The organism is Streptomyces sp. DSM 41931 (assembly GCF_050271085.1).
Lineage (GTDB): Bacteria > Actinomycetota > Actinomycetes > Streptomycetales > Streptomycetaceae > Streptomyces > Streptomyces albogriseolus.
Map to the genome: position 1 here is coordinate 2225344 of NZ_CP189902.1, position 57325 is coordinate 2282668.

Consider the following 57325-nt stretch of genomic DNA (forward strand, 5'->3'; position numbering starts at 1 on the left):
GACGATGCGCCGGGCCAGCTTCTCCACCACGAGCTGCGAGGTGTGGCCGCCGCGGTTCTCCCGCACGTCCACGACCAGTCCCTCGCGCAGCACCTCCACCCGCAGGTCGCGGTGGATCTGCGCCCAGCCGGGCGCCTGCATGTCGGGGACGTGGATGTAGCCGAGCCGGCCGCCGGACTTCTCCAGCACGTACGCCCGCCGGTCGGCGACCCAGGCGTGGTAGCGCAGCGGCTCCTCGTCGGCGAGCGGGACGACCACGGCGTGCCGCGGCTCGCCGCCGCCGGCCGGTGACACGGTCAGCTCGACGGGCTTGCCCGCCGTCCCCACCAGCAGCGGCGCGGGGCCGGTGACCGGGTCGACGGGCTGTCCGGCGACGGCGACGATCGCGTCGCCGGGCCGGATCGCGACGCCGGGCGCGGCGAGCGGGGAGCGGGCCTCCGGGTCGGAGGTCTCGGCGGGCAGGATGCGGTCCACCCGCCAGCTGCCGTCCTCGTGCCGGGAGATGTCCGCGCCGAGGAGTCCCTGCCGGGCGCCGCCGCCGAAGCCGCCGCGTGGGGTGACGTAGGCGTGCGAGGTGCCGAGTTCGCCGTGCACCTCCCACAGCAGGTCCACCAGGTCGTCGTGGGTGGCCAGCCGGTCCAGCACGGGCCGGTAGCGGTCCAGGATCCCGTCCCAGTCGACGCCGCTCATGTCGGGACGCCAGAAGTTGTCCCGCATGATGCGGCCGTTCTCGTCGAACATCTGCCGCCACTCGGCGGCCGGGTCGACGAACTGCCGCACCCGCGCGAGGTCGACGGTGATGTTGCTGTCGCTGTCGTCGTCGGAGGAGGCGCGCCGGTCGCTGGGCACGACCTTGAGCCGCCCGTCGGTCCACAGCAGCACCCGCTTGCCGTCGCCGCTGACCTCGAAGTGGTCGGCGTCCACGGCGAGGTGCTCGATCCGCTGCTGGGCGAGGTCGTAGCGCTCCAGGTCGGTCTTGGGGTCCGGGTCGTCGGGTGTGGCCCGGGAGGCGCCGAGCACGCCGCGCACCGGGTGGCGCAGCCACAGCACGCCGTCCTTGGCGGCGCGCAGGTTGCTGTAGCGGGCGGCCTCGACCGGGAACGGCACGATGCGGTCGGCGAGCCCGTCGAGGTCGATGCGGGTGGTGGGGGTGCCCTCGCTGTCGGGGGTCTCGTCCCGGTCGGGGGTCTCGAAGGGCCGGCCGTGCCGCTGCGGCCCGAACGGCGACGGGGTGGCCGCCGCGAGCGTGATCAGGTACGGCCGTACGCCCTCGACGAAGGCCAGGTCGAAGACGTGCTCGTCGTAGACCGGGTCGAAGGAGCGGGTGGACAGGAACGCGAGGTGTTTGCCGTCGAGGGTGAAGGCGGGCGCGTAGTCCTGGAAGCGCAGCGGGGTCGCCTCGGTGACCGACAGGTCGGTGGTGTGGGCGAGCTTGATCTGGCTGAGCGGGCGCGGGCCCGGGTGGGACCAGGCCAGCCAGGCGGAGTCGGGCGAGAAGACCAGCCCGGAGACGTCGCCGTCCTCGCTGCGGTCGACCTCGCGGACCTCGCCGGTCTCCCGCTCGACGAGCAGGACGCGGCCGTCGTGCGAGGCGATCGCGGCGCGGCTGCCGTCGGGCGCCATCGCCAGCTCCACGACCCGGCCGAGCTGCCCGGCGGCCAGACGGCGCGGGGTGGCGCCGGGGGCCGGTCCGGTGGCGGGGGCGAACTCCAGGGCGTCGTCGCCCTCGGCGTCCGTCACCCACACCACCCATTCCTCGCCGTCCGCGCGGAAGGTGCGCGGGCGCCGGGCGCGGACGCCCGGGGTGGCGGCGAGCGCGCGGGCGGGGCCGGAGCGGTGGGTGACCCAGTGGACGGTGCCGCGCACGCAGACGGCGCTGCCGCGCGCGGTGTGGTCGGGGGACGCGGAGCCGAACCAGCGGGCCGCGTTCACCGGGAACGGCTGGAGGTCGACGCGCTGCCCGCCGAGCCGGACGCCGAGGCGGCGCGGCTCGGCCCCGTCGAGGTCGTCGAGGATCCACAGCTCGCCCGCGCTGGAGTGGACGACCCGGGTGCCGTCGGTGGCCGCGTGACGGGCGTAGTAGCCGTCCAACGGGGTGTGGCGGCGCAGGTCGGAGCCGTCGGCGAGGGAGGAGTACAGCGCGCCCGTGCCCTCGTGGTCGGAGAGGAACGCGATCCTCTCCCCCACCCACAGGGGGTACTCGATGTTCCCGTCGAGGTCCTCGTGCAGCCGGACGAACTCGCCGTCGCCCTCGCGGTCGATCCACAGCTTGCCCGCGGTGCCGCCCCGGTACCGCTTCCAAGCGGCGGCCTCGCGGCCCATCGTCGCGGACAGCAGCACCGTGTGCGGGCCCGCGGCGACGTCGCCGACCGGCCCGTACGGCAGCGTCTCGGCGGGGCCGCCGTCGAGCGGCACGGCGCGCGCCCAGGTGCGGCGCAGACTGGCCTGGCCGTACGTGCTCAGCGCGAGGACCCGGCCGTCCGCGGTCCAGCCGCGGACCTGGGTCCTCGTGCTGCCCCAGTGGGTGAGCCGCCGGGCGGGGCCGCCGTCGACCGGGGCGACGTGCACCTCGGGTGCGCCGTCACGGGTGGAGGTCCACGCGACGGTGGTGCCGTCCGGGGAGATCCGTGGATGGTTCACCGGCACGTTGTCCGCGCTGACCCGCCAGGCGCGGCCGCCGTCGAGCGGGGCGAGCCACACGTCGTCCTCGGCGGTGAAGGCGACCAACTCGCCGTGCAGGTGCGGGAAACGGAGGTATGCGCTGGATGCGACCGATGCAGGCTGTGTCACCCGATCACCCTATGGGGGCGCGTGCGGTCCGGCCAGAGGTTCCGATCACTTGCCCTCGACGGGGCGACAGGACGGGTACTGGTCGCACCACACGGTCGTGGTGACGGTCACGGTGACGGTGGGCCGCGGGCCGCGCTGCGTGGGATCGCCCACGCGGGGCGGGCTCTTGGAGTCGCAGTCGCCGAGTCCCTCGACGTGGAACACCTGCCGGCCGTCCACCTTCGCGGTGATGTCCCCGCGCACGCAGGCGTTGTTGACGGCGTGGGTGATCCGGCCGGTGACGGTGATCTCCTTGCCGCCCTCGGTCTCGCCCTCGCAGTCGACCGATGCGGCGGTCTCCCTCGAGGCCGGTGACGCGGACTTGTCCCGGTCGCCGAAAGAAGCGTTGCAGGTGAGCCAGCGGACCTTGTCCTTCTGGCGGTTGAGCTCCTTGGTCACGGTCCCGTCGGTGGTGATCGCCACGGCCGCGGAGCTGAGGCTGCCGCCCTCGCAGGCCGTGACACCCGTGACGGCGGCCACGGCGAACCCGGCGGCAAGTGCGAGCCGCCGTCCTCGTGTTCCCCGCGGGAACCTTGTCATCGCCCCCATGCACGGAAGCGTGCCATTGCCGCTCGCGCGGCGGTAGGGCGCATTGGGCCACCGTGCGCCTTCCAGCCCCTCCGGCGTGTGAGGAGCGGGGTTCGGGGCGGAGCCCCGTGGCCTCAGGACCAGCGTCCGGTACGGCCGAGCAGCAGCGCCGCGGCAGCGGTTCCCGCCGTGGACGTACGAAGCACGCTCTTCCCCAGGCGGTACGCCCGCGCCCCGGCACTCTCGAACAGCGCCAACTCCTCGGGGGATACCCCGCCTTCAGGTCCGACGACCAGCACGATGTCACCGGAGGCGGGCAACGGGACCGTCGCCAGCGGTTCCGTCCCGCTCTCGTGCAGCACCGCCGCGAAGTCCGCTTCGGCGAGAAGTGACGCAACCCCCTTGCTCGTCGCCGCGTCCGCCACCTCCGGGAACCGCACCCGGCGCGACTGCTTGCCCGCCTCCCGGGCGGTGGCCCGCCACTTGGCGAGGGACTTGGCGCCCCGCTCGCCCTTCCACTGCGTGATGCAGCGCGAGGCGGACCACGGCACGATGGCGTCGACGCCGACCTCGGTCATGGTCTCCACGGCCAGCTCGCCCCGGTCGCCCTTGGGCAGCGCCTGCACGACGGTCAGCCGGGGCGTCTCCACGGGCTCCTCGACGACCTCGCCGAGCCGGACGACCAGCCGGTCCTTGCCCTCGGTGCCGTCCACCTCTCCGGCGGCCCAGCGGCCCGCGCCGTCGGTGAGGACGATCTCCTCGCCGGTCCGCAGCCGTTTCACGGCGACGGCGTGCCGGCCCTCGGGTCCTTCGAGGACGTAGCGGCCGGTGCCGTGGGTGTCGAAGTCGTCGACGACGAAGACAGGGGCGGTCATCGGGCGCCTCCCGCCGACAACGCTGTCCGGGCGGCGGCCAGTTCGGCGACCAGGACCTCCACCAGCTGTCCTGCGGGCAGTTCGCGGGCCATCCGGTGGCCCTGCCCGGCCCACAGCGCGAGCCCTTGCGCGTCCCCGGCCTGGGCGGCGGCCTTGCGCAGCGGCGCCGTCAGATGGTGGACCTCCGGGTAGGCGGCGGGGGCGTACGGGCCGTGCTCGCGCAGGAAGCGGTTGACCAGGGCGCGCGCCGGGCGGCCGGTGAAGGCGCGGGTCAGCTCGGTGCGGGCGTAGAGGGGGTTGGTGAGGGCCTGCTTGTGCAGGGCGTGCGCGCCGGACTCATGGGCGGCGACGAAGGCGGTGCCGAGCTGGGCCGCGCTCGCGCCGGCGGCGCACACGGCGGCGATCTGGCCGCCGCGCATGATGCCGCCGGCGGCGACGACGGGGATGCCGACGGACTCGCGGACCTGGGCGACCAGGGACAGCAGTCCGATGCCGCTGCCGTCCGTCTCCGGGCGGTCGCGGTGGGTGCCCTGGTGGCCTCCGGCCTCGACGCCCTGGGCGATCACCACGTCGGCGCCGGCCCGTTCCACGGCGCGGGCCTCCTCGGCGGTCGTGGCGGTGACGAAGGTGAGGGTGCCGACGCGGTGCAGCGAGTCGATCACCTCGCGGGCCGGCACGCCGAAGTGGAACGACACGACCGGCACGGGGTTGTCGAGCAGCACGGCGAGCTTGGCGTCGTAGCCGTCGTCGCGGCCGCTCTCGGGGTCGCCCAGCTCGGTCTCGTACCAGGAGGCCTCGCCGGCCAGCTGGTGGGCGTAGACGTCGACGGCGGCCGGGTCGGCCGTCTCCGGCTGGGGCAGGAAGAGGTTGACGCCGAAGGGGCGGGAGGTGAGTCCCCGCAGCTGCTTGATCTCCTGGTACATCCCGTCCGCGGTCTTGTACCCGGCGGCCAGGAAACCGAGCCCGCCCGCGTCGGACACGGCGGCGGCGAGCTGCGGCACCGATACGCCGCCCGCCATGGGCGCCTGCACGATCGGGTGCGGGAAGAGATCGGTCAGTACGGAGGACATGACCGCATGTTGTCACGTCCCCCGACCAACTCCGAATTGACCCTTCCCCTTGGCATAAGCCACTTTTCACCGGGCCGCCGACCACGCCGGCGGCCCTCCGCGAAGAGCGGGGTCAACGCCCGTTGAAGGCGTCCTTCAACCGCGAGAACAGCCCTTGCTGACCGGGCTGGAACTGCCCCGTGGGCCGTTCCTCGCCGCGCAGCTTGGCCAGCTCGCGGAGCAGGCGCTCCTGCTCCGGGTCCAGCTTGGTCGGGGTCTGCACCTCGACGTGGACGATGAGGTCGCCCCGGCCGCCGCCGCGCAGGTGGGTGACGCCCCGGCCGTGCAGCGGGATCGACTGGCCGGACTGGGTGCCGGGCCGGATGTCGACCTCCTCCAGGCCGTCCAGCGTCTCCAGCGGCACCTTGGTGCCGAGCGACGCCGCGGTCATCGGCAGCGTGACCGTGCAGTGCAGGTCGTCGCCGCGCCGCTGGAACTGCGCGTGCGGCAGCTCGTGGATCTCCACGTACAGGTCGCCGGCGGGACCGCCGCCGGGACCGACCTCGCCCTCGCCCGCGAGCTGGATCCGCGTGCCGTTGTCGACACCGGCCGGGATCTTGACCGTGAGCGTGCGGCGGGAGCGGACCCGGCCGTCGCCCGCGCACTCCGGGCAGGGCGTGGGCACGACCGTGCCGAAGCCCTGGCACTGCGGGCAGGGGCGCGAGGTCATGACCTGGCCCAGGAAGGACCGGGTGACCTGCGAGACCTCACCGCGGCCGCGGCACATGTCGCAGGTCTGCGCGCTGGTGCCGGGCGCGGCGCCCTCGCCGCTGCACGTGGTGCAGACGACCGCCGTGTCGACCTGGATGTCCTTGGTCGTGCCGAAGGCGGCCTCGTCCAGCTCCACCTCGATCCGGATCATGGCGTCCTGGCCGCGGCGGGTGCGCGAGCGCGGTCCGCGCTGCGACGCCGTGCCGAAGAACGCGTCCATGATGTCGGAGAAGTTGCCGAAGCCCCCGGCCCCGAAGCCGCCCGCGCCGCCGGCGCCGCCGGACTGCGAGAGCGGGTCCCCGCCGAGGTCGTAGACCTGCTTCTTCTGCGGGTCCGACAGCACCTCGTAGGCGGCGTTGATCTCCTTGAACCGCTCCTGGGTCTTCGGATCCGGGTTGACGTCCGGATGCAGCTCGCGGGCGAGCCGCCGGAAGGCCTTCTTGATCTCTTCCTGCGACGCGTCGCGGCGTACGCCGAGTACGGCGTAGTAGTCCGTGGCCACCTATGACTCCGCCAGGATCTGTCCGACGTACCGTGCCACTGCGCGTACCGCTCCCATCGTTCCGGGGTAGTCCATGCGGGTCGGTCCGACCACGCCGAGCTTGGCGACAGCCTCGCCGCCCGAACCGTAGCCGACCGACACGACGGACGTGGAGTTGAGTCCTTCGTGGGCGTTCTCGTGACCGATCCGCACGGTCACACCCGGATCCTTCGCCTCGCCGAGCAGCTTGAGGAGCACGACCTGCTCCTCGAGCGCCTCCAGGACGGGCCGGATCGTGAGGGGGAAGTCGTGGCCGAAGCGGGTGAGGTTGGCGGTACCGCCGATCATCAGCCGCTCCTCGTTCTCCTCGACGAGCGTCTCCAGGAGAGTGGAGAGCACCGTGGAGACCGTACCGCGGTCCTCGGCCTCGAACGCCTCCGGGAGGTCCTCCACCAGACTCGGCACATCGGCGAACCGGCGGCCCGCGACCCGGCTGTTGAGCCGCGCCCGCAGATCGGCCAGGGACGCCTCGCCGAACGGCGCCGGGCAGTCGACCATGCGCTGCTCGACCCGGCCGGTGTCGGTGATCAGCACCAGCATCAGCCGCGCCGGGGCGAGGGAGAGCAGCTCCACGTGCCGCACCGTCGAACGGGTCAGCGAGGGGTACTGCACCACGGCGACCTGCCGGGTGAGCTGGGCGAGCAGCCGCACCGTGCGGGCCACGACGTCGTCGAGGTCGACGGCGCCCTCGAGGAAGTTCTGGATGGCCCGCCGCTCGGGCGGGCTCATCGGCTTGACGCCGGCCAGCTTGTCGACGAACAGCCGGTAGCCCTTGTCGGTGGGGATGCGCCCCGCGCTGGTGTGCGGCTGGGCGATGAAGCCCTCCTCCTCCAGGGCCGCCATGTCGTTGCGCACGGTGGCCGGGGAGACGCCGAGGTTGTGCCGTTCGGTGAGCGCCTTCGACCCGACGGGCTCCTCGGTGCCCACGTAGTCCTGGACGATCGCGCGCAACACCTGGAGCCTGCGTTCACTGAGCATCGCGCACACCTCCAGCTGGCTTCCGCCCGGTAACGACCCTGGCACTCTTCGCACGCGAGTGCCAGACTTCCCCGGCCCAGTGTACGGCCGGGGGGTACGGCGTCGGCAAGGCCGGTCCGTGCCGCGGTGCCGGGTGCCGCCGTCCCCGCTAGCGTCCCGGTCATGACCGTGACTTGGGAAGAGTCGGGATGGGAGCAACTGGCGCCGGGGGTCGGGCGGCGCCGGCTGCCGGGGTGGGACTGCACGGCGGGGCTCGTGGTGGGCGGTGACGGCGTCCTGGCCGTCGACGCGGGCTCCCGTCTCGCCGAGGGCGCGCGACTGCGGACACAGGCGCGGGAGCTGACCGGCCGCCGTGTGACGCATCTCGCGCTCACCCATCCCCACTTCGACCACATCCTCGGGGCGCCGGCGTTCGCGGACGCGGAGGTGTACGGCGCGGTCGGCCTGGACGTGGCGCTCGCCGGGCGGGGGCGGGAGGAGCTGCGCGCGGACGCGGTGCGCTGGGGTCTCGACCCGGCGGCGGCGGACGAGGCGGTGGCCGCGCTGGTCCCGCCCCGGCACGCGGTGTCCGGCGAGTGGACGCTGGACCTGGGCGGCGGCCGTCAGGTGCTGCTGGCGAACGTCGGCCCCGGTCACACGGCGTACGACCTGGCGGTGCTGGTGCCCGGCGACCCGGAGGTGGTGTTCTGCGGCGACCTGGTCGAGGAGTCGGACGAGCCGCAGGCGGGCCCGGACGCCGTGCCGTCCCGCTGGCCCGCCGCGCTGGACCGGCTGCTGCGGCTGGGCGGCGAGGACGCGGTGTACGTCCCCGGTCACGGCGCGGTGGTCGACGCGGCGTTCGTACGGGCCCAACGGGACGCGCTGGCGGCCCGGTTCGGCGTGTCGGAGTGATCATCGCCCCGGTGTTCCTCGTATCGTCGGCAGAATGCGCCAGTACTCCGCCGATCTGACCCCTCCGTGGAAGAAGCCGCAGTCCGTCCCCGAGGTGCCGGCCGAGCCGGGCCTCGTGGTGGAGGAGCCCGGCACCGGGTTCTGCGGCGCCGTGATCCGCTGCGAGGCCGGCACGGTGACCCTGGAGGACCGCTTCGGCAAGCACCGGGTGTTCCCGCTGGAGCCGCGCGGGTTCCTGCTGGAGGGCCGCGTGGTCACGCTGGTCCGCCCCTCCGCCGGCCCGGCCCGCCCCACCCGCACGGCGTCCGGCTCGGTGGCCGTCCCCGGCGCACGGGCGCGCGTCGCCCGCGCGGGGCGCATCTACGTCGAGGGCCGGCACGACGCCGAGCTGGTCGAGAAGGTGTGGGGCGACGACCTGCGGATCGAGGGCGTGGTCGTGGAGTACCTGGAGGGCGTGGACGACCTCCCGTCGATCGTGGAGTCCTTCGCGCCCGGGCCCGACGCGCGGCTGGGGGTGCTGGTGGACCACCTGGTGCCGGGCACCAAGGAGTGGCGGATCGCGCAGGGGGTGACGAGCGAGCACGCGCTGGTGGTCGGGCACCCGTACATCGACATCTGGGAGGCCGTGAAGCCGGCGTCGGTCGGCATCGAGGCGTGGCCGCGGGTGCCGCGGGGGGTGGACTGGAAGACGGGGGTGTGCCGGGCGCTGGGGTGGCGGGTCGCCCACACCGGTGAGGCGTGGAAGCGGATCCTGGACTCCGTGCACTCCTACAAGGATCTCGAGCCCCAGCTTCTGGGGCGGGTGGAAGAACTGATCGACTTCGTCACGGCGCCGTCGTGACAACCGGTTCTCGCCCGACCCCGGGGCTCCGCCCCGGACCCCGCTCCTCAAACGCCGGAGGGGCTACAAGTAGCCCGTCCGGCGTTTGAGGACGAGGCCCGCCAGGGCCGACGAGGGGGGTCTGGGGGCGCAGCCCCCAGGGTCGGGACGGGAAGGGGCGGCGGGGGCGAAAAACCTCTGGTCAGTCGACCAGATCGCGGACCACGGCGTCAGCCAGAAGGCGTCCCCGCAGGGTGAGGGCCGCGTGGCCCCTCTCGAAGGGCTCGGGACGGAGCAAGCCGTCCGACAGCGCACGGTCGGCAGCCGCCCGCCCCTCCTCCCGGAGGAGATCCAGCGGCACCCCGTCCCGAAGCCGAAGCTCCAGCAGGATCCGCTCGACCCGCCGGTCCTCCGAGGACAGCACCTCCCGTCCCGCCCCCGGCGACCGCCCCTCCGCCAGCGCCGCCGCATACGCGCCCGGATGCTTGACGTTCCACCACCGCACCCCGCCCACGTGCGAGTGCGCCCCGGGCCCCGCGCCCCACCAGTCGGCACCGCGCCAGTACAGCTCGTTGTGCAGGCAGCGGCCGGCCTCCGACGTGGCCCAGTTCGACACCTCGTACCAGTCGAAACCCGCCCCCGTCAGCATCTCCTCGGCGATCAGGTACCGGTCCGCGTGGACGTCGTCGTCCGTCATCGGCACCTCCCCCCGCCGGATCCGCCGGGCCAGCTGCGTGCCCTCCTCGACGATCAGCGCGTACGCGCTCACATGGTCGGGCCCCGCACCGACCGCCGCCTCCAGGGACGCCCGCCAGTCGTCGTCCGACTCCCCCGGCGTGCCGTAGATCAGGTCGAGGTTGACGTGGTCGAAGCCGGCCGCGCGGGCCTCGGTGACGCACGCCTCGGGCCGGCCGGGGGTGTGCGTGCGGTCGAGCACCTTCAACACGTGCTGCCGGGCGCTCTGCATGCCGAAGGAGACGCGGTTGAAGCCGCCGGCCCGCAGCTCGGCGAGGTAGGCGGGGTCGACCGACTCGGGGTTCGCCTCGGTCGTGACCTCGGCGTCCGGCGCGAGCCCGAACTCCTCGCGGATCGCGCCCAGCATCCGCACCAGGTCGCCGGCGGCGAGCAGCGTGGGCGTGCCTCCGCCGACGAACACCGTGCGCACCGGCCGCGGGTCGTCGCCGAGCACCTTGCGGGCCAGCCGGATCTCGTCGACGAGGGTCTCGGCGTAGTTGTCGCGGGAGGCCAGCACGCCGCCGGTGCCGCGCAGCTCGGTCGCGGTGTAGGTGTTGAAGTCGCAGTAGCCGCAGCGGGTCGCGCAGTAGGGGACGTGCAGATAGAACCCGAGGGGGCGGTCGGCCGCCCCGGCGAGCGCGGACGCGGGCAGCGCGCCGTCGGCGGGGACGGGCTCGCCGTCGGGGAGTGCGGAAGGCATGTGCTCCATTGTCCCGCACCCGGGCCGTTCCCCTCCGCGCCGGCCGAGCCCCCTCACCGCACTCCCCGCCGGCTCGGCGTCGCGTCACTCCGCCTGGAGCACGAGCAGGGCCATGTCGTCCGCCGGGGGCCGCGCCCCGAACTCGTGCACGAGCCGGGTGATCCGGTCCGCTATGGCCCCGGCCTCCATCCCGGCGCAGCCCGCCAGCGCCAGGGCCAGTCCGTCCCCGTCGTCGAACTGCCGCGACCCGGAGCGCCGCTCGGTGACCCCGTCGGTGACGCAGAGCAGGGTGTCGCCGGAGTACATCTCGAAGGTCTCGCTGGTGTACCCGGCGTCCTCGACGACCCCCAGCAGCGTCTGCGGCTGGGCGACGGCCCGCACCGCGCCCTCGGGGTCGAGGAGGAGCGGCAGGGGGTGGCCGGCGGAGGCGAGGGTGCAGCGGACGCCGCCCTCGAAGGGCACCAGTTCGCCGTAGAGGAGGGACAGGAAGCGGGTCTGCGGGCCGTCGCCGGGGGCGGTGGGCCGTGCTCCGGCCGCCACCAGCGCGCGGGCCGCCGCGTCCGCCGCCTCGGTGGCGTCGTCGAGGAGGAGCTGGTTGAGCCGGTCGAGGACGTCGGCGACCCGGTAGCCCTCGCGGGCGAGCAGCCGCAGCCAGGGGCGGACCAGGCCGATGACGACGGCCGCCTCGGGGCCCTTGCCCTGGACGTCGCCGACGGCGAAGCACCAGCGTCCGTGGCCGGCCGGGAAGAGGTCGTAGAAGTCGCCGCTGGGGCCGCCCTTGTCGCACGGTTCATGGACGAGGGCGCTGCGCACGCCGGGGATCTCGGCGACGGCTCCCGGCAGCAGGCCGCGCTGGAGCACGGCGCTGATGGTGGCCTGGCGGGCGTACCGCCGGGCGGCCCCGATGGCGAGCGCGACCCGGCGGCCCAGGTCCTCCACGAGCCCGGTGATCTCGTCGGGGAAGCGGTCGATGCCGCCCCGCCCGATCACCAGCGTGCCGAGCGGGCGGCCCCCGGCGACGAGCCGGTACGCGAGCGCGGTCCCGGGCGGCGTGAGGGCGGGTCCCTCGGCCTCGCCGGGCGCCGGTCCGTCGGCGGCCTCCGCCGGGCCGCCCGCGTGCCCGGGCAATTCCGGCGTGTGCGGGTCGCCGCCCCCCGCGGCAGTGGCCCGAGGCCACGGATACGGCACGGGTCCCGTGCCGAGCGGGTCGTCGGACTGCGGCGGCGGGCAGGCCTCCAGCGCCCGGCTCAGCTCCTCGACGAGGTGCTCGCCGGCGTGCCAGACGCGGGCGAGGCGGCCGCCCGCGCCGGGCCGGCCGCCGGGTGCGGTGGCCTCGTCCTCCAGCCAGACCGCGCACCAGTCGGCGAGCCGCGGCACGATCAGCTGGCCGGTGAGCGAGGCGACCAGGTCCTCGTCCAGCTGCCCGGCGAGCAGGTCGGACGCCTCGGCGAGAAAGGACAGCGCGCCCCGGCCCAGCCAGGCGCCGTCGCGTCCGGGGCGGCGGGCCAGCCAGTCGTCGCCGTAGGAGGCGGCACGCCAGGCGTCCCGGGGGCCCTCACGCGGGCCGTCGCGGGGTCCGGTGCGCCCGTGCGGGGCGAGGGGGTCGAGCGGGTCGGCGGCGAGGAGGGCGGCCGCGTGCAGGTCCCGCGCCGGGGCGCGCTCCCCGGCGTACGCGGCGGGCGGGTCGGCGGGCGTCTCCTCGCGCGTCGGCAGCCGCGCCCACACCGTCTTGCTGCCGGCGCGGTAGGTGACGCCCCAGGACTCGGCGAGGGCGGCGACCATGCGCAGGCCGCGCCCGTACTCCGGGGTGCCGTGCGCCGGCCCCTCCGCCGTGTCGTCGCGCGGCGGGCGGGAGGGGTGCCGGTCGGCGACCTCGACGACGAGCGCGCCGGTGTCCTCCTCCAGCCGGCAGGTCAGACACACCTCGGTGCCGGCGTGCACGACCGCGTTGGTGACCAGCTCGCTGGCGACCAGGGCGGCGTCGTCGCCGACGCGGCCGGTGAGGAGGTCGGCGCCGTCCGCCGTGGACTGCGCCCACTCCGCCAGCGCCTTGCGCAGCAGCGCGCGTGCGGAGCCCGGCGCGAGGGGACTTCCGGACAGCGTCGCCTCCACCCGCGTGCTCCCCCGCGTGTCGGAGGCGCACGAGGTGGTCTCCCGTTGGGTCGGAATGGCCCGCATGGGCAGCTCCCCGGGCAGTTCGTACGAAGAGAACTCGATCGCTTGCCGACAGGGTGACAGAACGGACCCGCCCATAAGCGTGGAGTCACGAAAGTGGATCGCTTGTCGGGGGAACAGCCCTACGGTTTTGGTCAAGAACGACACCGCGGCCGCTCCTTCTCGGTCATCGCCGAACGCGAAGGGGTCAGGCCCGCGCAGCACGGCGCGGGCCCGGCCGGAAGGGCCTCAGGAGAAGTCGAGGACCAGGCGCCCGCGCAGACCGCCGACCTCGAGCAGCCGGTGCGCCTCGGCCGCGTCGGAGGCGGGCAGGACCTTGGCGACGCGCAGGGACAGCACACCCTTCTCGGCCTGGAGCCGCAGGGTGTCCAGCAGGGCGGTGTCGGCGCGGACGCTCGCCACGAAGACCGGGGTCACCGTGACGCCGCGCTCGGCGGGGCCCTGCCAGCCGCGCAGCGCGACGAAGGCGCCGCCGTCCGCGACCGCGGGGACGGCCTCCTCACGCTGGTCGGAGCCGTCCACCAGGCCGGGCACGCCGGCGGGCGCCAGCTCGCGGATGCGGGCGGCGACGTCCGTGCCCCGGTCGACGACGTGGTCGGCGCCGAAGCCGCGCACCAGGTCGCGGTCGTGCGGCGCGGCGTCCGCGACGACGGTCAGGCCGTCGGCCTTCGCGAGTTCGACCGTGTATCCGCCGACGGCGCCCGCCGCGCCGGTCACGGCGACGGTCGCGCCCTTGGGCAGCGCGAGGGTGTCGAGGGCCAGCCGGGCGGTGGCGGCGTTCATCAGGAGGGTGGCGGCCTCGGCGTGGTCCGTCCCGGCGGGCGCGGGGACGACGGACTCCGCGGGCACGACGATGTGTTCGGCGTAGGCGCCACGCGGACCGGTGGGGATCACGAGGGCGACGACCCGTTGCCCCACGGCCAGCCGGCCGTCGGCGCCGGGGCCGAGCTGGTCGATCACGCCGGCCGCGTCCATGCCGGGCACGTACGGCGGCGGGACGTCCGTCGTCCGGGCGGCGTAGGCGCCGGTGCGGAGCATGGCGTCGGTGGGGTTCACGGCCGCGGCGTGCACCCGGATGCGGACCTCGCCGGGTCCGGCCTCGGGGGTGGGGAGGTCCACTTCCCGCAGGACGTCGGGACCGCCGTAGGTGGTTAACGCGATTGCCTTCATGGCGAGAGGCAACCGCGCCGGCCCCGGAACGATTCCCGGGACCGGCGACAGGAAGCGGAGGACCGGCGTCGGCCGGGAGAGCGCGTCCCCCGGCCGACGGGGCGTCACTTCTCGCGCGCGCCCTCGTACATCTCCTCGATGAGGTGCTTGTACTCGCGCTCCACCACCGGGCGCTTGAGCTTCAGGCTCGGGGTGATCTCGCCGTGCTCCACGTCGAGGTCGCGCGGCAGCAGACGGAACTTCTTGATGGTCTGCCAGCGCTGCAGTCCCTCGTTGAGCTGCTTGACGTAGCCGTCGACCATCTCGACCGTGACGGGCGCCGCGACGATCTCCGCGTACGGCTTGCCCTCCAGGCCGTTCTCGGCCGCCCAGGCGGTGATGGACGGCTCGTCGAGCGCGATGAGGGCGGTGCAGTAGTTCCGGTCGGCGCCGTGCACCAGGATGTTGGAGACGTACGGGCAGACCGCCTTGAACTGGCCCTCGACCTCGGCCGGCGCGATGTACTTGCCGCCGGAGGTCTTGATCAGGTCCTTCTTGCGGTCGGTGATGCGCAGGTAGCCGTCGGCGGACAGCTCGCCGATGTCGCCGGTGTGGAACCAGCCGTCCTCCTCCAGGACCTCGGCGGTCTTGTCGGGGAGGTTGTGGTAGCCCTGCATGATGCCGGGGCCGCGCAGCAGGATCTCGCCGTCGTCGGCGATGCGGACCTCGGTGCCGGGCAGCGGCTTGCCGACGGTGCCGGTGCGGTAGGCCTCGCCGGGGTTGACGAAGGAGGCCGCGGAGGACTCGGTGAGGCCGTAGCCCTCCAGGATGTGGATGCCGGCGCCGGAGAAGAAGTAGCCGATCTCGGGCGCGAGGGCGGCAGAGCCGGAGACGCAGGCGCGCAGCCGGCCGCCGAAGGCCTCGCGGATCTTGGCGTAGACGAGCTTGTCGGCGAGGGCGTGCTTGGCGCGCAGTCCGGCCGGGGCGGTCGCGGTGCCGGTGCGGCGGAAGTTGTCCTGCGTGACCTTGGCGTACTCGCGTGCGACGCCCGCGGCCCACTGGAAGATCTTGTACTTGGCGCCCCCGCCGGCCCTCGCCTTGGCGGCGACGCCGTTGTAGACCTTCTCGAAGATGCGGGGGACGGCGGCCATGTAGGTCGGCTGGACCACCGGCAGATTCTCGATGATCTTGTCGACGCGGCCGTCGACCGCGGTGACGTGGCCGACCTCGATCTGGCCCGAGGTGAGCACCTTGCCGAAGACGTGCGCCAGCGGCAGCCACAGGTACTGCACGTCGTCGGCGTGGACCAGGCCGGTCGCGGCGATCGCCTTGGCCATGTACGACCAGTTGTCGTGCGGCAGGCGCACGCCCTTGGGGCGGCCGGTGGTGCCGGAGGTGTAGATGAGGGTGGCGAGCTGGTCCTTGGTGAGGGCGGCGACCCGCTCCTTGATCAGCTCCGGCTCCTTCTGGAGGCGGGCGGCGCCGCGCTTCTCCAGCTCGGCCAGGGTGATCACGAAGTCGTCGGTGTCGGCGCCCTCCGGGTCGATCACCACCACGCGGGTCAGCTCGGGCAGCTCGTCACGCTTCTCGACGGCCTTGGCGGCCTGCGCGGCGTTCTCCGCGATCAGCACCCGGCTCTGCGAGTCGGAGAGGATGTACGCGGACTCCTCGGCGTTGGTCTGCGGGTAGATCGTGGTGGTGGCGGCGCCCGCGCAGAGGATGCCGAGGTCGGTGAGGATCCACTCGACCCGGGTGGCGGAGGCGAGGGCGACCCGCTCCTCCGGCCGCACGCCCAGTTCGATCAGGCCGGCCGCGATCGCGTGGACCCGCTCGGCGGCCTCGGCCCAGGTCAGCGACTTCCAGTCGTCCGGGCCCTCGCCGGAGGCCGGTGGGACCGGGTAGCGGTAGGCCTCGGCGTCCGGTGTGGCCGCCACACGCTCCAGGAAGAGGGTCGCCACGCTCGGCGGACGGTTCTCGATCAGTGTCTGTGTGTCGCTCACGACATCCTCCGGGGCCCGCGACGGTGCGGCTGGCTCAGTGCGGCTGGGGTTTCCTCGCGGCGTTGTTTAACTCGCGAGTAACTATCGAGCACGGACAGAGTAAGGGTCGACCGGCCACCGCGTAAGGGGCCACGGCCTGTAACTTCACACAAACAGCCATGTGAGGAACGCGCGGGGCCCGCCGCACGCACGCGCGACGGGCCCCGATTCGCCCGGATTGCGGAGTGACCCCCGGTAACCCGCGGCTACTTCTTGGTCTTGCCGGATCCCGCGCTCTCGTCGCTGGAGAGGACGGCGATGAAGGCCTCCTGGGGAACCTCCACGGAACCCACCATCTTCATCCGCTTCTTGCCTTCCTTCTGCTTCTCCAGCAGCTTCCGCTTACGGGAGATGTCACCGCCGTAGCACTTGGCGAGGACGTCCTTGCGGATGGCGCGGATGGTCTCGCGGGCGATGACGCGGGAGCCGATGGCCGCCTGCACGGGCACCTCGAACGCCTGCCGCGGGATCAGCTCCTTCAGCTTGGCGACGAGCCGCACGCCGTACGCGTACGCCTGGTCCTTGTGGGTGATCGCGGAGAACGCGTCCACCTTGTCGCCGTGCAGCAGGATGTCCACCTTGACCAGGCTGGACGTCTGCTCGCCCGTGGGCTCGTAGTCGAGGGAGGCGTAGCCGCGGGTCTTGGACTTTAGCTGGTCGAAGAAGTCGAAGACGATCTCGGCGAGCGGCAGGGTGTAGCGGATCTCCACCCGGTCCTCGGAGAGGTAGTCCATGCCGAGCAGAACGCCGCGCCGGTTCTGGCACAGCTCCATGATCGAGCCGATGAACTCGCTGGGCGCGAGGATCGTGGCCCGCACGACCGGCTCGTACACCTCGTCGATCTTCCCCTCGGGGAACTCGCTCGGGTTCGTGACGGTGTGCTCGCTGCCGTCCTCCATGAGCACGCGGTAGACCACGTTCGGCGCGGTGGCGATCAGGTCGAGCCCGAACTCGCGCTCCAGCCGCTCGCGGATCACGTCCAGGTGCAGCAGGCCGAGGAAGCCGACGCGGAAACCGAAGCCGAGGGCGGCGGAGGTCTCCGGCTCGTACACCAGGGCGGCGTCGTTCAGCTGGAGCTTGTCCAGGGCCTCGCGCAGCTCCGGGTAGTCCGAGCCGTCCAGCGGGTACAGCCCGGAGAACACCATCGGCTTGGGGTCCTTGTAGCCGCCGAGGGCCTCCGTGGCGCCCTTGGACTGGCTGGTGACGGTGTCGCCGACCTTCGACTGGCGGACGTCCTTCACACCCGTGATCAGATAGCCCACCTCGCCGACGCCGAGGCCGTCCGCGGCCAGCATCTCCGGCGAGTTGGTGCCGATCTCCAGCAGCTCGTGGGTGGCGTTGGTGGACATCATCCGGATGCGCTCACGCTTGTTGAGCTGCCCGTCGATCACCCGGACGTACGTCACGACACCGCGGTAGGAGTCGTAGACCGAGTCGAAGATCATCGCGCGGGCGGGGGCGTCCGCGACGCCGACCGGCGCCGGGATGTCGGCGACCACGCGGTCCAGCAGCGCCTCGACGCCGAGACCGGTCTTCGCGGACACCTTCAGCACGTCGTCGGGGTCGCAGCCGACCAGGTTCGCCAGCTCCTCGGCGAACTTCTCCGGCTGCGCGGCCGGCAGGTCGATCTTGTTCAGCACCGGGATGATCGTCAGGTCGTTCTCCATCGCCAGGTAGAGGTTGGCGAGGGTCTGCGCCTCGATGCCCTGGGCGGCGTCGACGAGGAGGATGGTCCCCTCGCAGGCGGCGAGCGACCGGGAGACCTCGTAGGTGAAGTCGACGTGTCCCGGGGTGTCGATCATGTTGAGGATGTGCGTCTTGCTCTTGTCGTGGGTCGGGGCCCACGGCAGACGCACGGCCTGGGACTTGATCGTGATGCCGCGCTCGCGCTCGATGTCCATGCGGTCGAGGTACTGAGCGCGCATCTGCCGCTGCTCGACCACACCGGTCAGCTGGAGCATCCGGTCGGCGAGCGTGGACTTGCCGTGGTCGATGTGCGCGATGATGCAGAAATTGCGGATCAGCGCCGGGGCGGTACGGCTCGGCTCGGGCACATGGCTAGGGATCGCGGGCACGCAGGGTCCTGATTCTTGAGGCGTCCGCATACGTGTGCTTGTCCGTCTGCGGTCTCGGGTCGGATCGATACGTAGCTTCCATGGTCCCACGGGCGGCGACCGGGGACGGGTTTGGGCCACGGAATGGCCCGCTGGTAGTGTGGGGGGCTGTGTCTCATGCCCTCTCAGCGCGAGGCACACCCCAAGAAATCACCCGGTGCGAAACCGTGCGTCCGCGTACGGCCCGTGCCAGAACCTGTAGAGGCTCATTCGTGGCGAACATCAAGTCCCAGATCAAGCGGAACAAGACCAACGAGAAGGCCCGGCTGCGCAACAAGGCCGTCAAGTCCTCTCTGAAGACCGCGATCCGCAAGGCCCGCGAGGCCGCCGCCGCGGGTGACGCCGAGAAGGCCACCGAGTACCAGCGCGCCGCTGCGCGCCAGCTCGACAAGGCCGTCTCGAAGGGCGTCATCCACAAGAACCAGGCCGCCAACAAGAAGTCGGCGCTGGCTCGCAAGGTCGCGGCCGTCAAGGGCTGAACCCCCCTGATCTGACCGTCGGCGGGACCCGGGCGGGCCCTCTCTCATCCGCCCCCGGCCGACACCCCCGAGCTCGTACGCGGCCTGCGTTCGCCACGCGGGTACGGGCTCGACAGCTTCATCCGGAGGCCTCGTCCCCCGCCCTTCCCCAGGGCGGGAGGCGGGGCCTTCGGCATGGGCGCGTCCGCGGCTGCTTCGAAGGGTTACGCCCGGCCGCGGGAGCGGGCCGCGCGGGCGATGGTGACGACCGCCTTCTCCAGGGCGTACTCCGGGTCGTCCCCGCCGCCCTTCACGCCCGCGTCCGCCTCGGCGACCGCGCGCAGCGCCACGGCCACCCCGTCCGGGGTCCAGCCGCGCATCTGCTGGCGCACGCGGTCGATCTTCCACGGCGGCATGCCCAGCTCGCGCGCCAGGTCGGCGGGCCGGCCGCCGCGCGCCGAGGACAGCTTGCCGATGGCCCGCACGCCCTGCGCCAGCGCGCTGGTGATCAGCACCGGGGCCACGCCCGTCGACAGCGACCAGCGCAGCGCCTCCAGGGCCTCGGCCGTGCGTCCCTCGACCGCGCGGTCGGCGACCGTGAAGCTCGACGCCTCGGCCCGGCCGGTGTAGTAGCGGCCGACGACCGCCTCGTCGATGGTGCCCTCGACGTCCGCGACCAGCTGCGTCACCGCGGAGGCCAGCTCACGCAGATCGCTGCCGATGGCGTCCACGAGCGCCTGGCACGCCTCGGGCGTCGCCGAACGCCCCGCCGTCCGGAACTCGCTGCGCACGAACGCCAGCCGGTCCGCCGGCTTGGTCATCTTCGGGCAGGCCACCTCCCGCGCGCCCGCCTTGCGCGCCGCGTCCAGCAGGCCCTTGCCCTTCGCGCCGCCCGCGTGCAGCAGCACGAGGGTGATCTCCTCGGCGGGCGACGACAGGTACGTCTTGACGTCCTTGACCGTGTCGGCCGACAGGTCCTGCGCGTCGCGCACGACGACGACCTTGCGCTCGGCGAACAGCGAGGGGCTGACCAGCTCGGCGAGGGTGCCCGGCTGGAGCTGGTCCGGGGTCAGGTCGCGTACGTCCGTGTCGGCGTCGGCGGCCTTCGCAGCGGCCACCACCTCCCGCACGGCACGGTCGAGCAGCAGCTCCTCCGGGCCCACGGCGAGCGTCACGGGGGCGAGGGGGTCGTCGGATGCGTTCTTCCTGGCCATCGCCGACAAGCATCCCACGGGCCACCGACATCACCGCCCGCCCGAGCCGTTCAGCCAGGAGCTACGGCCTACGGCTCCTCGCGCCAGCCGTCCCACCCGGCGACGAACTCGTTCAGCTCACCGGCGTCCAGCCGGCCCGCCTCGTCCCTCAGGACGACGAGCCACTGCGCGTCCTCCGCGTCGTCCTCGCCCGCGAGGGCGTCCCGCACGAGCCGCGGCTCCTCGTCCACGCCGAAGCGCTCCTCCAGCGCCTCGGCCACCTCCTCGGCCGCGTCCCGGTCGGGCAGCACCAGCACATGTCGCACATCACTCACACGGCTCATTGTCCGGTACGGGCTCAGCCGTCCGTCCCGCCGCCCCGCACCGTCGGCACCGCGTCCAGCGCGATCCCGAACTCGTCCCGGTAGATCTCCAGCACCTCCGTGTCCGATCCCGTCCCGCGCTCCTGCCGCGTGCCGTCCGGAGCCGTGAGCGTCAGCCGACGGCCGCTCAGCGTGATCCGCCCGCCGTCCTCGGTGAGCCGCGAACACACCAGCGACCGGGTGAAGTGGGAGCGGGGCGAGGTGCTGTGCCACCACGCTCCCGCCGTGAAGTCGGCGAGCACCCTCGGCCGCGTCTCCAGCCGGTACACCGGCCGCCCGTCGCGCAGCACGTCCAGGTCCGCCGCGTCCGCCGCGCCGTGCCCGCCGCGCACCCCGGCCGCGTCCGCCCCGGCCTCCGCCACCCGGAACACGCCCGCCGGGTCCCGCTGCTCCGCCCGCTCCCCGAAGGCGAGCGGCAGATGGAAGTGCGAGCCGAACCCGACGTCCGCCAGCCAGTCGCCGCCGTCCTCCGTCCGCACCCGCAGCGCGAGATGGTCGTACGGGATGCCCAGCCGGCCGCCGTCCCCGTACACCCGTGCGGCGAGCAGGGTCACGCCGTAGCCGAGCGCGGTGAGCAACGCACCGAAGGCGCCGCTGAGTTCGTAGCAGATCCCGCCGCGCCCGGCCGCCACCACCTTGTCCAGCAGCCGCTTCTCCTCCAGCACGATCTCCTCGCCAAGATGCACGGACAGGTTCTCGAACGGCACGGTCCGCAGATGGCGCAGATGCAGCTCCCGCAGCGCGTCCGGCGTGGGCCGGGCGGGCCGCTCCGCCCCCAGGCGGCGCAGATAGGCGTCGGTCGTCGCGGTGTCGATCCCCTGGGTCATGCCCTCAGTGTCGCGCCACCTCCAACGCCACCTCCAACGCTCCGTCCTCGTCCGTACCGGGGACGACCGCCAGCGCCCCGTCCCGGTCCGTGCGCAGCACCGCCGCTCCCCAGGCCCGCAGCGCGCCCACCGTCCCCGGAGCCGGGTGGCCGTACGTGTTGTCCTCACCGGTGCTGATCAGCGCCAGGCGCGGTGCGGCCAGGCTCACGAGGCCCGGGTCCTGGTAGGCCGAGCCGTGGTGGGCGACCTTCAGGACGTCGACGCCGGCCAGGTGGCGCGCCGCGGGTGAGCGGGCCAGGGCGCGCTGGGCCGGGGGTTCCAGGTCGCCGAGGAGGAGCAGGCGCAGGCCCCCGGTGCGGACCAGCATGGCCACGCTGGCGTCGTTCGGCCCCTCCACCGCCGGGTGGCCCCCGGGCGGCGGCCACACCACCTCCCACGACAGGTCACCGGCCCGCCGCCGCTCCCCGGCGGCGACCCGTGTCACCGGGACGCCCGCGGCGGCCGCGGCTCTCCGGACGGCCGCCGCCTGGTCGGCCGGCTCCTCCAGGGCCGTGGTCCCGATGCCGCCCACCTCGCGCCCGCGCAGCACACCGGCCAGCCCGGCCACGTGGTCGGCGTGGAAGTGGGTCAGGACGACGAGCGGGACGCGGGTGACGCCGAGGGAGCGCAGGCAGCGGTCGACCGACTCGGGGTCGGGGCCGGCGTCCACGACCACCCCGGCGCCCTCCCCCGCCGCCAGCACCAGCGCGTCTCCCTGACCGACGTCGCACATCACCATCCGCCAGTCAGGGGGCGGCCAGCCCGTGATCGTGCGCACCAGCGGCCGCGGCTGCACCACCAGCAGCGCCAGCAGCAGCGCGCACGCGGCGCACCACCAGGGGTGCCGCAGCAGCCGGCGCCCCACGAGCAGCACAGCCACGGTGACGGCGCCGAGGGCCGCCGCCCCCGCCCAGCTGCCCGGCCAGTCCACCCCGGCGCCCGGCATCGCCGCCCCGGTCCGGGCGACCCGCGCGATCCACCCGGCGGGCCAGCCCGCGCACCACGCCACCGCCTTGGCCAACGGCATCGCGACCGGCGCGGCGGCCAGGGCGAGGAAGCCGAGCACGGTGGCCGGGGCGAGCGCGGCCTCGGCGAGCAGGTTGCAGGGGATCGCCACCAGGCTCACCCGGGCCGACAGCACCGCGACCACCGGGGCGCAGAGCGCCTGCGCGGCACCGGCGGCGGCCAGCGCCTCCGCGATCCGGGGCGGCACCCCGTGGCGGCGCAGCGCCTCGCTCCAGCGCGGGGCGAGGGTGAGCAGTGCGCCGGTCGCCAGCACGGAGAGCAGGAAGCCGTAACTACGGGCCAGCCACGGGTCGTACAGCACCAGCAGCAGGACGGCCGTCGCCAGGGCCGGGACGAGGGATCTGCGGCGGCCGGTGGCGAGCGCGAGCAGCGCCACGGATCCGCAGGCGGCGGCGCGCAGCACGCTGGGGTCCGGCCGGCACACGACGACGAACGCCAGGGACAGCGCCGCGCCCAGCACCGCCGTCGTCCGCAGCGAGATGCCGAGGCGGGGCGCGAGCCCGCGCCGCTCGGCCCGCTGCGCCAGCCCCGGCGGGCCGAGGAGCAGGGCGAGCAGAATGGTGAAGTTGGCCCCGGACACGGCGAGGGTGTGGGTGAGGTCGGTCTCCCGGAACGCCTGGTCCAGCTCCGGCGTCACCCGGGCGGTGTCCCCGACGACCAGTCCCGGAAGCAGCGCCCGCGCGTCCTCCGGCAGATCCTCGGTCGCCTCGCGCAGTCCGGCGCGCAGCCGTCCCGCGAGCCGCTGCGGGGCCGAGGGTCCGCCCACGGCCACAGGACCGTCGCGGCCGTCCACCCGCAGCACCGCCGCGAAACGGTCGCCGCCCTCCCGCGCCGGCGCGAGCCCCGCCTCGACCCTCAGCCGGGTGGACGGCAGCAGGGCCGGCCACGGTGAGCCCTGGTGGTCGGCGGCCGTGCCGGTCCGCTTCCGGTCGCCGGTGCCGACGATCAGCAGGACCGGGGCCCGGGTCGCACGGGTCGCCGCTCCGGGCCGCTCCACGCGCCGCACCTCGGCCTCGATCAGCACGGACACCGGAGCCATCCGGTTGCCGCTGACCCGGGGCCGGGTGAGCCGTGGATCCGCGGTGACCTCCACCTCGGCGACCACCCGGGCGTACTCCCGGGCCAGCTCGGGCACGGGACCACGCCGGACGTCCGCGCCGTGCAGGCCCGCCGAGCCGGCGGCTGCCGCGACACACAGCAGGGTGGCCGCGACGGCGTGCGCGGTGACGCGCGCCCGCTCCGTCGGGCGTCGGCGCGCCAGGAGCAGGCGGCTGTGCGCCGTCAGGAGAACGGCGGCGACCAGGGCCGGGACGGCCACGGCGGCGACGGCCCAGCCGGGCGGGGCGTGGAGTGTCACCGCCGCCGTGGCCCAGGCGGCGAGGGCGGGCGGGACCAGCCGGAGGTCGGCCGGTCCCTCCTGCCGTGGACGGGAGGCGCCCGGCCGTCCGGCCGTGACGTCCTGGCCGACGCGGGTGCGGGGGCTCATGGCCGCACGAGGTCGCGCAGGTCGGCGAAGCGGCGGTCGCCGATGCCGTTGACCTCCCGCAGCTCGTCCACCGAACGGAAACCGCCGTTACGGGTGCGGTAGTCGACGATGTGCCGGGCGAGGACCGGGCCGACACCGGGGAGGGTGTCGAGCTGGTCGACGGTGGCGGTGCTGAGGGAGACGGGCGCCGTGGGACCTGCTGCCGTTCCCGTGCCCGCGGGGGCCGCGGGGGCCGCCGCTCCGGCCGGCGCGGGGCCGCCCACCACCAGCTGCTCGCCGTCGACGAGGAACCGGGCGCGGTTGAGACCGCCCGTCTTCGTGCCGGGCCGCACCCCGCCGGCCGCCTTGAGCGCGTCCTCGACCCGTGAGCCGGCGGGCAGCCGGTGGACTCCCGGGTCCCGCACCTTGCCGCTGACGTCGACCACGATCTCGGGAGCCGCCGTGCCGCCCGCCTGCCCGAAGGGACCCGGAGCGCCCGGGGGACCTCCTCCGCCGTCGTCCACACCCTCCCCCTGCGCGGCCGGAGCCGCCCGCACCACCTCCGGTGCCCGTACCGGCTGGGTACGCCCCGTCCAGAAGTGCTGCACGGCGAACACCAGGGCGAGCACGAGCAGCGCCGAGAGCGCGACGACACTGCGCCGCTCCAGCCCGCACCGGGTCTGCACCCACAGCGGCAGCCGCTCCCGCAGCGCGGGACCCCACCGCCCGGGCGCGGCCCCTGGCGGCGGTCCGGGCTCGGGCACCCCGTCGGGCGTCTCCCGGTCCGCCGGGTCCGGAGGGCCGGCCGTGTCACGGTCAGGGCGTGCGGCGGGCAGGCGCACGGGGTAGGTGGCCGGCTCCTCACCCTCCGGCCCGACGCCGAGGAACCGCCCCGGACGGGCCGCACCCGCACCCCAGCCCGCCCCGGCCGGCCCGGCCACCGGAGGCGCCCCCGCGCGGTCCGGCAGCCGCCTCAGCTCCCGCGTCCGGTCCACCGCCGAGGCGCGTCGCCGCCCGCCAGCCGCCCGAGGCCTCGTCAGCAGCGCGTGCGCCGCGACCCCCTGACGATCCACCACCAGGACCCGCCGACGCGGTCGACGAGGCGCGCCGTCCGTCACTCCCGCTAAGGTCCGACCCTCCCGCGCCCAGCTCGGCGCCCTCCGCGCCGGACGCCCGCCGCGCACCACAGGCTCCCCGCCGAACAACGTCTCGGCGCGACGCCGGATCTCCTCCCCCGGCGCCTCACGGTCACCGTCCCGGGTCCACGCGCGCGGCCGGCTCGGGCCGCCGCGGCGATGACGGTGACGGTTGCGCGAGGCGCGGCCGTCGGACAGAGGCCCGCGCCCCGGACCACTCGTCGGAACAGCGGTACGTGTGTGTGATCGAAGTGCCATGCGACGAGGGTCGGGCACAGCCGCCCCAGCGCGATGATCTTGCTCGAAACCCGTGGACGAGCACTCAGTTGTGGATAACTCCGTCACCCGTTCGAGGGGGAACGACCCGCTCCGAACCTCACCGGGACGAGACCACGACCCCCAGCAGCCCCGGCCCCGTGTGCGCCCCGATCACCGCGCCCACCTCGCTGACGTGCAGCTCGGACAGTCCCGGCAGCCGGGTGCGGAGCCGGTCGGCCAGGGCGGAGGCGCGTTCCGGCGCGGCGAGATGGTGGACGGCGACGTCCACCTCCGCGCCTCCCGCCCGGTCCGCCGCGATCTCCTCCAGACGGGCGATCGCCTTCGACGCCGTCCGCACCTTCTCCAGCGGTTCGATGCGGCCGCCGGCCAGCTGCAGCAGCGGCTTCACGGCGAGGGCGGAGCCCAGCAGGGCCTGCGCCGCGCCGATCCGCCCGCCCCGGCGCAGATAGTCGAGCGTGTCGACGTAGAAGTAGGCCGACGTGCCCGCCGCCCGCTTCTCCGCCGCGGTGACCGCCTCGTCCACGGTGCCGCCCGACTCCGCGGTTTCCGCCGCCGCCAGCGCGCAGAAGCCCAGGGCCATCGCGATCATGCCCGTGTCGACCACGCGGACCGGCACCGGCGCCTCGCGGGCCGCGAGGACCGCCGCGTCGTAGGTGCCGGACAGCTCGGCGGAGAGGTGGAGGGAGACGATGCCGGTCGCACCGGACTCGGCGACCCTGCGGTAGGTCTCCGCGAAGAGCTCCGGGCTGGGACGGGACGTCGTGACGGGGCGCCGCTTCTGCAGAGCCTGGGCGAGGGAGCGGGTCGAGATCTCGGTGCCCTCCTCGAGGGCGCGGTCCCCCAGCACCACGGTCAGGGGTACCGCCGTGATGCCGTGCCGCTCCATCGTCCGGGCCGGAAGGTAGGCCGTTGAATCCGTGACGATCGCGACATGGCGGGACATGAGCTGGAGGTTACCTGCCGTGGTGGCCGTGCGGCAGCCCGGCCCGTGGGGGCGTCGTCCGCCGTGGGGTGATCGGCGCCGCTCAGACGGTGGTCACGTGGTGGTCACGTGGTGGATTCGGGACGCGGCTTCTTCTGCCAGGGATACGTGGGGCGCGGGGCGGCCGGTGCGATGGCGGGCCGCTCCTGGTCCTCGCCCTGCTGCTGCTCCGGCTTCTGCCGGGCGGGGTCCGGCCAGGTCTGGCCGGGGCCCGCGGCGTCGGCGGCCGGCGCCTCGGGCCAGGGCGGGGGCGCAGGGGTGGCCGGCTGGTCCGTGGTGGTCCAGTGCCGCAGGGCGCCGGCCTCCATGTCGATCTGCGCGCTCAGCGAGTCGAGGTCGTCCTCCGCGAAGCGGCGGGCGCGGTCGCGGGTGGCCCAGCGCAGGGAGTCGGCGGAGCTGGTGATGCGCTCGGTGCGCTCGCGCAGGTCGGGCAGGCGCGCGGACAGCGTCGCGCGGTCCGGCTCGCCCTCCAGGCGGCGCAGTTCGGCGTCCAGCTCGTGGCCGTGCGCGCTGAGACGCTGGAAGAGGGCGAGGGACTCCTTCACCGAGTCGTCCTCGACGGCGACCGCCTCCAGGGCGTCCTGCGTGGCGCGCATCGAGGTGCGCAGCTTCAGCCGGAGCTGGGCGATCTCGCCGGCCGGGCCGGTCTGCGCGAACGCCTTGGCGCGCAGGGTGTGGTCCTCGACCGTGCGGCGGGCCTGGTGGATGTGGCGGTCCGCGCTGCGCTTGGCGGCGCCGACGACCTTCACCGTGGCGTACACGCCCAGTGCCACGAAGAGCACAAAAAGCAGGGCGATCACTGCGAACACCGCTTCCACGAGGCTCCTCCTCCGGACACGTCCGGCCTGTCCCGGCACAGGTCGTGCCGCTCTTCCACGGTAAACGCAGCGGGCAGGCCCGGAGTTCCGGCAGAACCCCGAACCTGCCCGTAGACGGCGTGACCGCTACCCGTAAGGGTCGGCCGACGCCGCGACGGCCCGTGAGGGTCAGGCCGGAACGATGTTCACCAGCTTCGGCGCCCGAACGATCACCTTCCGGATGCCCGCGCCGTCCAGCGCCGCGACCACCCGCTCGTCGGCCAGCGCGGTCTTCTCCAGCTCCTCGTCGGAGATGCCCGGGGACACCTCCAGCCGCGCCTTCACCTTGCCCTTGATCTGGACCACGCAGGTGACGGTCTCGTCGACCACGAACGCCGGGTCGGCCACCGGGAAGTCCCGGTGCACCACGGAGTCGGTGTGGCCCAGCTTGCGCCACAGCTCCTCGGCGATGTGCGGGGCCAGCGGCGCGACCAGCAGCACCAGCGACTCCGCGACCGGCCGCGGCAGCGCGCCTCCCCGCTTGGTCAGGTGGTTGTTCAGCTCGGTGACCTTGGCGATGGCGGTGTTGAAGCGCATGCCCTCCAGGTCGCCGCGCACGCCGTCGATCGCCTTGTGCAGGGCGCGCAGGGTGTCCTCGTCGACGTCGTCGGTGTCGACGACCGTCACGTCGCCGGTCGCCTCGTCGACGATGTTGCGCCACAGCCGCTGCAGCAGGCGGAACTGGCCGACGACCGCGCGGGTGTCCCAGGGACGGGACACGTCCAGCGGGCCCATGGCCATCTCGTACAGGCGCAGCGTGTCGGCGCCGTACTCGGCGCAGATCTCGTCCGGGGTGACCGCGTTCTTCAGGGACTTGCCCATCTTGCCCAGCAGCCGGGTGACGCGCTCGCCCTGGTACCAGTAGCCGCCGTCGCGCTCCTCCACCTCGGCGGCCGGCACGGCGATGCCCCGGCTGTCGCGGTAGACGTAGGCCTGGATCATGCCCTGGTTGAACAGCTTGTGGAACGGCTCGGCCGAGGACACATGGCCCAGGTCGTACAGCACCTTGGACCAGAAGCGGGCGTACAGCAGGTGCAGCACGGCGTGCTCGGCGCCGCCGACGTACAGGTCGACGCCGCCGTGCGGCATGCCCTCGCGCGGGCCCATCCAGTACCGCTCGATCTCCGGGTCGACCAGCTTCCCGGAGTTGTGCGGGTCCAGGTAGCGCAGCTCGTACCAGCAGGAACCGGCCCAGTTGGGCATGGTGTTGGTCTCACGCCGGTACTTCTTCGGCCCGTCGCCCAGGTCCAGGGTGACGTTCACCCAGTCCTCGTTGCGGGACAGCGGCGTCTCGGGCTGGGTGTCGGCGTCGTCCGGGTCGAAGGTGCGCGGGCTGTAGTCCTCGACCTCGGGCAGCTCCAGCGGCAGCATCGACTCGGGCAGCGCGTGGGCGATGCCGTCCTCGTCGTAGACGATCGGGAAGGGCTCGCCCCAGTAGCGCTGGCGGCTGAACAGCCAGTCGCGCAGGCGGAAGTTGACGGTGCCCTCGCCGTGGCCCTCGCGCTCCAGCCACTCGGTGATGCGGGCCTTGGCCTCGGTGACGTTCAGGCCGTCCAGACGGACGTGCTCGCCGGAGGAGTTGACGATCTTCGCGTCGTGGGAGACGAAGGCGTCGTCCCATGTCGCGGGGTCGGTGCCGCGGCCGTCGGTCGGCTCGACCACGCACACGATCGGCAGTTCGAAGGCGCGGGCGAACGCGAAGTCGCGGGTGTCGTGGCCGGGGACGGCCATGATCGCGCCGGTGCCGTAGCCCATCAGGACGTAGTCGGCGATGAAGACGGGCACCTTCTGCCCGTTGACCGGGTTGGTCGCGTAGGCGCCGGTGAAGACGCCGGTCTTGTCCTTGGCCTCGGCCTGCCGCTCGACGTCGGACTTCGAGGCGGCCTGGGCGCGGTAGGCGGCGACGGCCTCGGCGGGCGTGGCGTGGCCGCCGGTCCACACCTCGTGGGTGCCCTCGGGCCAGGCGTCCGGGGTGAACTTCTCGACCAGCGGGTGCTCGGGCGCCAGCACCATGTAGGTGGCGCCGAACAGGGTGTCGGGGCGGGTCGTGAAGACGGTGATGTTCTCGCCGTCGATGGGGAAGTCGACGCGGGCGCCCTCGGAGCGGCCGATCCAGTTGCGCTGCTGCAGCTTGATCGCCTCGGGCCAGTCCAGGGCGTCCAGGTCGTCCAGCAGCCGGTCGGCGTAGGCCGTGATGCGCATGTTCCACTGGCGCAGCTCGGCCTTGAAGACGGGGAAGTTGCCGCGCTCGGAGCGGCCGTCGGCGGTGACCTCCTCGTTGGCCAGCACGGTGCCCAGGCCCGGGCACCAGTTGACGGGCGCGTCGGAGGCGTAGGCCAGGCGGAACTCTCCCAGCACGTCGGCGCGCTCGGCCTCGGTCAGCTCGCTCCAGGGGCGGGTGTGTCCCGGTACCTCACGCTCACCGGACTCGAACTGCGCGACCAGTTCCGAGATCGGGCGGGCCTTCTTCGCGTCCTGGTCGTACCAGGAGTTGAAGATCTGCAGGAAGATCCACTGGGTCCACTTGTAGTAGTCCGGGTCGATCGTGGCGAACGACCGGCGCTTGTCGTGGCCCAGGCCCAGCCGGCGCAGCTGGATCTGCATGTTCTTGATGTTGGCCTCGGTGGACACGCGCGGGTGCGTGCCGGTCTGCACCGCGTACTGCTCGGCGGGCAGACCGAAGGCGTCGAAGCCCAGGGTGTGCAGGACGTTGTGCCCGGTCATGCGCTGGAAGCGGGCGTAGACGTCGGTGGCGATGTAGCCCAGCGGGTGTCCGACGTGCAGGCCCGCGCCCGAGGGGTAGGGGAACATGTCCATGATGAACTTCTTGGGCCGCGCGACCAGCTCGGGGTCGCCCGCCAGGTCACCCTGAGGGTTGGGCGCCGCGTACGTGCCGTCGGCGTCCCAGAAGTCCTGCCAGCGTGCCTCGATCTCGGCGGCCAGGGCGGCCGTGTAGCGGTGCGGCGCGGCCTCCGCGGCTGCGGGGTTCGTCTCGCTCATGATCCTCAAAGCTCCATCGATCGTCTCTGCCTGCTGCTGCGACTTCCTGGAAATGAAAAAACCCCTCGCACAGGAGGGGACGCCGCGCCGATTCCGGCCTGCCGGAACATCGGCGGTCGGGACTGATCAGCGCGGCTCGCTAAGCAGAAGGCGTACGGCACGCATGCGGTCAGGGTACCGCAGGCACGGATCTCGCCGCGACGCGCTTCCCCGGCGCACTGAACAACGTTCAAAAGTTACTTCGCGTAACAACCCCTAAGGGACAACACAACGGTCCCATTGTCCTTTGATAACAGCGCAATAACTCAAACCTGGTACTGACGGGTACGACGAGGCTTAGAGTTCGGCAGCGGGACCGCTTTACCGAACCGTTCGGAGTTGCCCCCATGAACCCTCGTCCACTCGGCAGCCCACCCCCCGCTCGGGGCAGGTCGGCTGCGACCGAGTCGTACCCGCTGCGCGTCCGGACGTCCGGAGGTGCGTCGTGAGGCCGGACGACAGCACGGCGGACGACTGGTTCGCCGACTTCCTCAACTTCGGCGTCGGCGTCCTGTCCCTGGTCTGCCTCAGCTGCTCCGTGATCTGGGGACTCGTGGCGCAGGACCGGATCCTGCTCGGCCCCCGGCAGCGGATCCTCGCGCAGGCGGTGCACCGCACCACGGCGGTCGGGGCCGTCGTCTTCCTGCTGATCCACATCGTGATCAAGCTGGCACTGGACCACACCTCGTGGATCGCGGCCGTGATCCCCTTCGGGCTCGTCCTCACCGACGACGAGGCCGTCATGGGGCGGAGCTTCCTGATCGGCCTCGGCACCCTGGCCGGCATGCTGATGATCTTCGTGGCGATCACGGGCGTCCTGCGCAACCGCTTCGCCTCCCCGGCGGAGGTCGCCGCCCGCTGGCGCGCGGTGCACATGCTGGCCTACCCGGCCTGGTGCGCGGCCCTGGTGCACGGACTCTACGCGGGTCGAGCGGCCAAGCCGATCTTCATGATCCTGTACGGACTGTCGCTGCTCGGCGTCTTCGCGGCCCTGGTGCTGCGGGCCTCCCCGCGCCCGGTCAAGCGCAAGGTGGCCGACCGCATCACCTCGATGCTGGGCCTCGACCAGCAGCCCGGCAGCCGGCTGGACGAGGCCAGGGCGCGCAACGCCGAGTCCGCCCTCCCCGGTTACGGCGGCGGGAACGCCCGGGACGACAGCAGACCGCGCTCCGAGCGCCTGTCGTTCGACGCCCCCGAGCCCACGCCGGCCCCGGAACCGGCGAACGGCTTCGCGGCCGCCTACCGCGCGGTGTCTCCCCGGCAGTCCGCCGCGCGCGACCCGCTCACGGACGCCACCGCCCGCATGGAGATGCCGGACCTCCAGGCCACGGAGGCGATACCCCGCGTGGACCCGCCCTCCAGCACCTCGGGCAGCTGGCCGATCCCGTCCCCGCCGCCGGTCGGCGAGGCCCCTCCGTCGGCGTACGACCCGCTCAACGACACCGGATACACCATCCCGACCTACAACAATTCGGTCGCCTCCGGCTACGGGTCGAGTGATGTGTACGACACCGCTGAGACAAACACCCTCTACGGCACGTACAACCCGGATGACACGTACAACAGCGGTCCCGCCAATGCACCAACCCCCGGTGTGCCCTCGTCGTCCTACGACTTCGACGCACCGGGGTCGGGCGAACCTTGGAACACGCCTTCCGGAGGCTTTAAGTGAACGAGGCCCTGCCCGACGTTCCCGAAGTCCGCGTCGTAGGGCTTCCCCAGCTCACGTCGGGTTTCGACCTTGTCGACCGGCTCGATCTGCAGATGCACCTCAAGGTGCACGGCCCGCTCGAGCCCCTGGGCGGTGAGCAGCTCGCGCAGCTCGCCGAACGCATCAACCTCAGGGGCCGCGGCGGCGCGGGCTTCCCCTTCCACAAGAAGCTGCGCTCGGTCGCCGAATCGGCGATCAAGCGCGGCGTCCGGCCGGTCGTCGTCGTCAACGGCAGCGAGGACGAACCGGCCTGCCGCAAGGACACGGTGCTCATCAACCGCGCACCGCACCTCATCCTCGACGGCGCGCTGCTGTGCGCCGAGGCCATGGGTGCCCGCACGCTCGTGGTGGGGGTGACCCGCGAGTCCACGCAGCGCTCGATGGAACAGGCGCTCGCCGAGCGCGGCCTGAGCAACGGCCGCCGCTCGGCGCTGCGCGCCCGTGTGCAGCGCAACCCGGTGCGCATGGTGACGGGGGCCGCCGCCTCCCTGATCCGCTCCATCGACGGCGGACCGGCCATCCCGCCGGGCCGCAAGACCAGCGCCTCCAAGAGCGGTGTGGGCGGCGCGCCCACGCTGCTGTCCAACGCCGAGACGTTCGCCCAGCTCGCCATCGCCGCCCGCATCGGCCCGGAGCGCTACGGCAACACCGGCCTGTACGACGAGCCGGGCACCGTGATGCTCACGGTGTCCGGGGCGGTGGCCCGCCCGATGGTGGTCGAGGTGCCCACCGGCGTGCCGCTGCGCTACGTGCTCCAGCTGGCCGGCGCCCCGCCGCTCCCGCAGGGGGTGCTGACGGGCGGCTACCACGGCAAGTGGATCGACGCGGCGACCGTGAACGAGGCGATCGTCTCCCGCAACTCGCTGGACGCGGTGGGCGGCTCGCTGGGCGCGGGCGCGATCCTGCCGATCAGTCAGGACACCTGCCCGCTGGGCGAGTCGCTGATGGTGGCCAAGTGGCTGGCGCAGGAGAGCGCCAACCAGTGCGGCCCCTGCTACCTGGGGCTGCCGGCCGCCGCGCGCGGCCTGGAGGACATCCTCAACGGCGGCGGCGCGGCCGCGCTGGAGGCGGTCCGGCAGGTCGCGAAGAACGTGAAGCGGCGCGGGGCCTGTTCGCACCCGGACGGCTCGGCGATGTTCCTGGAGTCGACGCTGAAGGCGTTCACCGAGGACATCGCACTGCACGCCCTCGGCAACGGCTGCGGGCGGCCCGTGGCCGGCGTGCTCCCGCTGTTCGAGGGCGGCGCGGCCCCGACGGGCGTCCCGGGCGGCGAGGACGAGGAGAACGGCCCTAGCCGTCAGAAGATCTTCGTCGACTGGACCCTGTGCCGGGGCCACGGCCTGTGCGCGGACATCCTCCCGGAGGTGTTCCAGCTCGGCGCGGACGGCTTCCCGACGGTGGCTCAGGCACAGGTGCCGCGCTACGCGGAGGCGAAGGCGCTGCGGGCGGTGCGCCGCTGCCCGGCGCTGGCCCTGCGCATCGAGGACTCGGCCCCGCAGGCGAAGGCGCCGTCCCGGAACCTCCCTGTGCTCTCCCAGGGCCGCGGCAGGCGCGCCCTGGGGCGCTGACGGGGGACACACGCAGCCGGCCCTCCCCGGCGGTCACAGGCCGCCGGAGAGGGCCGTTCGCGTTCTTCGGGGCCACGGTCCGGGGACGCGCGCACAACGACCGAGGGCGGACCATCCGTTCGGATGATCCGCCCTCGACTTCTGTGGAGCTAAGGAGAATTGAACTCCTGACCTCCTGCATGCCATGCAGGCGCTCTACCAACTGAGCTATAGCCCCTTGCGGTGTCCCCCGGGTTTCCCCGGCGGCGACGCCAACTTTACACGGTCCCCCCGGCCCAACACCAAATCGGTTTCGCTTCGCCCGGTTCCGCCCGGAACGCCCGCCCCCGGAGGGGTGCTCCCCCGCCCTCGGGCCCTCACGCCGTCACGAACGAGTAGAAGCGCTTGAGGGTGCAGTGCTCCTCCAGCAGCCGGCCGTAGATCGGCTCCCCCTCGAGTTCCCGGTACGTCTCGATGGGGTCGCCTTTTATGATCAGCGCCCGCGCGCACTCCTCGCACCAGTACTGGTAGTCGGGGTTGATCGGCTCCATGTCGCGGACGATGGGCGTGCCGCTGCCGCACCAGTCGCACTTCCGCCTGTGTGCACCCATCGGTCAGCTCCAGCTGTGGCCGCAGGCCGTGCACACGTAGGAGATCCCGCCGTTGTCGCCGAGCACCTGGGCGACGTGTGCGGAACCGCAGGAGGGGCAGCTGAGACGGGTGGAGGTCCGTCGGGTCGACACCGCTCCGAGGAGGTCGTCGACCTCCTCGAGGATGCTCGCAGGCATCACAACTCCCTCCCGTCGGGCCGCGCCCCCTTCCGGTCGTTTGATTCTGCCACGACCGGGCCAATACGGTCAGCGACGCCGTGGTACCGGTAGGGACACGGCTGTACGCCTCGTAGAGGTATACGTCGGAGAACGCCGCCGCACTCACCGGCGGACGACAAAAGATCCCGCCTCCGCTGAGGGAGACGGGATCTTCACCATGTGGAGCTAAGGAGAATTGAACTCCTGACCTCCTGCATGCCATGCAGGCGCTCTACCAACTGAGCTATAGCCCCGGGCCGCCACATGAAGTGACTTCCTGGTTTCGCCCCGCTCGGCGGGGCGAACAAGAAGAACTTTAGCCTGCGACCTGCCAGAAAGTGAAATCCGGGTCCGGGACGCCGCGGGGCGGGTCGAACGGCCGCCGCCGACGGGCGCCGGCGGCGGGCACGGCCGTCCTCAGTCGTCGTCGCCGAGCACCGGCTCGGGCAGGGTGCCGGCGTTGTGCTCCATCAGCCGCCAGCCCTTGGCGCCCTCCCCGAGGACGGACCAGCAGCAGTTGCTGAGGCCGCCCAGGCTCTCCCAGCTGCGCGGGTCGAGGCCGAGCAGCCGGCCGATGGTGGTGCGGATGGTCCCGCCGTGGCTGACGACCACGAGCGTGCCGTCGTCCGGGAGCTTCTCGGCGTGCCGCAGCACCACGGGGGCGGCGCGGTCGGCGACCTCGGTCTCCAGTTCGCCGCCGCCGCGGCGGACCGGCTCGCCGCGCTTCCACGCGGCGTACTCCTCGCCGTGGCGGGCGATGATCTCGTCGTGCGTCAGGCCCTGCCAGACGCCCGCGTAGGTCTCCCGCAGGGCCTCGTCGTGGACGACCTCCAGGCCGGTGAGCGCGGCCAGCTCCGCGGCGGTGGCCGCGGCCCGCTTGAGGTCGGAGGCGACGATCGCGTCGGGCTTCAGGCCCGCGAGCAGCCGGGCGGACCGGCGGGCCTGGGCGACGCCGGTCCCGGTCAGCTCGACGTCCGTGGAGCCCTGGAAGCGGCGCTCCACGTTCCAGGAGGTCTGGCCGTGCCGCCACAGGATGACGCGGCGGCCCCGGCGCGCGGAGCCGCTCACCTCACCGGTGGCGCTCACCGCCACTCACCGCCCGGCCCCGTCGCCTCCTCGGCCTCCCGGAGCTTGGCGTGCTCGGCGGCCTTGCCGCGGGTGGCCTTGGCGTCCTCGGGGAGGTCCAGCTCGGGGCAGTCCTTCCACAGCCGCTCCAGGGCGTAGAAGACCCGCTCCTCGCTGTGCTGGACGTGGACGACGATGTCGACGTAGTCGAGCAGCACCCAGCGGGCCTCGCGGTCGCCCTCGCGGCGGACCGGCTTGGCGCCGAGCTCCTTGCTGAGCCGCTCCTCGATCTCGTCGACGATCGACTTGACCTGGCGGTCGTTCGGCGCGGAGGCCAGCAGGAATGCGTCGGTGATGGACAGCACGTCACTGACGTCGTAGGCGACGATGTCGTGCGCGAGCTTGTCGGCGGCCGCCTGGGCGGCGGTGGTGACGAGCTCGATGGAACGGTCGGTTGCGGTCACTGCATGGCTTTCGGTCGGCGGACACTTGTCCTCAAGGGTCTCACGGACCGCCGTGCGCACCCCACGTGATTACGGAGGGTGCGCACGGCCTCGCTACGAGCCGGGGTCGTAGTCCTGGCCGAGGACGACCGCCACGCGCGCGTTGCCGGAGATCTTGCCCTTGGTGACGGCGTCGGCGGGCAGGCCCAGGGTCTTGGCGACCTCGGTGGCGTTCTCCTTCTCCGCGGGGTCGGCGTAGACGACCTCGGAGGTGGCCTCGGCGGAGCCGGCGGTGCCGCCCTCCAGGAAGGTGAAGCCGCCGTTGAGGAGCACCACGCGGGCCTTCTCGGTGTCGTCCTTGTCACCGGTGGCGTTGCGCACGGAGACGGTGACCGCGGCGTCCCGGTCGGGGCTCTTGGCGGTGCCGCCGAGGACGTCCTTGACCACGCCGTCGCTCGCCTCGGCGGTGAGCGTGCCGTCCTCCTCGACGGGCAGCAGCTCGGTGCGGTGGTCGCCGCCCTTGGCGAGGTCGGAGAGCCCGGCGAGGAAGGCGCCGAGGTCCGCGTCGGTCAGCGGCGGTTCGATGATCTGGCCGAGGGTCTGGACGGTGACGGTGGCGGCGTCCGGGTCGGAGGTCATCTTGCGCAGCACCCCGTGCAGCACCTGCCCGAACCGCTCGAGCTGGGCGTCCTGGGCCTCGCCGGGGGCGCGGTGGGTGGCGTAGGCGACGGCCATCTTGCCGCTGAGGGTCTGGCCCTTGCCCTTCTTGACCAGCGGCGGCCCGCCCTTCTTCCCGGCGTCCGGGTCGGGCACGTCGGTGTCGGTGTCGACCTCGATGTTGCCGACCAGGTCGACGAGGGTGAGCAGGAAGGGGGTGTCCAGCCGCCAGGTGCCCTCGATGTCGGTGCCGAGGACGGTGTCGAGGGCGGTCCTGGTGCCCTCGGAGCCGTCGTCCTCGACGGACTTGGCGAGCGTGGTGGTGGTGCCGTCCTCGGCGGTGAGGGCGAGGGAGTTGGGCAGCAGCACGGTGGTGCCCTGCTCGGTGGTGGCGTTGTCGACGAGCAGCGCGGTGGAGGTGCCGCCGTTCTCGGTGTCGTGCAGGTGGACGACGAGCACGTCCCGCTTCTGCGCGCCCGCGGCGGTGGTGGTGCCGGTGTCCGCGTCGGAGGCGGACAGTCCGGGCAGCTTCCCTGCGTACCAGAGGTAGCCGACGCCGCCGGCGACGACCAGGGCGAGCACCACGGTCAGGGCGATGATCCGGCTGCGGGCGCGGCGGCGGGCCTCCTCGCGGCGCTCGGTGCGGTTCTCGGTGAACTTGAGCCAGTCGATGACGTCCTCGGAGTCGCCGTCGGGCTCCTCGACGAAGGCGAACTGCTCGGTGCGGTACTCGGGGGCGGAGCCGGCGCCGTCGGTCCCGTCGTCGGCCGGGCGGGCCTGCCGCGGGATGTGCGCGGTGCGCTCCGGGGCGGAACCGGGCTGCTCCGGTATGTACGCGGTCTGCTCGGTCACCCGGGGCTGCTGTCCGGTGCCGTCGGGGTGCGCGCCCTGCCCGTAGGGGTCGTAGGCGGGCTGCTGGTGGCCTCCCGTGGCGTACGGGTCGTAGCCGTAGCCGCCGCCGTTCCCGTAGGGGTCGTAACCGGGCTGCTGGTGGCCTCCCGTGGCGTAGGGGTCGTAGCCGTAGCCCTGCTGGGTCTGCTGCCCCTGCTGCCCGTAGGGGTCGTGGTGCTGGGCCTGCTGCGTCCCCTGGTCGGCGGCCTGCCGGTAGACCGGCCGGCCGTACTCGTCGTAGCCGACGAGCTCGTACGGTCCCCCGTCGCCGTACCCCGCGTCGTATCCGTCGTTCACCGGTGCCCCTCTCGGCTCACTCGCCGCGATACAGCTGGCGCTTGGCGATGTAGCGCACGACACCGTCCGGCACCAGGTACCAGACGGGGTCTCCCTTGGCGACCCTCGCACGGCAGTCCGTGGAGGAGATGGCGAGGGCCGGGACCTCCACGAGCGAGACTCCGCCCTCGGGCAGGCCGGCGTCGGTCAGATGGTGGCCGGGCCGGGTCACGCCGATGAAGTGTGCCAGGGAGAACAGTTCCTCGCTGTCGCGCCAGGTCAGGATCTGGGCGAGGGCGTCGGCGCCGGTGATGAAGAACAGGTCCGTGTCCGGGTTGAGCGCGTTGAGGTCGCGCAGGGTGTCCACGGTGTAGGTGGGTCCGCCGCGGTCGATGTCGATGCGGCTGACCGAGAACTGGGGGTTCTCGGCGGTGGCGATCACCGTCATCAGGTAACGGTCCTCGGCGAGCGACACCGCGCGGTGGCTCTTCTGCCACGGCTGGCCGGTGGGGACGAAGACCACCTCGTCGAGGTGGAACTGCGCGGCCACCTCGCTGGCCGCCACCAGGTGCCCGTGGTGGATCGGGTCGAAAGTGCCGCCCATGACGCCCAGACGGCGCTTGCCCCGCGGGACCGGGCCGGTGCCGGGGCCGGTAGGCATGTCCTGCTCTCCCATGCGTGCAGACCCTACCGGCCCGGCCTGTGGGCCCCGTCCGCCAGTGCCCTCGGCGCGGAGGACCCGGCGGTTCAGCGGTCGCGGTTGAAGCGGGTGGTGATCCACAGCAGGAGCAGCAGCACGAACAGGGCGCCGCCGCCGGTGAGGTAGGGGCTGAGGCTCTCGTGGTTGCCGCCGTGCTCTCCGCCCTCGGCGGCGAGGGTGACCATCTGGGCAGCGGTGCTGGGGAAGCTCATCTTCGGCAGGACCTATCGCGTGTGGGCGGGATAAAGACGTGCGCTCATCGTATGCGGGCGGCTTCGCGGCGATCACGCCGACTCCGCCGTTGCGGGCGCGGGGCGTCCCGGCGGGGCCGTCCTGGGGCGGGGAGGCAACCGTTGCCCGGTGCCCGGTCGTCCTTCCGCGTGGGGCCGCAGGAAGCGGCCGTCCCCGCTGCCCGCGCACGGGAATCCCGCCTAGGCTGGGTCCCGCCGCGGGGGGAGCGAAGGCCCGCACCAGGGACCGCGCAGGTCAACCAGACGCCCATGGGGGATACATGTCCGAAGGCCACCAGCACAACGGGCACGAGAGGGTGCCCGGCAGGCAGCGCAGGCGCTTCCCCGGAATCTCCTCGCGTGCGTACGAACACCCCGCCGACCGTTCCGCGCTGGTGGCGCTGCGGAAGCTGAGCGGGTTCGACACGGTCTTCAAGGCGCTGAGCGGGCTGCTGCCCGAGCGGAGTCTGCGGCTGCTGTTCCTGTCCGACTCGGTGCGGGTCTCGGACCGGCAGTTCGCGCATCTCAACGACATGCTGCGGGACGCCTGCTACATCCTGGACCTGGAGAAGGTCCCGCCGATGTACGTCAACCAGGACCCGGTCCCCAACGCGATGTGCATCGGTCTCGACGAGCCGATCATCGTGGTGACCACGGGTCTGGTGGAGCTGCTCGACGAGGAGGAGATGCGGGCGGTCGTCGGGCACGAGGTCGGGCACGCGCTGTCCGGTCACTCGGTGTACCGGACGGTCCTGCTGTTCCTGACGTCGCTGGCGGTCCGGGTGGCCTGGATCCCGCTGGGGAACGTGGCGATCATGGCGATCGTGACCGCGCTGCGGGAGTGGTTCCGCAAGTCGGAGCTGTCCGCGGACCGCGCGGGGCTGCTGGTGGGGCAGGACGTGCAGGCGTCGATGCGCGGCCTGATGAAGATCGCGGGCGGCAACCATCTGCACGAGATGAACGTGGACGCGTTCCTGGAGCAGGCCGAGGAGTACGAGTCGGGCGGGGACCTGCGCGACTCCGTGCTGAAGATCCTCAACGTGCTGCCGCGCTCGCACCCGTTCACCACGGTGCGGGCGGCCGAGCTGAAGAAGTGGGCGGCCTCCCGCGAGTACCAGCGGATCATGGACGGCCACTACCCGCGCCGTGACGACGACAAGGACGCGTCGGTACGGGACTCCTGGCGGGAGTCCGCGAGCACCTACGCCGACGAGGTGCGGACCTCCAAGGACCCGCTGATGAAGCTGGTCAGCGACCTGGCGGGCGGCGCGGGCGACCTGGGCGACCGGGTCCGCCGCGGCTTCGGCGGCTTCACGAACTCCAAGCCGGGCCCGTCCCGCCCGGACTCCGACGCCGACGCCGAAGGGAACGCACCGCGCGACGAGGCGTGAGCGGGTGACGCGGGGCGGCCCCTCACAGCCGGGGCTGGGCCGCCTCCGCGAGGGTGCCGCAGAGGGCCGGGGCGGGGGTGTCCGGGGCGTAGGGGTTGGTGCCGGGCGGGGCCGTGTGCGGGGCGCGCTGGCCGGCGAGCAGGGGGTGCAGGCACGGGGCCGGGTCCAGGGCGCAGGACTGGGGGCCCGCCTGGACGTGGGAGACGACCAGCTCCGCCTGGTGCAGCCGCAGGTCCTCGCGGTCGAAACGGAACCGCAGCTCGCGGCGGACCGTGAACAGCGACGCCTGAGCGTCCGGGCCCGCCCCGGCCGGGCGGAGCGCGTAGACGACGGTGTGGTCGGTGGTGACCTCCAGCGTGCCGGAGTCGGCCTCGGCGGCCTGGAGGGTGCCCCGGGCCCGGATGTGCGGGTCGGCCAGCCGCACGCGGGCGGGGTCGAAGCGGACCAGCCATCCGGTGACCGCGTGCCGTCCGTCGGCGGCGGGCCGGTCGATGCTCTCGTCGAACTGCTCCTGCTGGCCGGAGTCGAGCAGCACCCGCACGGCGCGGGTCTCGCCGCCGGTGACCACGGCCGGGTCCAGGGCGGACCGTACGACGTAGTCCTTGGCGGTGAGCAGGGCGGCCACCACCTGGTCGTCGGAGAAGTTCGCGGTGCGGCGGGTCGGCGGGAGGGGGACGCCCTCGGCGCCGGCGCGGAAGCGGGCGGCGGGGCTGTGCGCGTACAGCTGTCCGACGTCCCGGGCGCCGGGCACGGGGCCCTCGGGGGCGAGGGGCACCACGGTCATCCGTAAGGGCTCCGCGGGCCGCTCGGCGGCGGGGGTGCGGTAGGGGTGGCGTACGCCCATGTAGACGGCGGTGCCGAAGGCCACGGCGATCAGCAGGACCAGGACGAGGGCCTGCCGGGAGAGGCCGCTGCGGCGGGCCGCGGGGAGGCGGCGCACGGCGGGCGTGTGGTCGGTGATGCGCTCCTGCGCGGAGAACTCCTGGAGCCGGGCGGCGCGCACGAAGGTCTCGTCGAAGACGACGGACCGGTACTCGTCGTCGCCGCCTCGGGGGACTCCCTCGGGCGTCCCCTCGGGCGGGTCCGAAGGCTCTCCCATACCTTCAGGGTAGGTCCGGCGGAGTCCCGGTAAACGCCTGCGGGGGACCCAACTTCTGACAGGTTCTCACCAAGCCGCGGGGCGGTCTCACGGGCCGCCGGTGGGGATCACCGGGACGGTCGGGCGGGAGTGGTCGGCCGACGCGGAGGGCGCGGCGCCTGGGCCCTGGCCGACGCCGGTGGTGGCGGGCGGCGGGGCGGGGTCCTGGCGCTGCGCGGAGCCGCCGCGGTAGACCGCCGAGAAGGCGAGCGCGACCATGCCGATGCCCATCACCAGGGCGAGCATCCAGGCGACCGGCCGGCGCCAGCGCACCGGTCTGCCGTAGGGGGCGCCGTACTCGGCCTCCAGGGCGTCGGCGTCCTCGTCGTCGGGGTCGTGGCCGCCGGCGGCGCGGTAGCCGCCGTAGCCGTCGTCGTGCCGCCGGGCGCGGGTGCGGCGGGCCTCGGCCTCGGAGGCCTCGGCTCTGGCCCGCGCGGCGGCCAGGAGGCGCTCGACGGCGGTCGGCTCGTGCACCGCGGCCGCCTGTACGAAGGCCTCGTCGAAGACCACGGAGGCGAACTCTTCGTCCGACACCCCGCGGTCGTGGTCGTCGTCGGGCTTCCAGCCGTCAGGGAACGGCGTGCCCCCCACGTCCTCCGGCACGCGTCCAGAGTAGACCTGGGGGGTCAATTTGGGCAGACGGTACGGAAATTCGTCCGCCCACCGGACACCGCCCCGCGCGGGGGTCCCCGCGGGGCGCGCGGCTCAGCGCCGGATGTGACCGTCGCCGGTGACGATGTACTTCGTGCTGGTCAGCTCGGGCAGGCCCATCGGACCGCGGGCGTGCAGTTTCTGCGTGGAGATGCCGATCTCCGCGCCGAAGCCGAACTGGCCGCCGTCGGTGAACCGGGTGGAGGCGTTCACCGCGACCGTGGTGGAGTCCACCAGCTGGGTGAACCGGCGGGCCGCCTGCTGCGAGGTGGTGACGATGGCCTCGGTGTGGCCGGAGGTCCACAGCCGGATGTGCTCGACCGCCCGGTCCAGGGAGTCGACCACGGCGGCGGCGATGTCGTAGGAGAGGTACTCGGTCTCCCAGTCCTCGGTGGTGGCCTCCACGACGGTGGCCCGGGAGTCCTTGGCGTACGCCATCACGCGCTCGTCGGCGTGCACGGTGACCCCGGCGTCGGCGAGGGCGTCCAGCGCGCGGGGCAGGAACTCGGCGGCGATGTCCTGGTGCACCAGCAGCGTCTCGGCGGCGTTGCACACGCCGACGCGCTGCGCCTTGGAGTTGACCAGGATGTCGACGGCCATGTCGAGGTCGGCGTGCGCGTCGACGTAGACGTGGCAGTTGCCGGTGCCGGTCTCGATGACGGGGACGGTGGACTCCTGCACGACCGTGTTGATCAGCGAGGCGCCGCCGCGCGGGATCAGCACGTCGACCAGGCCGCGGGCGCGCATCAGCTCGCGCACGCTGTCCCGGCTCTCCCCGGGGACCATCTGGACGGCGTCGGCGGGCAGGCCCGCGCCGTGCACGGCGTCGCGCACCACCCGTACCAGCGCGGTGTTGGAACGGTAGGCGGAGGAGGAGCCGCGCAGCAGGACCGCGTTGCCCGACTTCAGGCAGAGGGCGGCGGCGTCGACCGTCACGTTGGGCCGGCCCTCGTAGATGATCCCGACGACGCCGAGCGGCACCCGGACCTGGCGCAGGTCGATGCCGTTGGGCAGGGTCGAGCCGCGGACGACCTCGCCGACCGGGTCGGGCAGCGCGGCCACGTCGCGCACGTCGGCGGCGATGGCGCGGACCCGCTCCGGGGTGAGCGTGAGCCGGTCGATCATGCCCTCGGCGGTGCCGGCCTCGCGCGCCTTCGCCACGTCCTGGGCGTTGGCCTCGACGATCTCGCTCGTGCGGACCTCCAGCGCGTCCGCGATGGCGAGCAGGGCGTCGTCCTTGGCGGCGCGCGGCAGCGGCGCGAGGGTGGCGGCGGCGCCCTTGGCGCGGTAGGCGGCCTGGCTGACCGGGGACATCGAGTCGAACGGCGAGAGCGTGGTCATGGGGGGAAGCGTAGTGCGCCCGACGCGCGGCGGAGGCGTTCGTCCCACACCCCGAGACAGGGACATTCACCCTCAAAACGGGTGTGACGGATGGGGCGCGCACGCCACCGGAAGGACCCGCACTACGGGAACGGGTGCACCCCGACCGGGGTGGCCGGCACCGGCCCGTGCCCCGCGGCGACGCGGCTGCGGTAGGTGGCCCGGTCGATGACCTCCAGGCCCACGATCTCCCACGGCGGCAGTCCCGCGGTCCGCCGGTGCTCGCCCCACAGACGCAGCGCCACCGCGGCCGCGTCGTGCAGGTCGCGGGCCTCCTCCCAGTAGCGGATCTCCGCGTGGTCGCCGGCGTAGCGGCTGGTCAGCAGGAATGGGTGGTCGTGGGCGAGCTGTTCCAGCGCCCGCCGGACCTCCGCGACCGGCGCGGGCTCGCCGGACACGCTGAGGGTGACGTGCCACAGGCGGGGCAGGTCGCGCGCCTCGCCGCCCCGGTGCCGGTCCCCGGCCGCGACGCTGGTCAGGGCGCGCTCCTCGCCCGCCGCCCGGGATCCGGGACCACCGCGAGACACCGTCCTCCCAGGGCGCACTCGTCTCACGACGGCCTCCTTCACACGCGGACCGCCCGGACGCCGGGCGGAATGTGTCCCAGGGACAAAGTTGAGCAGGCCGTCGCGGATCGCGGGGCGGTTTCGCGGAACGTCCACCACCGAGGGCCGACGTTTTGGGGCATTACGGATGCAGGACCACGAGATCGTCCCTGTGTACGACTTCGCGTTCGTACCCGGGGCCGAGCTCCCGCGCGAGTTCGCGGGTGGAGCGGCCCACCAGGAGGGGGATCTCCTTGGCGTCGAAGTTGACGAGCCCGCGGGCCACCGCGCGTCCCTCCCGGTCCCGCAGCTCCACCGGGTCGCCCGCGCTGAAGTCGCCCTCGACGCCCGCGATGCCGGCCGGGAGCAGCGACTTGCGGCCCTCCACGACCGCGCGCACCGCGCCGTCGTCCAGGGTGAGCGAGCCCTGCGGGGTGGAGGCGTGCTGGAGCCACAGCAGCCGGTCGGCGGAGCGGCGCCCGGTGGGGTGGAAGTAGGTGCCGGTGTCGCCGCCGCCGAGCGCCTCGGCCGCGTGGACCGCGCTGGTCAGCACCACCTGGATGCCCGCGGCCGCGGCGATCCGGGCGGCCTCGACCTTGGTGACCATGCCGCCGGTGCCGACGCCCGCCTTGCCGGCGCTGCCGATCTCCACGTGGGCGAGGTCCTCGGCTCCCCTGACCTCGGCGATCCGCGAGGTGCCGGGGCGGGACGGGTCGCCGTCGTAGACGCCGTCCACGTCGGACAGCAGCACCAGCAGGTCGGCGCGGACCAGGTGGGCGACGAGGGCGGCGAGGCGGTCGTTGTCGCCGAAGCGGATCTCGTCCGTGGCCACCGTGTCGTTCTCGTTGACGACCGGGAGGGCGCCCATCGCGAGCAGCTTGTCCAGGGTGCGGGAGGCGTTGCGGTGGTGGGCGCGGCGGCTCATGTCGTCGCTGGTCAGCAGCACCTGGCCGACGCGGACGCCGTAGCGGGCGAAGGAGGCGGTGTAGCGGGCGACGAGGAGGCCCTGGCCGACGCTGGCGGCGGCCTGCTGGCGGGCCAGGTCGCGGGGGCGGCGGCGCAGTCCCAGCGGGGCGAGTCCTGCGGCGATGGCGCCGGAGGAGACGAGGACGATCTCCCGCTCTCCGCCGCTCCTGGTCTTGGCGAGAACGTCCACGAGCGCGTCCACACGGTCGGCGTCCAGCCCGCCCGCCGCGGTGGTCAGCGACGAGGAGCCGACCTTGACGACGATCCTGCGCGCCTCGCCCACGGTCTGCCGTGCCCCTGCCACCTTGCCGTCGCTCCCTCACGTCGATCGTTCCGCCCGGCAGGCAATCTACGCGAAGCGCATCGAAGGACGCCGGGCGGTCCAGCCTCCGGACACCGCGCCGGACGCGGCCCGCCGGCCTCGCGACGGCCCCTGGGCGGCGGCCCCGCGACACGCGCGTGTCGTCCGGAGGCCGGCGGCCGTTAAGCCAGCGCACGTCCCTCACGACCCTGGAGTGACCGCAGTGCCCCTACCCACGTCCCGTCGGCGGTTCAGGGCGGGTATCCGCCGGCCCCGCCTCCCGCTGCTCCGCGCGCAGGGCCGCCCCGCGCTCGCCACGCTCCTCACGGCGTCCGTCCTGGGCGGCGCCTACGTGGTGCAGGCCGTGGCGGCGCTGGCCCCGCACGTGCCGCTGCTGCTGGCCGCCACCGCCCTCTCGCTGGCCGTCGAGGGCGTGCTGTACCGCTGGCAGCGGGGGGTGCCGGCGCTGTTCGCCAAGGCGCACGCGGACGTCACCGTCCGCCATGTGCTGCGGGACCTGCTGCTGGTGGTGGGCCTGCTGCGGCTCGGCGAGCAGCACCGCGAGACGCAGTACGCGCCCCTGCTCGCCGGTCTGCTGCTGTGCTACGCCCTGCACTGCGCCATCCAGGCGGTGTCCGTGCTGGTGCGCCGCACCCGCACGCTGCCGGTGGTGACCCGCAACATCGACGCCTCCGCGCTGCGCCTGTCCCCCGCCCCGCCCGCGCTGCTGCGCCGCCCCGGGCACCGCCTGCTGGTGTTCGGGCTGCCCGCGACGGCCGGGCTGACGGCGACCGCGGTGACGGATGACCCGCGGTGCGCGGCGGCCGGGATCGGCCTGTCGCTGGCGCTCGCGCTGGGCGGTCTGGTCGCGCTGTCGCTGCGGCTGCTGCCCGGGAAGCGGCCGGCCGGCGAGCAGGAGGTGCTCGCCTGGTTCGACGCCTGGCTGGCGGAGTACCGGCCCACGGTGGGGCTGTACTTCTCCGGCGGGCCGTCCTCCGCCTACCAGGCGGGCATGTGGCTGGAGCCGCTGGCCCGGCTGGACGGCCGGCCGCTGATCGTGCTGCGCGAGCGGTTCATGGTGTCGCGGATCCCGGCGACCGACATCCCGATCGTGTGCCTGCCGAAGGTGCCGACGCTGATGCGACTGGAGCACTCCACGCTCCAGGTGCTCATCCACCCGTCCAATTCCGGGAAGACCTCGCAGGTGCTGCGCATCCCCACGATCAAGCACGCCTTCGTCAACCACGGGGAGAGCGACAAGCTGTCCTCCTGCAACCCCTACGCGAAGGCGTACGACGAGGTGTGGGTCGCGGGTCCGGCGGCGCGCGAGCGGTACGCGCTGGCCGAGGTCGGGGTCGAGGACAAGGACGTGGTGGAGATCGGCCGCCCGCAGCTGGACGCGGTCCGGCCGTACGCGGGACCGCCGGCGGGCGCGTACACGACCGTGCTGTACGCGCCGACCTGGGAGGGCTGGGACGGCGACCCGGGCAACACCTCGGTGATCGCGGCCGGCGAGAACCTGGTGCGGGCGCTGCTCGCGGATCCGGGCGTGCGGCTGCTGTACAAGCCGCACCCGCTGACCGGCTCGGTGGACCCGCGCGCCGGCGCCGCGGACCGCCGCGTCCGGGAGCTGATCCGCGCGGCCAACCGGGCCCGCTCGGGTCCGCGCCCCGCCCCGTCGAAGGAGCTGGCCGCCCGCACCGCCGAGCTGGACCGCCTGACCGCCGCGGAGTTCCGGGAGGGCGCCGACCAGGCGGAGCGGATGCTCGTCCAGTCCACTCCCCCGCCGGGCCGCGCGGAGGCGGTCGCGCGGGCGACGCGGGCCTGGGAGGCGGCGTACTGGGCGTCGCTGCCGGAGGGGGAGCACCAGGTCGTCGTGGACGCCCGGCCCTCGCTGTACTCCTGCTTCGACGCGGCCGACCTGCTGATCAGCGATGTGTCGAGCGTGATCAGCGACTTCCTGGCGAGCGGCAAGCCGTACGCGGTGGCCAACACGGGCGGGATGTCCGAGGCGGAGTTCCGCGCGGCCTTCCCCACCGTGGCGGCGGCGGTGATCCTGACGCCGGACGCGTCGGGGGTGCCGGCCCTGCTGGAGACGGTCCGCCACCCGGAGAAGGACGGACTGGCCGGCGCGCGGGCGGCGTTGAAGGCCCGGCTGCTGGGCCCGGCGGAGCCCTCGTCCCAGGAGCGGTTCGCGGGGGCGGTGCGGGCGCTGGGCGAGACGGCGCTGGAGCACCGGCTACGGGTGCCGGGGCGCCGTCCGGCGGAGCTGCCGGGGCAGCGGCGCGAGCGGGTGCCGCACACCGTGTCCCCGGCCGCGGGGGTCCCGTCCGGGACGCCGACGCGGGGGTGACCGTCCGGGCAGGACGACGCCCGGGCCCCGACGCGGCCCGGGCGTGGTGTCGGGAGGTCAGGCGCGCTCGAAGGAGCTCGGGTACGGGAAGTACCACTCCAGGAAGTCGTGGACGTAGGAGCGCACGTACTCCCGGCGCTCGGGGGCGGTGTCCACGTCGTTCAGGCAGAAGAAGTCGTAGCCGCGGCGCGCCTTGAGGGACTCGACGCGCTCCTCCAGGTGGGGCTTGCCGACGTCGACGTAGCGGTACGTGAACTTCGCCGGGACGGCGCGGCCGGTGAGCAGCGCCAGGTGGTGGTGGAAGGAGGCGGCCGGCGCCACGTCCTCGATCGACCGGAACCGGGACCTCATGGTCCGCTCGATCGCCTCCGGGTAGTCCCGCTCCAGGTCGTTCAGCACGTCCCGGCGCTGGGGGTGCGGGGTGTGCAGGAACTTGTGGGTGATGGACACCCCGTAGGTCTCCTCCAGCAGCCTGCGCACGTTCCGCCCGGCCGAGTTGGGGGCGGATGCCTGCGGGTGCGGGTCGCCGACGCCGATCTGGTACGTGGAGAAGGGCAGCCGGGCGATGCCGTTGGCGTAGAAGAAGTGCTGCGGGGTGACGCTGCGGCCGACGAACACGTCGTCGTTGAAGTACAGGTAGTGGTCCGACAGCCCCGGGATGTGGTGCAGCCGCGTCTCGATGGCGTGCGAGTTGAACACCGGCAGGACGCCCTCGGGGAAGATGTCCTTGTGGTCCACGACCGTGATGCCGGGCGCGTCGGCGTCCAGCCACTCCGGGGTCTGGCCGTCGGTGACGATGTACACGTGCCGCACGAAGCCGGCGTACATCTGGAGGGAGCGCAGCGAGTACTTCAGCTCGTCGTGGCTGGTGTAGCGGGACTCGCCGACCTCGCGGGCCGCGATGCCGGCGTCTCCGTCGCCCCGGTACTTCTGGCGCTTGGCGCGCAGCGCGGGGTCCTGGCCGTCGACCCAGGTGTAGACGACGTCGATGGGGAACGTCACGTCCTCCACCGTGGTCACGGTGAACGGCGCGAAGGTGGGGTGGTCCCGTCCGCCGACCGTGACCTTCGCGGGCGTCTGCTCCGCGGTCGGCACCACATCGGCGATGCGGTTGCGGCGCGGCGCCACGAGGGAGTCGGCCAGTACGTCCGCCGAGGCCTGCGGCGACACGCGCGCCAGCTCCGCCTGCGCCTGCGGACCCGCGAGCACCTCGGCGCCGTCCTGCCAGAACTCCACGTCGCAGCCGAGCTGCGGACCGCCGAGCAGCTGACCGGCGGGACCCAGACGCACCACGCCGAACCGCATCACCGGGGCCGACGACAGCGACTTCGGCCACGCCTCGTCCGCGAACAGCGAGAAGTCCGACACACCGCCCGGACGGGGACGCGCCGCGAACACCACCGTGCCCGCGTACAGCTCCCGCATCGACTTCAGAAACGCCTCACGGTCGGCCTCACGCACACCCAGCGCCCACGAGGTCCGGGACACACCCGGCACCACGAAGTACGAGATCCCCGCGCGCTCCAGCGCGTCCGCGACCAGTCCGAGGTTGTCCGCGGCGGCGCCGGCCGCCGTGAACCCGTCGACCACCCGCCCCCACAGCGCCTCACCGCCGAACGACACCTGACGCACACCCGCGTCGGACCCCAGCAGACCCTGCCGCTGCCGCGTGAGCCGTACCGCCGAGGCCCGGTCGCGCACCTTGCGGCCGACGCCGAGTCCTCGGCGCGCCAGCCGGCGGATCCGCCGCGAGGCCGGTGCCATCAACGCTTCCCGGAGGAGGTGCTTTCAGATGCCTTCTCGAAGGAGCTCGGGAAGGGGAAGTACTCCTCCAGGAAGGAGAACATGCGGGCCGTGACCTCTTCGCGCTGCTCCGGCGGCACGTCGACGTCGTTGAGGCAGAAGAAGTCGTAGTTGCGCTTGGCCCGGATGCCCTCGAGACGGCGGTCCGCGTCCTCACGGCTGATGTTGACGTACCGGAAGCGGAACTTGCCGGGGACGCCCTTGCCGGTGATGTACGCGTGGTTGTAGTGCATCGACGCGGTCATCGCGATGTCGTCGGGCGACCGGAAGCGCGAGCGCATGGTCTGGCCGACCTCCTCGGGGAACATCTCCTCGAGCTCCTGCAGCACCGACCGCACCTGCGGCAGCGGGGTGTGCATGAAGTTGTGCGTGATGAAGCGGTCGTGAGCCTTCATCAGCAGCTGGCGCACGTTCTTGCCGGCCGAGTTGGTCGCGGTCTCGCCGCCGTGCGGCTGCCCGACGCCGACCTTGAGCGGCGAGAACGGGATGCGGGCGATGCCGTTGGCGTAGAAGAAGTGCTGCGGGGTGACGCTGCGGCCGACGAACACGTCGTCGTTGAAGTACAGGTAGTGGTCCGACAGGCCCGGGATGTGGTGCAGCCGCGTCTCGATGGCGTGCGAGTTGAACACCGGCAGGACGCCCTCGGGGAAGATGTCCTTGTGGTCCACGACCGTGATGCCGGGCGCGTCGGCGTCCAGCCACTCCGGGGTCTGGCCGTCGGTGACGATGTAGATGTGGCGCACGAAGCCGGCGTACATCTCCAGCGACCGCAGCGAGTACTTCAGCTCGTCGTGGCTGGTGTAGCGGGACTCGTTGGTCTCCTTGTCGAGGATCGCCGGAACGCCCTCGCTCTTGTACTTCTGCCGCTTGGCGCGCAGCTCGGGGTCCTCGCCGTCGACCCAGGTGTAGACGACGTCGATGGGGAACGTCACGTCCTCCACCGTGGTCACGGTGAACGGCGCGAACGTCGGGTAGTCGCGGCCCTGGACCGTGATCTTCGCGGACTTCTGCTCGCTGGTCGGCATGACGTCCGATATCCGGTTGCGCCGGGGGGCGACCAGGGAGTCGGCCAGCACGTCGGCGGAAGCCTGCGGCGACACACGCGCCAGCTCCGCCTCGGCCTGCGGACCCGCGAGCACCTCGGCGCCGTCCTGCCAGAATTCCACGTCGCAGCCGAGCTGCGGACCGCCGAGGACCTGACCGGCAGGACCCAGACGCACCACGCCGAACCGCATCACCGGGGCCGACGACAGCGACTTCGGCCACGCCTCGTCCGCGAACAGCGAGAAGTCCGACACACCGCCGGGACGGGGACGCGCCGCGAACACCACCGTGCCCGCGTACAGCTCCCGCATCGACTTCAGGAACGCCTCACGGTCGGCCTCACGCACACCCAGCGCCCACGAGGTCCGGGACACACCCGGCACCACGAAGTACGAGATCTCCGCGCGCTCCAGCGCGTCGGCGACCAGAGCCAGGTTGTCCGCGGCGGCGCCGGCCGCCGTGAATCCGTCGACCACCCGCCCCCACAGCGGCTCACCGTCGAACGACACCTGACGCACACCCGCGTCGGAGCGCAACAGGCCCTGCCGCTGCCGCGTGACCCGCAACAACCACGCCCGGCGCTTCTGCGCCTGCATCGCGCTCTTGGTGCGCGACTTCAGACTGCTTCCGATGCGGGTACGCACACTCACTTCAATCCCAAACCTTTCGGCGAGTCCCGACGTGGCCTACATGATGGGGGCATCAAGGCGACCGGCGGCAACGAGCGCTGTACCCCCATACGGCGCCACACGCGGAGCGCTCGAGGCTCCTCCAGGGTCAAGCCGCAGGGGGGAAGTTTACAGCAACGCCGTCACATTCCTGTTCGATGACATGGGCCGCCACGACGGGCGGAGTTCACACGATCGTCGCTCGCGTTTGCTACCGTCAATTCCGGCCCTTACATCTCCCATATAAGTATTCTTCGGACTTATCCATCCCTCTTGAGATTCCGGCCGTTCCCGGTCGCTCGGCGATCACATTCGTGACGTAGCACACACTCACGTTTGAGCGCAGAGTGTTCGGGCGAGCATGCAGACTTACGGTCATGCGTGTACCTTCCCTCCCCGAAGTCCGCCGCCTCACGGAAAAAGAGCGAGACGCCTGGTGGACCGTTCTCCTGGTCGATCCCGTCGCCACCCCTCTTGTCCGCTGGACCGCCATGTGGACACGGGTGACCCCGAACCAGATCACCTGGGCCGCCCTGGTGCTCGGACTCGGGGCCGCGGCCTGCTTCGCCCAGGGTGACTGGCAGTGGCTGGTCGCCGGAGCCGTCGTCTATCACGTCAGCTTCATCCTGGACTGCATGGACGGGAAGCTCGCCCGTCTGACGGGGAAGGGCTCGGCGTTCGGCGCCTGGCTCGACTACATCTTCGACCGCGTCCGCGTGCTGGTCTGCGCCATCGCCCTGATGGGCGGGCAGTACCAGCGGACGGAGGACGTCACCTACATATGGCTCGCCGTGGCCGTGGTGTTCCTCGACATGCTCCGCTACATGGACGCCCTGGAGATATGGAAGGTCCGCCTGAACATGCGGCGGCGCCAGCGTGAGCGCGCCGAGGAACTGGGCCTGATCGACCCGTCCCAGGACAACGGCTCGGACGACGAGGCCGACGACACCCCGGTGAAGGGCACCGCCAGGGTCCCCGCCCAGCCGACGGGCAGCGAGCCCTCCACGGCCGTCACCTCGGCGCCGGCTCCCGCGCACGTCGTGCCCCCGGCCAAGACGTTCATCACGCGCCTGCCCGGGTACGTGCGACTGCGCGACTTCCTCGTCAGCCACCGGATCCGCATCCATCTGTTCAGCGGCATCGAGTTCCAGATGACGATCTTCATCGTCGCGCCGCTGCTCAACTCGGTCTTCTGGCCGACGGTCGCCGCGGGCGCCCTGCTCCTCGCCTTCGAGGTGCTGGTCGTCTACCGCCTGCTGCTGGCCACCCGCGCCTTCCAGCGCACGATGGCCCGGTACGACCGCCTGGAGGCCGAGATGAAGTCCGAGACGGCCAGCCCGTCGGAGCAGGCCACGCTGGTCTGAGAAGGAGAAGGCCGCCCGGCGCGGAGGACGGGGCACAGACGTGCCCCGGAATCCGGCCGGAACACCGGGTGACCGCCTGTGGGCGTTCCTGAGTCACTTGTTACGACAATGCGACAGAAGATGCGACGGATCCCGGCCGGGCGGAGATACGCTCGAGCGTCTGACTCCGCGTCGATCACCGGCGTCAGCAGGTCCCGGCGGCGCCTGGCCCCGGACCGTGTCGCAGACTTCTCATGTCTCGCAGATGCTCCACGAACAAGGAGATCCCCGAATTGTCCGCCCGCGATCTCGCGTCCCCACCGCGGCCGTCAGCAGATGGTGCCCCGTCCGTCCCCCGCACACGGGGTGACTCCCCCGCACCGCCGTCCGGCGGTCGGCCCGCCCCCGCGGCGGGCGGCGCCGGACTGAGGCTGGACATCCAGGGACTGCGCGCGGTCGCGGTGACGCTCGTGGTGGTCGCCCACGCGGGCGTGTCGTCCCTGGCCGGCGGCTTCGTCGGCGTGGACGTCTTCTTCGTCATCTCCGGCTTCCTCATCACCTCGCTGATGCTCCGCGAGTGGAAGCGCGAGGGCCGGATCTCGCTGGGCCGCTTCTACGCCCGCCGGGCCATGCGCCTGCTGCCCGCCTCCACGCTGGTCGTCATGGCGACGCTGGCCGGGTCGTGGCTGTTCCTGGGCCCGCTGCGGTTCGCGGAGTACGCCAAGGACGCCATCGCCTCCGCCTGGTACGTCGTCAACTTCCGGCTGGCCGACTCGGGCACCGACTACTTCAACACGGACGTGCCGCCGTCGCCGTTCCAGCACTTCTGGTCGCTGGCGGTGGAAGAGCAGTTCTACCTGATCTGGCCCATCCTGCTGATCGTGGCGCTGAAGATCTTCCGGCGCCGCGCCCTGCTGGCGATCCCGCTGCTGGCCCTGGCCGCCGCGTCCTTCGCCGTGAACCTGCACCTCACCGAGACGTCGCCGTCCTGGGCCTACTTCGGCTCTCAGGGCCGCATCTGGGAGCTGGCGGTCGGCGCCCTGCTGGCGCTGGTGGCGCACCGGCTGGACGACATCCCGCGCCCGGTCGCCGCGGTCCTCAGCTGGGCCGGCCTGGCCGCCATCGCCTACGCGGCGGTGGCCTTCGACGACCACACCGTCTTCCCCGGCCACAACGCCGTGATCCCCGTGCTCGGCGCGGCCGCCGTGCTGGCCGGCGGCGCGGCGGGCGGCCGGTACGGCGCGGGCCTGGTGCTGTCGCTGCGGCCCGCCGTGTGGGTCGGCGGCGTCTCCTACGCCTGGTACCTGTGGCACTGGCCGCTCATCGTCATCGTGCCCGCGGCCGCCGGCTTCGGCGAGCACGAGGGCCCGCTGCGGCTGATCGCCGCCCTGGGCGGCCTGGTGCTGGCCTGGCTGACGCTGAAGCTGGTCGAGGACCCCATGCGGTTCCACCGGGCGTTCAAGGCGCACGCGGCCCGTGGCCTGTCGCTGGGTCTGGGGCTGTCGGCGGTCGCGGCGGCGGCCGCGCTGGTCGCCGTGCAGTTCCCGCCGAGCCTGTCGTCGGGCGGCGCGCAGCAGAACACCAAGGAGGCGATCGCCCAGTCGCCGGACCCGCAGGCGGCGCTGACCCGGCTGCTGCAGAACCCGGCGGACAAGATGCCGTCCAACCTCTCGCCGAACGTGCACGACGTGGCGTACAAGCGGACGGCGGTCTACAACGACGACTGCGCGCTCACCATGGCGGAGGACAAGCAGACGCAGCCGTGCCTGTACGGCGACAAGGACGGCGACCGCAGCGTGGTGCTGTTCGGCGACTCGCACGTCGCCCAGTGGTTCCCGGCGTTCGACGCGATCGCCCGCAAGCACCACTGGAAGCTCTACTCGTTCACCAAGAACGCCTGCAAGGTCTCCCAGATCACCATCGCCTACAACAACGGCCCGTACTCGTCCTGCGACGACTGGCGTGAGGTGACCATCGAGAAGATCCGCGCGATGGAGCCCGAACTGGTCGTCACCTCCAGCTCCAACTCCGCGAAGCTGTGGGGCGAGGGCGACACCGCCACCGAGTGGGGCGAGGGCCAGGCCGAGACGTACCGGATCCTCCAGCAGGGCCGCACCCGCGTGCTCACGCTGCTGGACAACCCCTGGCCGAAGAACAACGCGGTGGACTGCGCGGTCGCCAACCCGGACGACCTGTCCGAGTGCGCCAACACGCTGTCCGAGTCCGACAAGCAGCCCTCGGTGACCAAGGCGATCCGCAAGGCGGCGGCCGCCGAGGACGTGGCGGTCATCGACCCCTCCGGCTGGGTCTGCGCCCCGTCCGGCAACTGCCCGGTCGTGGTGGGCAACACCCTGGTGTACCGGGACTACGGCCACCTGGCGGACGCCTACGTCGAGGCCCTGACCCCGGTGGTGGAGGAGCGGCTGCTGCGGCTCTTCGGGGCGGACCTGAGCCGGACGCCCGGCAACTGAGCGCCCCGGCCGGAGCACCGGCCGCACGGCCACAAGGAAGGGCCCGTTCCGTTCGGAACGGGCCCTTCTGGTGTGCGCGGGGCGCGGTCCGTCAGAACGGCTCGAAGCCGTCGAACTCCCGCTCCGCCTCGTCGCGCTGGGCGTCGCGGTCGCGGCGGCGCTGGGCGGCCGGGCGGGGCGCCTCGAAGCGGTGGTCCTCTCCGCGGCGGCCGAGCATCTCCGCGCCGGCGGTGACGGTCGGCTCCCAGTCGAAGACCACGGCGTTGTCCTCCGGGCCGATGGCGACGGCGTCGCCGGAGCGGGCGCCCGCCTTCATCAGCGCGTCCTCGACGCCGAGGCGGTTCAGCCGGTCGGCGAGGTAGCCGACGGCCTCGTCGTTGTTGAAGTCGGTCTGGCGCACCCAGCGTTCGGGCTTCTCGCCGCGCACCCGGAACACCAGCTCGCCGCCGGCCTCCTCGCGGGTGACGGTGAAGCCGGTGTCGTCGACCGCCTTGGGGCGGATGACGATGCGGGTCGCCTCCTCCTTCGGCCTGGCCGCGCGCGCCTGGGCCACCAGGTCGGCGAGCGCGAAGGACAGCTCGCGCAGGCCGGTGTGGGCCACGGCGGACACCTCGAAGACGCGGTAGCCGCGCGCCTCCAGGTCGGGGCGGACCATGTCGGCGAGGTCCTTGCCGTCGGGCACGTCGATCTTGTTGAGGACGACGAGCCGCGGCCGGTTGTCCAGGCCGCCGTACTGCCGCAGCTCCTCCTCGATGACGTCGAGGTCGGAGACCGGGTCGCGGTCGGACTCCAGGGTGGCGGTGTCCAGCACGTGCACCAGCACGCTGCACCGCTCGACGTGGCGCAGGAACTCCAGGCCGAGGCCCTTGCCCTGGCTGGCGCCGGGGATCAGGCCGGGGACGTCGGCGATGGTGTAGACGGTCGAACCGGCGGTGACCACACCGAGGTTGGGCACCAGCGTGGTGAACGGGTAGTCGGCGATCTTCGGCTTGGCGGCGCTGAGCACGGAGATCAGGGACGACTTGCCGGCGCTGGGGTAGCCCACGAGGGCCACGTCGGCGACGGTCTTCAGCTCCAGGACGACGTCGCGCAGGTCGCCCGGCTCGCCGAGCAGCGCGAACCCGGGGGCCTTGCGGCGCGCCGAGGCGAGGGCGGCGTTGCCGAGTCCGCCGCGGCCGCCCTGGGCGGCGACGTAGGAGGTGCCGTGGCCGACGAGGTCGGCGAGGACGTTGCCCGCCCTGTCGAGCACCACGGTGCCGTCCGGCACGGGCAGCACCAGGTCCTGGCCGTCCTTCCCGGAGCGGTTGCCGCCCTCGCCGGGCTTGCCGTTGGTGGCCTTGCGGTGCGGCGAGTGGTGGTAGTCGAGCAGGGTGGTCACGGACTGGTCGACGGTGAGGATCACATCGCCGCCGCGTCCGCCGTTGCCGCCGTCGGGGCCGCCGAGCGGCTTGAACTTCTCGCGATGGACGGAGGCACAGCCGTGACCTCCGTTACCCGCGGCGACATGCAGCTCGACGCGGTCCACGAAGGTGGTCATGGAATGTGCCTCCAGTTACTACGGGGTTGTCTCTTGGGTAACACGCGAAAGGCGGACCCGCTTCCCGTCGGGGAAGTGAGGTCCGCCTCGCGAAAGTGTCCGGTCAGGCGACCGGAACGATGTTCACGACCTTGCGGCCACGGTGGGTGCCGAACTGCACCGAACCGGCCTGCAGCGCGAACAGCGTGTCGTCGCCGCCACGGCCGACACCGGCGCCCGGGTGGAAGTGGGTGCCGCGCTGGCGGACCAGGATCTCGCCCGCGTTCACGACCTGACCGCCGAAGCGCTTCACGCCGAGGCGCTGAGCGTTGGAGTCACGACCGTTGCGGGTGGACGATGCGCCCTTCTTGTGTGCCATCTCTCCTCAGTCCCTTACTTCGCAGCCGCGGGGATCTCAGTGACCTTGATCGCCGTGTACTGCTGGCGGTGGCCCTGACGACGGCGGTAGCCGGTCTTGTTCTTGTAGCGCAGAATGTCGATCTTCTGGCCCTTGTGGTGGTCCACGACCTCGGCCTGGACCTTGATCCCGGCCAGCACCCACGGGTCGCTGGTCACGGCGTCGCCGTCCACGACGAGCAGGGTCGAGAGCTCGACCGTGTCGCCGACCTTGGCGGTGGAAATCTTGTCAACCTCGACGATGTCGCCGACAGCAACCTTGTGCTGGCGACCACCGCTGCGCACGATGGCGTACACGCGGATCTCACTCTCACTCGAAGAACGGCACCCCCGCAGGCCAGTCGCCCACGCACATACGCGGGCGACCTCTCCCGGTCGCGGCCCGCGTCCGGGAGGAAGAGGTTTACGGGGATGTGGCGGTCCCGATGGACACGCCGACGGTCAAGGTTACGGGGCCGGAGCCACGGGGGTCAAACCGGACCCCCGTGCGCTCGCGCCCGCTCAGTGACCGGCGACGATCTCCCGTCCGCGGGCGAGGTCGTCGTGGTTGTCGATCTCGACCCACCGGACGTCGCCGATCGGCGCCACGTCGATCCGGAAACCCCGGTTCACCAGCTCCTGGTAGCCGTCCTCGTAGTACAGCTGCGGATCCCGCTCGAACGTCGCCTTCAACGCGTCCGCCAGCGCCTCCGCCGCCCCGCCCTCGATCAGCGTCACGCCGATGTACTCACCCGTCGCCTCCGCCGGGTCCATCAGCTTCGTGATCCGCGTCATCCCCCTCTCGGGGTCGACGACGACCTTCATCTCCTCGTCGGCGAGCTTCTTCACCGTGTCCAGCGCCAGGATGATCTTCTTACCGTCACCCCGCGCGTCCAGCAGCGTCCGCTCCACCGACACCGGATGCACCGTGTCACCGTTGGCGAGGATCACACCGTCCTTCAGGGCGTCCCGCGCGCACCACAGCGAATAGGCGTTGTTCCACTCCTCCGCCTTGTCGTTGTCGATCAGCGTCAGCTTCAGCCCGTACTTCGCCTCCAGCGCCGCCTGCCGCTCGTACACGGCCTCCTTGCGGTAGCCGACCACGACACCCACCTCGGTCAGCCCGATCTCCGCGAAGTTGCCCAGCGTCAG

The 57325-nt window shown here is 72.9% G+C and carries 46 protein-coding genes and 2 tRNA genes (2 of these 48 running past the window's edge); 9 read left to right on the top strand and 39 right to left on the bottom strand.

The genetic code is table 11. From position 1 onward, the window contains the following. The 6 genes from ACP7TJ_RS10425 to hrcA form a co-directional block, all read right to left on the bottom strand. Positions 1–2727, bottom strand: partial view of a S41 family peptidase gene (locus tag ACP7TJ_RS10425; protein WP_401626079.1) — the 5' portion only. It extends 417 nt beyond the left edge of the window; the window shows 2727 of its 3144 coding nt (coding positions 1–2727); the start codon lies at positions 2725–2727; its stop codon lies off the left edge, out of view. Positions 2728–2835: 108 nt separating this feature from the next. Continuing rightward, on the bottom strand, positions 2836–3369 hold the full coding sequence (locus ACP7TJ_RS10430) for a hypothetical protein (protein WP_189911222.1): 534 nt from the start codon (positions 3367–3369) through the stop codon (positions 2836–2838). Between the two features lie 122 nt (positions 3370–3491). Beyond that, positions 3492–4232 carry a 16S rRNA (uracil(1498)-N(3))-methyltransferase gene (locus ACP7TJ_RS10435; RefSeq protein WP_427762900.1) on the bottom strand — a complete coding sequence of 247 codons (741 nt, stop codon included), beginning with the start codon at positions 4230–4232 and terminating at the stop codon, positions 3492–3494. Next, entirely contained in the window at positions 4229–5302 is a 1074-nt protein-coding gene (locus tag ACP7TJ_RS10440) for a nitronate monooxygenase (protein ID WP_189911155.1), read from the bottom strand. The genes ACP7TJ_RS10435 and ACP7TJ_RS10440 overlap by 4 nt, the downstream gene beginning before the upstream one ends. A gap of 112 nt (positions 5303–5414) precedes the next feature. Beyond that, positions 5415–6554: a molecular chaperone DnaJ gene (gene dnaJ / locus ACP7TJ_RS10445; RefSeq protein WP_093764819.1), complete on the bottom strand. Its 1140-nt coding sequence runs from the start codon at positions 6552–6554 to the stop codon at positions 5415–5417. Next, entirely contained in the window at positions 6555–7571 is a 1017-nt protein-coding gene (hrcA, locus tag ACP7TJ_RS10450) for a heat-inducible transcriptional repressor HrcA (RefSeq protein WP_093764820.1), read from the bottom strand. It lies immediately after the preceding gene. 162 nt (positions 7572–7733) lie between these two features. Between hrcA and ACP7TJ_RS10455 the strand changes: the two genes are divergently transcribed. After that, complete coding sequence (locus tag ACP7TJ_RS10455) at positions 7734–8462, top strand: MBL fold metallo-hydrolase (protein WP_367447319.1); 729 nt, start codon at positions 7734–7736, stop codon at positions 8460–8462. Between the two features lie 34 nt (positions 8463–8496). After that, positions 8497–9303, top strand: coding sequence for a DUF3097 domain-containing protein (locus tag ACP7TJ_RS10460; protein WP_093764822.1), 807 nt, complete (start codon positions 8497–8499; stop codon positions 9301–9303). Positions 9304–9484: 181 nt separating this feature from the next. Here the strand turns inward: ACP7TJ_RS10460 and hemW are convergent, their stop codons facing one another. From hemW to lepA, 5 genes are all read right to left on the bottom strand, one after another. Beyond that, a complete protein-coding gene (hemW, locus tag ACP7TJ_RS10465; RefSeq protein ID WP_367461483.1) occupies positions 9485–10717 on the bottom strand; it encodes a radical SAM family heme chaperone HemW in 1233 nt (410 codons plus the stop codon). Between the two features lie 84 nt (positions 10718–10801). Further along, entirely contained in the window at positions 10802–12895 is a 2094-nt protein-coding gene (locus ACP7TJ_RS10470) for an ATP-binding SpoIIE family protein phosphatase (RefSeq protein WP_093764823.1), read from the bottom strand. 225 nt (positions 12896–13120) lie between these two features. Next, entirely contained in the window at positions 13121–14062 is a 942-nt protein-coding gene (locus ACP7TJ_RS10475; protein WP_367491629.1) for an NADP-dependent oxidoreductase, read from the bottom strand. 104 nt (positions 14063–14166) lie between these two features. Beyond that, positions 14167–16041: an AMP-dependent synthetase/ligase gene (locus tag ACP7TJ_RS10480; RefSeq protein ID WP_167743198.1), complete on the bottom strand. Its 1875-nt coding sequence runs from the start codon at positions 16039–16041 to the stop codon at positions 14167–14169. Between the two features lie 245 nt (positions 16042–16286). Beyond that, positions 16287–18155, bottom strand: a complete 1869-nt coding sequence (lepA, locus tag ACP7TJ_RS10485) for a translation elongation factor 4 (protein ID WP_266396949.1) — start codon at positions 18153–18155, stop codon at positions 16287–16289. Between the two features lie 251 nt (positions 18156–18406). Here lepA and rpsT point away from each other — a divergent pair, with 251 nt between their 5' ends. Continuing rightward, positions 18407–18673 carry a 30S ribosomal protein S20 gene (gene rpsT, locus ACP7TJ_RS10490; RefSeq protein WP_006136062.1) on the top strand — a complete coding sequence of 89 codons (267 nt, stop codon included), beginning with the start codon at positions 18407–18409 and terminating at the stop codon, positions 18671–18673. A 203-nt stretch (positions 18674–18876) separates the two neighbouring features. Here rpsT and holA read toward each other — a convergent pair whose 3' ends face one another. The 8 genes from holA to leuS form a co-directional block, all read right to left on the bottom strand. Next, positions 18877–19866 (bottom strand): DNA polymerase III subunit delta, encoded by a 990-nt coding sequence (gene holA, locus ACP7TJ_RS10495; protein WP_266396952.1) that lies wholly within the window; start codon positions 19864–19866, stop codon positions 18877–18879. Positions 19867–19934: 68 nt separating this feature from the next. Beyond that, complete coding sequence (locus tag ACP7TJ_RS10500; protein WP_093764829.1) at positions 19935–20180, bottom strand: hypothetical protein; 246 nt, start codon at positions 20178–20180, stop codon at positions 19935–19937. Between the two features lie 23 nt (positions 20181–20203). After that, a complete protein-coding gene (locus ACP7TJ_RS10505) occupies positions 20204–21055 on the bottom strand; it encodes an arylamine N-acetyltransferase family protein (RefSeq protein WP_266396955.1) in 852 nt (283 codons plus the stop codon). Positions 21056–21059: 4 nt separating this feature from the next. After that, the gene (locus tag ACP7TJ_RS10510) at positions 21060–23606 is read right to left on the bottom strand and encodes a ComEC/Rec2 family competence protein (protein WP_427762908.1); all 2547 of its coding nucleotides are present in this window, start codon (positions 23604–23606) and stop codon (positions 21060–21062) included. Then, entirely contained in the window at positions 23603–24580 is a 978-nt protein-coding gene (locus ACP7TJ_RS10515; RefSeq protein WP_427762910.1) for a helix-hairpin-helix domain-containing protein, read from the bottom strand. Before ACP7TJ_RS10515 ends, ACP7TJ_RS10510 begins: the two co-directional genes overlap by 4 nt. A gap of 517 nt (positions 24581–25097) precedes the next feature. Continuing rightward, positions 25098–25943, bottom strand: coding sequence for a DegV family protein (locus tag ACP7TJ_RS10520; protein WP_093764832.1), 846 nt, complete (start codon positions 25941–25943; stop codon positions 25098–25100). A gap of 104 nt (positions 25944–26047) precedes the next feature. Beyond that, positions 26048–26800 carry a hypothetical protein gene (locus tag ACP7TJ_RS10525; protein ID WP_167743209.1) on the bottom strand — a complete coding sequence of 251 codons (753 nt, stop codon included), beginning with the start codon at positions 26798–26800 and terminating at the stop codon, positions 26048–26050. 168 nt (positions 26801–26968) lie between these two features. Next, entirely contained in the window at positions 26969–29839 is a 2871-nt protein-coding gene (leuS, locus tag ACP7TJ_RS10530; RefSeq protein ID WP_387618780.1) for a leucine--tRNA ligase, read from the bottom strand. Between the two features lie 484 nt (positions 29840–30323). Here leuS and ACP7TJ_RS10535 point away from each other — a divergent pair, with 484 nt between their 5' ends. Then, on the top strand, positions 30324–31550 hold the full coding sequence (locus ACP7TJ_RS10535; protein WP_093764835.1) for a ferric reductase-like transmembrane domain-containing protein: 1227 nt from the start codon (positions 30324–30326) through the stop codon (positions 31548–31550). Continuing rightward, positions 31547–33157 (top strand): NADH-quinone oxidoreductase subunit NuoF family protein, encoded by a 1611-nt coding sequence (locus ACP7TJ_RS10540; RefSeq protein ID WP_093764836.1) that lies wholly within the window; start codon positions 31547–31549, stop codon positions 33155–33157. Before ACP7TJ_RS10535 ends, ACP7TJ_RS10540 begins: the two co-directional genes overlap by 4 nt. 144 nt (positions 33158–33301) lie before the next feature. On the opposite strand, the gene ACP7TJ_RS10545 is transcribed toward ACP7TJ_RS10540, so the two are convergent. The 9 genes from ACP7TJ_RS10545 to ACP7TJ_RS10585 all read right to left on the bottom strand — a co-directional run bounded on the left by ACP7TJ_RS10545 (position 33302) and on the right by ACP7TJ_RS10585 (position 38189). Continuing rightward, a tRNA-Ala gene (locus ACP7TJ_RS10545) sits at positions 33302–33374 on the bottom strand. Positions 33375–33513: 139 nt separating this feature from the next. Then, positions 33514–33747 carry a hypothetical protein gene (locus tag ACP7TJ_RS10550; protein ID WP_006136074.1) on the bottom strand — a complete coding sequence of 78 codons (234 nt, stop codon included), beginning with the start codon at positions 33745–33747 and terminating at the stop codon, positions 33514–33516. Positions 33748–33750: 3 nt separating this feature from the next. Next, on the bottom strand, positions 33751–33924 hold the full coding sequence (locus ACP7TJ_RS10555) for a hypothetical protein (protein ID WP_107308651.1): 174 nt from the start codon (positions 33922–33924) through the stop codon (positions 33751–33753). Between the two features lie 202 nt (positions 33925–34126). Further along, positions 34127–34199 (bottom strand) — tRNA-Ala (locus tag ACP7TJ_RS10560). A gap of 163 nt (positions 34200–34362) precedes the next feature. Beyond that, positions 34363–35037, bottom strand: coding sequence for a histidine phosphatase family protein (locus ACP7TJ_RS10565; protein ID WP_427762914.1), 675 nt, complete (start codon positions 35035–35037; stop codon positions 34363–34365). Beyond that, complete coding sequence (gene rsfS / locus ACP7TJ_RS10570; protein ID WP_093764838.1) at positions 35028–35474, bottom strand: ribosome silencing factor; 447 nt, start codon at positions 35472–35474, stop codon at positions 35028–35030. Before rsfS ends, ACP7TJ_RS10565 begins: the two co-directional genes overlap by 10 nt. 93 nt (positions 35475–35567) lie before the next feature. Further along, positions 35568–37298 carry a LytR C-terminal domain-containing protein gene (locus ACP7TJ_RS10575; protein ID WP_189911144.1) on the bottom strand — a complete coding sequence of 577 codons (1731 nt, stop codon included), beginning with the start codon at positions 37296–37298 and terminating at the stop codon, positions 35568–35570. A 16-nt stretch (positions 37299–37314) separates the two neighbouring features. Continuing rightward, positions 37315–37953 carry a nicotinate-nucleotide adenylyltransferase gene (nadD, locus tag ACP7TJ_RS10580; protein WP_093764840.1) on the bottom strand — a complete coding sequence of 213 codons (639 nt, stop codon included), beginning with the start codon at positions 37951–37953 and terminating at the stop codon, positions 37315–37317. Between the two features lie 71 nt (positions 37954–38024). Then, complete coding sequence (locus ACP7TJ_RS10585) at positions 38025–38189, bottom strand: hypothetical protein (RefSeq protein ID WP_006136080.1); 165 nt, start codon at positions 38187–38189, stop codon at positions 38025–38027. A 299-nt stretch (positions 38190–38488) separates the two neighbouring features. Here ACP7TJ_RS10585 and ACP7TJ_RS10590 point away from each other — a divergent pair, with 299 nt between their 5' ends. Further along, positions 38489–39598, top strand: coding sequence for a M48 family metallopeptidase (locus ACP7TJ_RS10590; protein ID WP_387579843.1), 1110 nt, complete (start codon positions 38489–38491; stop codon positions 39596–39598). 22 nt (positions 39599–39620) lie between these two features. Here the strand turns inward: ACP7TJ_RS10590 and ACP7TJ_RS10595 are convergent, their stop codons facing one another. The 5 genes from ACP7TJ_RS10595 to proB all read right to left on the bottom strand — a co-directional run bounded on the left by ACP7TJ_RS10595 (position 39621) and on the right by proB (position 44561). Beyond that, complete coding sequence (locus ACP7TJ_RS10595) at positions 39621–40697, bottom strand: hypothetical protein (RefSeq protein ID WP_427762918.1); 1077 nt, start codon at positions 40695–40697, stop codon at positions 39621–39623. Between the two features lie 87 nt (positions 40698–40784). Continuing rightward, positions 40785–41366 (bottom strand): hypothetical protein, encoded by a 582-nt coding sequence (locus ACP7TJ_RS10600; RefSeq protein ID WP_380864504.1) that lies wholly within the window; start codon positions 41364–41366, stop codon positions 40785–40787. Between the two features lie 75 nt (positions 41367–41441). Next, complete coding sequence (locus tag ACP7TJ_RS10605) at positions 41442–42728, bottom strand: glutamate-5-semialdehyde dehydrogenase (protein ID WP_093764844.1); 1287 nt, start codon at positions 42726–42728, stop codon at positions 41442–41444. Positions 42729–42850: 122 nt separating this feature from the next. Continuing rightward, the gene (locus tag ACP7TJ_RS10610; protein ID WP_093764845.1) at positions 42851–43321 is read right to left on the bottom strand and encodes a hypothetical protein; all 471 of its coding nucleotides are present in this window, start codon (positions 43319–43321) and stop codon (positions 42851–42853) included. Between the two features lie 133 nt (positions 43322–43454). Beyond that, the gene (gene proB / locus ACP7TJ_RS10615; protein WP_167743268.1) at positions 43455–44561 is read right to left on the bottom strand and encodes a glutamate 5-kinase; all 1107 of its coding nucleotides are present in this window, start codon (positions 44559–44561) and stop codon (positions 43455–43457) included. A 241-nt stretch (positions 44562–44802) separates the two neighbouring features. On the opposite strand from proB, the gene ACP7TJ_RS10620 reads away from it, so the two are divergent. Next, positions 44803–46932: a hypothetical protein gene (locus tag ACP7TJ_RS10620; protein ID WP_427762921.1), complete on the top strand. Its 2130-nt coding sequence runs from the start codon at positions 44803–44805 to the stop codon at positions 46930–46932. Between the two features lie 57 nt (positions 46933–46989). Here ACP7TJ_RS10620 and ACP7TJ_RS10625 read toward each other — a convergent pair whose 3' ends face one another. After that, a complete protein-coding gene (locus ACP7TJ_RS10625) occupies positions 46990–48696 on the bottom strand; it encodes a stealth family protein (RefSeq protein ID WP_266397033.1) in 1707 nt (568 codons plus the stop codon). Continuing rightward, positions 48696–50375, bottom strand: coding sequence for a stealth family protein (locus ACP7TJ_RS10630; RefSeq protein WP_427767321.1), 1680 nt, complete (start codon positions 50373–50375; stop codon positions 48696–48698). The genes ACP7TJ_RS10625 and ACP7TJ_RS10630 overlap by 1 nt, the downstream gene beginning before the upstream one ends. Positions 50376–50950: 575 nt before the next feature. On the opposite strand from ACP7TJ_RS10630, the gene ACP7TJ_RS10635 reads away from it, so the two are divergent. Together ACP7TJ_RS10635 and ACP7TJ_RS10640 are read left to right on the top strand one after the other, a co-directional pair. Then, on the top strand, positions 50951–51811 hold the full coding sequence (locus ACP7TJ_RS10635) for a CDP-alcohol phosphatidyltransferase family protein (protein WP_093764861.1): 861 nt from the start codon (positions 50951–50953) through the stop codon (positions 51809–51811). 233 nt (positions 51812–52044) lie between these two features. Next, positions 52045–54261: an acyltransferase family protein gene (locus ACP7TJ_RS10640; protein ID WP_427762924.1), complete on the top strand. Its 2217-nt coding sequence runs from the start codon at positions 52045–52047 to the stop codon at positions 54259–54261. A 91-nt stretch (positions 54262–54352) separates the two neighbouring features. Here ACP7TJ_RS10640 and obgE read toward each other — a convergent pair whose 3' ends face one another. The 4 genes from obgE to ACP7TJ_RS10660 all read right to left on the bottom strand — a co-directional run. Continuing rightward, entirely contained in the window at positions 54353–55798 is a 1446-nt protein-coding gene (obgE, locus tag ACP7TJ_RS10645) for a GTPase ObgE (protein WP_093764850.1), read from the bottom strand. A 103-nt stretch (positions 55799–55901) separates the two neighbouring features. After that, complete coding sequence (gene rpmA / locus ACP7TJ_RS10650) at positions 55902–56156, bottom strand: 50S ribosomal protein L27 (protein ID WP_010041940.1); 255 nt, start codon at positions 56154–56156, stop codon at positions 55902–55904. 14 nt (positions 56157–56170) lie between these two features. Beyond that, positions 56171–56491: a 50S ribosomal protein L21 gene (gene rplU / locus ACP7TJ_RS10655; protein WP_004931419.1), complete on the bottom strand. Its 321-nt coding sequence runs from the start codon at positions 56489–56491 to the stop codon at positions 56171–56173. A gap of 204 nt (positions 56492–56695) precedes the next feature. After that, on the bottom strand, positions 56696–57325 hold the 3' portion of the coding sequence (locus tag ACP7TJ_RS10660; RefSeq protein ID WP_345579043.1) for a phosphocholine cytidylyltransferase family protein. The gene runs 123 nt beyond the window's last position; the window shows 630 of its 753 coding nt (coding positions 124–753); its start codon lies beyond the right edge, outside the window; the stop codon is at positions 56696–56698.

Excerpts from the sequence above, each read along its gene's own strand:
- ACP7TJ_RS10430 (WP_189911222.1), bottom strand. The coding sequence starts at position 3,369 with ATGACAAGGTTCCCGCGGGGAACACGAGGACGGCGGCTCGCACTTGCC.
- ACP7TJ_RS10435 (WP_427762900.1), bottom strand. The coding sequence starts at position 4,232 with ATGACCGCCCCTGTCTTCGTCGTCGACGACTTCGACACCCACGGCACC.
- ACP7TJ_RS10440 (WP_189911155.1), bottom strand. The coding sequence starts at position 5,302 with ATGTCCTCCGTACTGACCGATCTCTTCCCGCACCCGATCGTGCAGGCG.
- hrcA (WP_093764820.1), bottom strand. The coding sequence starts at position 7,571 with ATGCTCAGTGAACGCAGGCTCCAGGTGTTGCGCGCGATCGTCCAGGAC.
- ACP7TJ_RS10455 (WP_367447319.1), top strand. The coding sequence starts at position 7,734 with ATGACCGTGACTTGGGAAGAGTCGGGATGGGAGCAACTGGCGCCGGGG.
- ACP7TJ_RS10460 (WP_093764822.1), top strand. The coding sequence starts at position 8,497 with ATGCGCCAGTACTCCGCCGATCTGACCCCTCCGTGGAAGAAGCCGCAG.
- hemW (WP_367461483.1), bottom strand. The coding sequence starts at position 10,717 with ATGCCTTCCGCACTCCCCGACGGCGAGCCCGTCCCCGCCGACGGCGCG.
- ACP7TJ_RS10470 (WP_093764823.1), bottom strand. The coding sequence starts at position 12,895 with ATGCGGGCCATTCCGACCCAACGGGAGACCACCTCGTGCGCCTCCGAC.
- ACP7TJ_RS10475 (WP_367491629.1), bottom strand. The coding sequence starts at position 14,062 with ATGAAGGCAATCGCGTTAACCACCTACGGCGGTCCCGACGTCCTGCGG.
- holA (WP_266396952.1), bottom strand. The coding sequence starts at position 19,866 with ATGGCCAGGAAGAACGCATCCGACGACCCCCTCGCCCCCGTGACGCTC.
- ACP7TJ_RS10505 (WP_266396955.1), bottom strand. The coding sequence starts at position 21,055 with ATGACCCAGGGGATCGACACCGCGACGACCGACGCCTATCTGCGCCGC.
- ACP7TJ_RS10510 (WP_427762908.1), bottom strand. The coding sequence starts at position 23,606 with ATGAGCCCCCGCACCCGCGTCGGCCAGGACGTCACGGCCGGACGGCCG.
- ACP7TJ_RS10520 (WP_093764832.1), bottom strand. The coding sequence starts at position 25,943 with ATGTCCCGCCATGTCGCGATCGTCACGGATTCAACGGCCTACCTTCCG.
- leuS (WP_387618780.1), bottom strand. The coding sequence starts at position 29,839 with ATGAGCGAGACGAACCCCGCAGCCGCGGAGGCCGCGCCGCACCGCTAC.
- ACP7TJ_RS10550 (WP_006136074.1), bottom strand. The coding sequence starts at position 33,747 with ATGGGTGCACACAGGCGGAAGTGCGACTGGTGCGGCAGCGGCACGCCC.
- ACP7TJ_RS10555 (WP_107308651.1), bottom strand. The coding sequence starts at position 33,924 with ATGCCTGCGAGCATCCTCGAGGAGGTCGACGACCTCCTCGGAGCGGTG.
- nadD (WP_093764840.1), bottom strand. The coding sequence starts at position 37,953 with ATGGGAGAGCAGGACATGCCTACCGGCCCCGGCACCGGCCCGGTCCCG.
- ACP7TJ_RS10585 (WP_006136080.1), bottom strand. The coding sequence starts at position 38,189 with ATGAGCTTCCCCAGCACCGCTGCCCAGATGGTCACCCTCGCCGCCGAG.
- ACP7TJ_RS10590 (WP_387579843.1), top strand. The coding sequence starts at position 38,489 with ATGTCCGAAGGCCACCAGCACAACGGGCACGAGAGGGTGCCCGGCAGG.
- ACP7TJ_RS10595 (WP_427762918.1), bottom strand. The coding sequence starts at position 40,697 with ATGGGAGAGCCTTCGGACCCGCCCGAGGGGACGCCCGAGGGAGTCCCC.
- ACP7TJ_RS10605 (WP_093764844.1), bottom strand. The coding sequence starts at position 42,728 with ATGACCACGCTCTCGCCGTTCGACTCGATGTCCCCGGTCAGCCAGGCC.
- ACP7TJ_RS10625 (WP_266397033.1), bottom strand. The coding sequence starts at position 48,696 with ATGGCACCGGCCTCGCGGCGGATCCGCCGGCTGGCGCGCCGAGGACTC.
- ACP7TJ_RS10630 (WP_427767321.1), bottom strand. The coding sequence starts at position 50,375 with ATGCAGGCGCAGAAGCGCCGGGCGTGGTTGTTGCGGGTCACGCGGCAG.
- ACP7TJ_RS10640 (WP_427762924.1), top strand. The coding sequence starts at position 52,045 with ATGTCTCGCAGATGCTCCACGAACAAGGAGATCCCCGAATTGTCCGCC.
- obgE (WP_093764850.1), bottom strand. The coding sequence starts at position 55,798 with ATGACCACCTTCGTGGACCGCGTCGAGCTGCATGTCGCCGCGGGTAAC.
- rpmA (WP_010041940.1), bottom strand. The coding sequence starts at position 56,156 with ATGGCACACAAGAAGGGCGCATCGTCCACCCGCAACGGTCGTGACTCC.